Raw genomic sequence first — 57238 nt, 5'->3', positions numbered from 1 at the left:
TCACGGTCTCCCGGAGGGACAGCCCCTTCTCCCCGGCCAGCGCCCGCCACTTCTCGGCGAGCGCGAGCGTGCGGCCGTCCCCGGCGCGGGGGGCGGTCTCGGGGAGCGGCCCGTCGGGGTCGTACCCGGACAGGTCCGTCCCCCACATCCGCTCCAGCGCGTACAGCGCGTACCGCGGGGTGATCCGCTGCCGTCGGATCCCGGCGGCGCGTTCCCGCGCCTCGGCCGCGGTGTCCCCGAGGACGACGGTGATCCCGCACATGACCTTCAGGTCCCCCGGGGTACGGCCGTGTGCCGCGAGGCGCCGTCGGACGTCGGCGTCGTCGGCCCCCGGATGCGCGACCGCCAGATGCAGCCGCCGCCGTCCGGTCATGACGTACCCCCGGGCACGGCCGGCCCCCCGGGCACGGTGTACCGGTTGGCGGGCCGGGCCAGGCCCAGGTGCTCGCGCAGGGTGCTGCCCGGGTAGAAGGTGCGGAACAGACCGCGGTGCTGGAGCAGCACCACCGTGCCGTTGACCAGCCGCTCCAGATCGCGGCGCGGTTCGACGGGGACGAGGTGGAAGCCGTCGGTGACCCCGTCGGCGTGCCAGGCGGCCACCAGCTCCGCGAGGTCGACCGGGCCGCCCCGGTACAGCGGGCCCCGCCCGGTGGGCCGCGGACCGCCGCCCCCGTGCCCCGGCTCGGCCGCGCGCTCGCCGTCGCCGAGATCCACCAGCAGGCTCACCAGGACCCGCAGCGCGTCCGGGTTCCGCCCGGACGCCCGCGCCCGCTCCCGCAGTTCGTCGCGTACGCCGGCGGCCTGGGCGGGGGCGGCGGCGCGCACCAGGGCCACGTCCGCGTACCGGGCGGCGACCGTACGGGCGGGGCCGTCGGTGGCGTCGACCACGCGGACGGGGTGGCCCTGCGGCGGCCGGGGCACGGTCGACGGGCCCCGCACCGAGAAGGCGGTGCCGGTGAAGTCGACGCGGTGCAGCCGGTCCCGGTCGAGGAAGCGGCCGGTGGCCACGTCCCGGATCTCGGCACCGTCCTCCCAGCTGTCCCACGACCTGGCCGCCACGTCAGCGACTTCACCGGCCTCCTGCCAGAGCGTCTCGGCCGGTGCGGCGGGCCGGCGGCCGGACAGCCGGGCCTCGCCCCCGGTGGTGGACACGTCGATCCGCCAGCCGGCCCGTCCCCGGCTGACCCAGTCCAGGGTGGCCACGGCGGCCTGCGTCCGGAAGGGCTCGGTGTGTGTGGTGGTGACCGTCGGCACGAGCCCGATCCTCCGGGTCGCGGGCGCCACCCGGCACAGCACGCCGAGCGCGTCGGGCCCCGGCCGCGCGAAGGAGTCGTCCAGCGTCACGAAGTCCAGCCCCCCGCGCTCGGCGAGCCGGGCCGACTCGACGTAGGCCCCGGCGTCCAGGGAACCGGGCTGGTCGAGCGCGGCGGCAAGATGCAGCAGACTGCTCATGCCCGCCCCCTCCGCATCGCGTGTCCCCGCCGCAACGGCGTGCGCCCAGGACGGAACGGACCGGCGGTGCCGAACCCACCGCACCCCCTGCCCATCTCAGAGCACCTTCGCCAGGAACGCCTGCTCCTCGAACAGCAGCAGCTTCGGCTCCCGCGCGATGGCCACCCTCCCCCGGCGCCTGAACGGCCTGGGGGCACCCCCAGCTGCTGCCCGCCGGACAGCTGCCGCGGCGCCTCTACGACGTTGTCCGGGACGGTAGGGTGCGGAAAGAGGGTGCGGTTCTGGAAGACGAACCCGATCCGGGTGCGCCGGCGGAGCACCCTCCACACCGGTCTCACCCCGGCCCCGGAGCACGTCGAGCGAGCCGAAGCTCTTGTGCACCGGCCTGATGCCGGCCATGACACTCATCGCGCGAGTTCCTTTACGAGTGAGCCGCTGAGGAAGGCCAGCACCGCCCGGGCGGTCGCGTCGTTCTGCCGGAACGCGGGCCCGCCGGTGCGGGGGCGGGTGAAGGCGCCGGGGGCGCGGGTGTCGGTGTACGGGCCGAGCGCGAAGCGCCGGGGGTGCGGGCGTCCGGCGCGGTCGAGGACGCGGCCGTCGCCGGGGTCGACCCGGAGCAGCCCGTCGGCAGTCTCGGCGGCGCCGTCGGCGTGCAGTTCGCGCAGCAGACTGTCGCGGGCGCGGCGGACGGTGGGCGCGGGCAGCCGGGCCTCCACCAGCGCCCGGGCCTCGACGGAGAAGCCCGGCACGGTGGGGCTGGTGGCCCGGAACACCCCGTCCCCGGCGGTGACGGCCATGCCGGCCCCGACGAACCGGAGCAGTCCGGCCCGGGACAGCGCGAGCATCTGCCGCAGCCGGGGCCCGGGCGGCCCGGACGCCAGGTAGCTGAAGAACCCGTGCCACCAGGACCCGATGTCCCCGAGCCGCACCAGCTGCCCGTAGACGGAGAGCAGCCCGAGGAACACCGCCAGGTCGGGGCTGCGGGCGGGATCGTGGCGGCGCCGCAGGTCCTCCTCGATGTAGCCCCTGAGCCCGTCCTGGAAGGCGTCGTGCGAGGCGTACCGCACGCCGTCCAGGGGGTGGTCGAGCGCGGTGAGGTCGAGCCGGTCGGCCGGGTCCGGTACGGCGGCGGCGACGAGCGCCCGGGTCTCGGCGGGATCACCGGCCGCCGCGTACTTCTCCTCGAAGTCGGCCCAGGCCATCGCCGTACGTCCGGGGTGGGCGGTGAACAGCCGGTGGTAGTGGGCGAAGCCCAGCTCCTTCTCGACCAGGGGCCACACATCGCGCCGGAAGTCGAAGCCTCCGGGCCGGGCCAGCAGTTCCGCCACCTCGGCGGGGCCGAGGAAGCGGGGCAGCGGGGGCCGGTCGCCGGTCCAGTCGTAGCCGATCTTCGAGTGGTACGGCACTCCGCGCCGCGAGCCGACGTACAGCACCGGCTCCCGCCCCGAGGGACGGTACGTCTCGCCCTCGTACCGCCCGCCGCGCCCCTCGGTGAGCAGCACCATCAGGTCGACGAAGGCCAGCCCGAAGCCGCGGACGAGGACGGGTTCGCCGGGCGCCAGTGCGGACAGGTCGCTGTCGGCGGTGAAGTCGGGCGGCAGGTGCACCAGGCCGTGCTCGCGGGCGTACACGGCCAACTCGGATTGCTGGGCGTCGAGTTCGCTGTCCAGATGGCCCATGGCGAGGATCACCAGGTCGGCCGGGAGCGGGTGCGAACGGCCCTCCAGCCACACCCGCTGGCGGCCCTCGCGGGGGCCGTCGACCCGGAGCGCGCGGTGGGGGTGGTGGTGGACGGTGACGTTCGGGGGCAGGCCGGCGACGGCCCGTTCGTACACCCAGCGCAGATAGCGGCCCTGGAGCCGGCGGTCGGGGAAGGTACGGCCGTCCAGCCGGGCCCACTCGTGCAGGGTCGGGCCCTCGCGCACCGGGCCGGCCATGGCGACCGTGTCGTCGGTGAACATCGTGACGTCCTCGGCCTGCGAGTTCATCCACAGCAGCGGCGACTGCGCCTGCCGCCATATGCGCCCGCCGCCGGGTGGATGGGGGTCGACCAGATGGATGTCGAGGCCCGGACCGGCGTACAGCTCGGGCGCGTTGGCGGCGAGGCGTTCGAGGAGGCCGGTCCCCCGCGGCCCGGCTCCGACGATGACCAGCTGCTGCCTCACCGCGCGTTCTCCGTGCCGCGCGCGTAGTGCTTCTCGACGAACGTCTGGGCGATGCCGAGCAGGGAGGTGACGACGGCGTACCAGAGGGTGGCGACCATCAGCAGCGGGATCACCTGATAGGTGCGGTGGTAGATCAACTGGGCGGAGAACAGCAGGTCGTTGACGGCGATGACGCTGACGATCGAGGTGCCCTTGAGGGTGCCGATCAGCATGTTGCCGGCGGATGGCACGATGGCGCGCATCGCCTGCGGCAGCACGATCCGCCGCCAGCGCCGCCACCGGCTCAGGCCGAGCGCCTGGGCGGCCTCGATCTGCCCGCGGTCGACGGAGAGGATGCCGCCGCGGACGACCTCGGCGGCGTAGGCGGCCTCGTGCAGGGTGAGACCGATGATCGCGACGGCGACCGGGGTGAGCAGGTCGACGGTCTTCACGCCGAACACCCGCGGGTACAGCGCCCCGATGTTGAACCACAGCAGCAGCTGCACCAGGATCGGGATGGACCGGAACAGCCACACGTATCCCCAGCTGACCGCCCTCAGCACGGGGTTGACGGAGAGCCGGAACACGGCGAGCAGGGTGCCGAGGGCGAAGCCGAGGACCATCACGACCGCGGTCAGCCACAGCGTGAGCCACAGCCCGCTCAGGACGGAGTCCGAGGTGAAGTAGTCGCCGACGACGTCCCATTGGAACGCCTCGTTGCGGACGACGGAGTTGACGGCGAATCCGAGCAGTACGAGGACGACGACGGCTGCGGCCCACTGGCCGTACCGGCGCTGCGGGACGATCCGCGGGGCGTGCGCGGGCTCGGGCGTGTCCGGGACGGCGGGGATCTTGGCGAGGGTGTCGGATGACATGCGAAGGCTCCGTGACGCGCGTCGGCGAGGACGCGCTGAGTCGTCAGAACGGGTGGTGCCTTCACACGGGTCCGCGCCGCGCGGCGCGGATACGGCCGAGCCCCTCAGCAGGGCCGTGCACCGAGAGTACGGGGGCGTTTCCGTCCGCTGTCAAGGCTGTCCAGACTGTGAGCAGTACATCTCAAGTCGGTTGACGCGGAACCGGATGCCTGTTCCACTTGGCCCATGCATCCACAGCAGTGGCTGGTCACCCGCTCCCACATCGACTTCGGTCGCGTGTGGTCCTCGTCCTGTTGAGCTGACCCCCTGCTCCCGCCTGCCCTCCGGGCGGGCCTGCTCGCGTTCTCTTGCTGATGACCGGCCTGTTCGCCGCCTTCACACGCGCACCCCTCCCCTCGCGTTTCCGCACACCCTCTGCTTCAGGAGACCGCTACCCGATGCGTACGTCCGTTTACCGCCATTTCATGCCCTTTGTCGCCATCACCTCGGCCGCGCTGCTCCTCACCGCCTGCGGCTCCGGGTCCGGTGGCCCGGGCGGCACGGACGCCTCCGGGGTTGCGGCCAAGGCGGACGAGGTGCCCACCACGGACGTCGTCTCCGCCGTGCGCAAGGACGACGCCGCGGCGAAGCTGCTGCCCGCCGGCACCACGAGCCTCACCGTCGCGGTCAGCGTCGGCGGCACCCCGCCCGGCACCACCTACCTCGCCGACGGCACGACCCTGACCGGTCAGGACGTCGACTTCACCAAGGCGGTCGCCCGGGTGCTCGGCATCAAGCTGAAGGTCGAGCAGGCGAGCTTCGAGGCGATCCTGCCCGCCCTGGACAGCGGCAAGTACGACTTCGGCGCGAGCAACTTCGGCGTCACGGACGAGCGCCGCAAAACCATCGACTTCGTCACCTACGTCAACGACGGCCAGGGCTTCGCCACCCGCGAGGACAGCGATCTCCCGAAGATCACCGACCTGAGGCAGCTGTGCGGCCTGAACGTCGCGACCGGCGCCGGCACGACGTTCGAGGCCACGCTGGAGGCCGGCAAGCACGTGTGCGCCGACGCGGGCAAGAAGGCCTACCGGGTGCAGACGTACGCCGAGTCGAGCGCGATCTGGTCCTCGCTCCAGCAGGGCCGCAGCGACATCGTGATGTCCACGATCAACGGCCTGCGGTACGCCGTGGCGCACCAGCAGGGCCTGAAGTTCCTCAACGAGTACCACCGCCTGGACGTCGGTTTCGCCTTCAAGAAGGGCACGGACCTGACGCCGGCGTTCCAGGCGGCGGTGAACAGACTGCTGTCCGACGGCACCTACGACAGGATCCTCAAGAAGTGGGGCACGACGGGTTCCGCGATCGAGGAGTCCCGGGTCAACCCGCCGGAGCTGAAGGACTGACGTGTCCGCTCCCGGGCGCTCATGCCGGGGATCACAGGTACTGGTCCGTGCTGGCGCCGCCCCGGAGGCCACCCGTTACTACAGCGGTGCCGGAAATAGCTCGGGCCGGTCGCGCCCGGGCCTCAGCAGCCGTCGCACGGGCAGCAGCAGTCGCAGCAGTCGGCGCAAGAGCAGTCGCACCACTGGCAGCAGCCGCTGCGCTTCTTCCGGGACCAGGGTCCTTCGTACTCCTCGGCGCAGCACATCTTGCAGGTGCAGAACACCGCGAGAAACGCCCCGCAGCCCGCCCAGAAACCCCGCCTGCCCTTGGCGGGCTCGGGAGCGAAGCCACCACCGCGGAAGCCAACGCCACCACCGGAGCAACCGCCGCCGGCGTATGGATTTCCGTCCGCGTGAGGAGCATGCGTGCCGGCACCGTACGGATCGCCGCCGCCGTGAGACCCCTGCGGCGCGCCCGGCTGGTGTGCCGCGCACACCGGTGTTGTGCCGAAGGCGCGGTCCACCGAGCGGCGCAGTTCGTGGACGAGGAGGAGGTGGACGAGCCGGCCGTCGCAAAACTCCGCCTCCCGGAGGGCGAGCCGGATGCCGTGCAGGGCGTCGTCGGCGAGCCGGCGTGCCTCGGTGAGGGGCGTGCCGGTGGCGGTGAGCGGGTTCCAGGCGCCCGACACGGCGTCAGCTCGCCGGTCCTCCACGGCGTCCAGCAGGTGCGCGAGCCGCCCGAAGAGGCGCCCGGCCTCGGCCAGGGGCCCGGCGTTGTCCGGCCGCCCGGCGAGCAGCGCGGTGTGCGCGAAGGCCGCGGCGGTCGCGGTCTCGGTCGGCTCGGTGACCGTCAGGACCGGAGTGCCGGGTCCGGCCAGGGCCTCGACGCCGGGCTGCCGGTCGACGGCGTCGACCAGGACGCCGGTGTCGAACCCGACCGCCGCCCCGCCGCGCTCCCCGGCCCGGCCCCAGTTCGCGGCGATCCGGCGCGCGGCGGCGGCGACCGGCGCGCGGGCCAGCAGTCCGTCCCGGTCGGCGACATGGTCGCGCACCTTCGCGGAGGCGAGCACGAGGGAGACGGCGGCGGCGAGCCGCGCACCCTCACCCTGAGTGACGGACGCGGTCCGCATGCCCCGCAGCGCGCACGGCCCGGCCGTGCGGCGGGTGCCGCTCAGCGCGCCGGTCTGAGCGTCCGTCAGAACCGACAGGAGAAGCCCGTCGTAATTTGTCACGATCCGCGCGAACTGACCGTGCTCGCGGCGCAGGGTCAGGCACAGCCCGCACAAGTGCGCCATCCAGTCGGCCTTGAACCGCTCACCGAGCCGGTGGGCGCAAGGCCTGACGATTCCGAACACAACATCCCCCGTACTGTGATACGACGTTGGCGTTCACCCGTACGCACCGTGCATCACCCGTCCGTCGCAGACAATCATATTTCACTCTCAGTCAGCAGCCGTATGAGTCTCGGGCCTTGGGGCACAAGGACTCTCGACGGATCCGCTGTGCACCAGTACCGTCACAAACCCCCCGCGCGGCGTCTATCCACTTGGCGCGCCGTCCGCATCATGGATGACCATAGGGATGCGGAAAGCAAGAAAGACCGCTGTGAGAGGAGGCGTCCATGGGATCGGTACGCAAGGCGAGTGCGTGGCTCGGCCTCGTCGACGACAACGATGACGAGCGCTACTACGACGACGACTACTCCGAGGGCACCGAGTCCGGGGACGCCTGGGTCACCGACCCCCGGGTGAAGGTGGCCACGGACACGGCCGAGGAGAAGGGCCGCCGCATCGGCACGGTGACCCCCGACAGCTTCCGGGACGCCCGCGCCATCGGCGAGCTGTTCCGGGACGGCGTCCCGGTCATCATGAACCTCACCAACATGGAGCCCGGCGACGCCAAGCGCGTCGTGGACTTCGCGGCGGGGCTCATCTTCGGTCTGCGCGGCTCGATCGACCGCGTCTCGAACCGGGTGTTCCTGCTCACCCCGGCCGACACCGAGATCATCAGCGGCGAGGCGTCCGCCCACCGCTCGGACGGCTTCTTCAACCAGAGCTGAGGCAGGGCCGCCGCACCGGCCCCGCCTCCCCACCGGGGGCTCACCGGAAGGCGTCGAGCCCGGTGAGCGCCTTGCCCAGCACGAGCTGGTGCATCTCGACGGTGCCCTCGTAGGTGAGCACCGACTCCAGGTTGGTCGCGTGCCGCATCACCGGGTACTCCAGGGAGATCCCGTTGGCACCGAGGATCGTCCGCGCCGTACGGCAGATCTCGATGGCCTCGCGGACGTTGTTGAGCTTGCCGAAGCTGACCTGCTCGGGACGCAGGCGGCCGGCGTCCATCCGCCGCCCCAGATGGTGGGCGAGCAGAATCCCCTTGTGCAGTTCCACCGCCATGTCGGCGAGCTTGGCCTGGGTGAGCTGGAAGCCGCCGATGGGCCGCCCGAACTGCTCACGTGACGTGGCGTAGTCGAGGGCCGCCTCGAAGCTGCTGCGCGCGGCGCCCATCGCGCCCCAGACGATGCCGTAGCGGGCGTGCGACAGACAGCTGAGCGGTCCGCGCAGTCCGGTGACCTCCGGCAGCACGGCCGTGGCGGGCAGCCGTACGTCGTCCAGGACGAGTTCGCTGGTGACGGAGGCGCGCAGGGACCACTTGTGCTTGATCTCCGGTGCCGAGAAGCCGGGGGTGCCGGTGGGGACGACGAAGCCGCGGATGCCCTCCTCGGTCTGCGCCCAGACGACGGCGACCCCGGCGACGGAGCCGTTGGTGATCCACATCTTGCGGCCGTTGAGCACCCAGTCTCCCCCGCCGTCCCGCTTGGCGTGGGTGCGCATCGAGGCGGGGTCGGAACCGTGGTCGGGCTCGGTCAGCCCGAAGCAGCCGATCACCTCGCCGGCCGCCATGCGGGGCAGCCACTCCTGCTTCTGCTCCTCGCTGCCGAACCGGTGGATGGCGTACATCGCGAGGGAGCCCTGCACGGAGACCAGCGACCGGATGCCCGAGTCGGCCGCCTCCAGCTCGAGGCAGGCCAGGCCGTACTGGACGGCACTCGCGCCCGCGCAGCCGTAGCCGGTGAGGGACATGCCGAGGGCGCCGACCGAGCCGAGTTCGCGGGCGAGGTCCCGGATGCCGGGCAGTTCGCCCTTCTCGTACCAGTCGGCGACGTAGGGCAGCACACGGTCGGCCGCCCACGTGCGGACGGTGTCCCGGACGGCCAGGTCCTCCGGCTCCAGCAGGTCGTCGATCCCGAGCGGGTCGGCGGCATCGAACGGGGGCAGCTTCGCGGACGCGGACATGGAACACCCTCCGGAACACGGGACGTCGACAAAACTAGCAACGCTAGTTACGGCTCTCCGGCCGACGTTACGGTGCAGTGTCCCGCACGTCCAGAGAGGGTCAGGCGGTGACCCGCGGCTTCCCGGCCGCCGTCTTCGCCTCGCGTGGCGACGGCAGCGCGGGCTCGCCTGCCGCCGGTTCGCCACCCGCCGGCTCCTCGCCGCACTGCATGAGCCACGGCAGCCGCAGCGCCATCACCGCGCCCAGCAGCAACAGACCCGCGCTCACCAGCAGCGTCACATGCAGCCCGTGCACGAAGGAGTCCCGCGCCGCGCGGCGCAGCGCGGCCCCGGCCGTGCCGCCGAGCCGTCCGGCGATCTCATAGGCCTCGCCGAGCGAGTGGCCCGCCGCGTCCGAGGCGGGCCGCGGCACGCCCGGTACCGACCGCAGCCCCGGCGCGTAGGCCGCGTTCATCACGCTGCCCAGCAGCGCGATGCCGATACCGGCCCCGAGCTGGTACGACGTCTCGCCGATCGCCGCCGCGCCGCCGGCCTGGTCGGCCGGGGCCTCGCTGAGCATCGACTCGTAGGCCCCGAAGAGCGTGGTCTCCAGGCCGAAGCCCAGCAGCACGAAGCCGGCCAGCAGCAGCGTCGGATCGTCGGTGCCGCCCATGCCCGTCAGCGTCAGCACCGCCGCCGCCGTCAGGCAGAAACCGAAGCACACCATGCGGCGCGGTCCGAAGCGGCGCAGCATGCGCGCGCCCGCGAGGCCGGCCGCCATCGCGGCGAGGGTGAGGGGCAGCAGCCTCAGGCCGGTCTGCAGCGGGGACAGGCCGAGCACCAGTTGCAGATACTGGGCGGCGATCAGCTCCAGGCCGACCAGCGCGAGCATGGCCAGCACGATGCAGCCCACCGAGGTGCTGAACGCGGGCCGGCCGAACATGCGCAGGTCCACCAGCGGATGCGGGAGCCGCCGCTGGCGCCGTACGAAGAAGAAGAGGAGAGCGGCGCCGGTGAGCAGCGGCAGCACGGTCAAGGGGCTCACCACCGCCTCCCCGCCGCCGAGCCGCTTGACGCCGAAGACGACGCCGAAGAGCCCGGCCGCCGCCATCAGTGCGCCGGTCACGTCCCAGGGGCCCTTGCCGTCTCCCCGGGACTCGGGCAGCAGCAGCCGGCCCACCGGAAGACTCACCAGCATCAGCGGGATGTTGACCAGGAAGACCGCGCCCCACCAGAAGTGCTCCAGCAGGAAGCCGCCGAGCAGCGGTCCGACCGCCGCGCCGACCGCCGCGACCGCGCTCCAGATGCCGATGGCGAGGGCGCGCTCGCGCCGGTCGGGGAAGACCTGGCGCAGGATCGACAGGGTGGCCGGCATGATCATGGCGCCGCCGACGCCGAGCAGCGCGCGGGCGGCGATGAGCATCTCGGCGGTCGGTGCGAACGCGGCCACGGCGGAGGCGACCCCGAAGAGGGCGTAGCCGAGCAGCAGGACGCGTCTGCGGCCGACCCGGTCGCCGAGGGTGCCGAAGAGGATCAGCAGCGAGGCGCAGACCAGCGGATAGACGTCGACGATCCAGAGCAGTTCGATGGCGCCGGGCTTGAGGTCCTCGGTGACGGCGGGGACCGCCACGTGCAGCACGGTCGCGTCGAGCGCGACGAGCAGCAGACTGACGCAGAGCACGACGAGGACGACCCAGCGGTTGGCACCTGCCCCGGGCGCCCGACGGCGCGGCCCTACGGCAGCCGTGGTCGTCCCGGACATGTACGTACCTCCCAGATGATCCCTCGTGTGGGGCGGACCGACGGGGTGGGGACTCCCTGTCGTACGGCCGGAGAGGAGCGGTGTCTCCGGCCCGCGCGAACCCACGCGGGTGACTCGTCAGCGTACGCGAGTCCGCCGCGCGGTCACGTGGCGGACCTCTCACCCGCCGGAGGGAACCCATGTGGCGTACGCCACGTCGGCCCCTCTTGACCATGACCCGGCGGCCGGTCCGGTGGGGCACGCGGTCGATAATCGAGCCCGTGACCGATCTTGAAACGCGCGGGGCCCCGCCCCACGCCCCTCTTCTGCGCCGGGCGGCCCCGGCCCTCGTGGGCTATGCGGCGGTCCGCGCCCTGGGGCTGGTGGTGCTGGCGGTGTGGAGCGCCGCGCGCGGCAGGAGCGCGTTCACCTTGCTGACCGCGCGGTGGGACTCCCTGTGGTACACGCGGGTCGCCGAACTGGGGTACGGCTACGAGGTACGGCTGCCGAACGGGGACGTCCACTCCAACCTCGCGTTCTTCCCGTTGCTGCCGTGGCTGGAGCGACTGCTGCACGCGGTCACCCCGCTGTCGTACGCGGGCGCCGGGTTCGTGGTGAGCCTGGTGGCCTCGCTCGCCGCCGCGGCCGGGATCTTCGCGGTCGCGGACCGGGTGTACGGCCCCCGGGTAGGGGTGTGCGCGGTGCTGCTGTGGGCGGTGCTGCCGGTCGGGATCGTGCAGTCGATGGCGTACAGCGAGTCGCTCTTCACGGCGCTGGCGGCCTGGTCGCTGTACGCGGTGCTGACCGGGCGGTGGGTGAGCGCGGGCACGCTGGCGGCGCTGGCCGGGCTGACCCGGCCGGTGGGGGCGGCGGTGGTCGCCGCGGTGTGGGTCGCGGGCGTGGTCTCGTTCGCGCGCGACCGCGACACCGTGGTCTCGTTCGGGCGAGAGCGTGGCGTGAAGCACGCGCCGGGCGCGGACCACGACGAACACGCGCCCGCGCCCGCCCTCGGCGCATCTGTCCCCCCGTGCGCCCCTGTCTGGCGGCGCGCGCTCGGCATGCTGCTCGCTCCGCTCGGGGCCGCCGGCTACGTCCTCTGGGTCGGCCACCGCACCGGCAGGGGCCCGCTCGGCTATCTGGACGTGCAAGCCGGATGGCGCAACGGGTTCGACGGCGGCTACGCCTTCGCCCGCTTCGTGGCCGACAAGTTCACGTCATTTCCGTCCGCTCTCGCCGGCCTCGGCCTGATCGCCGGGGTGGCCCTGCTGATCTGGCTGTACGTCACCGGTGTCCGCGCGCGCCAGCCGGTCGAACTGCTGGTGTACACGGGCGTCGTGCTCGCCCTCGCCCTGTGCGCGTCGAGCTACTTCGGCTCCAAGCCGCGGCTGCTCATGCCCGCCTTCCCGCTGCTGCTGCCGCTCGCCCGCGCCCTGGCCCGGCCGCGCACGCACCGATCGGCCCTGCTCACGGCGGGGTTGGCGCTCTCGGCGGCGGTCTACGGGGCCTTCTGGCTGAACGGTTCCGGCCCGCCGTGATCGACCGGGACGCCCGATGACGCCCCGGACAATTCCGCGCCAGGACCGGGTTAACACATTCATAAGCGCCATATAAACAACACCCGGCATGATCAAAGGAATTGGCCCGATCGGACTCACAGGATTGCGGAATCGCAGGAATTCGGGCCGCCCTTGAGAGGTTTCCCACATCACATCGTCATCACAAAGACGCTGTTTCGACCGGGAACACCGCTCACTCGCTGTAACGTCGATTGGGTGCGTACCGAACGAAACCTCACCCGGCGTCTGGACCGGGTGTTCGCCAGACTGGACCGTGAGCCGGAACGACGGGCCCACATCGATGTGCCGAGGATGAGCCGGCACCGGGTCGTTCTGTTCTCCGCGACCCTGGCTTTCTACCTGGCGATCGTGTGGGCCGTGGTGACGACCTCCTGGCTGGTCCGGCTGGACTGGCAGGTCATGTTCTTCCGGCCGTACCAGCAGTGGCCCGAGATCCACGCGTTCCTCGACTACTACGTGGTGCTGGGCCAGCGCGGCCCCACCGCCGTGATGGTCGCGGCCTGGCTCGGCTGGCGCTCCTGGCGGCAGCACACCCTCCGCCCGCTGCTCACCCTGGCCGCCTCGCTGCTCCTGCTGAACATCACGGTCGGCGCCGCCAAGCTCGGCATGGGGCGGCTCGGTCCGCACTACGCGACCGTGATCGGCTCGAACGAGATGGGCATGGGCGGCGATATATTCCCCAGCGGCCACACCGCCAACGCGGTGGTGACCTGGGGAATCCTGGCGTATCTGGCCTCCACCCCGACAGCGCGCCGCTGGCTGTCCGCCCTCTCCGCGGTCACCTCGCTCGGCGTCGGCCTCACCACCGTCTACCTCGGTACGCACTGGCTGAGCGACGTGCTGCTGGGCTGGGCCGCCGGTCTGCTGATCCTGCTCGCCCTGCCGTGGTTCGAGCCGCTGATCGCCAAGGCCGAACTGGGGCTCTTCGACCTGCGCGACGGCTGGCGCGCCCGCCGCGGCCTGCCGGCGCCCGAACCGGCCGTGCCGGTCACACCGGTGCTGCTCAAGCCGCGCAACCTGCCGGCCGAGCAGCCGTCGCCGGCCCGCGAGCCGGTGGCCTCCACCCGGACCTCCCGGGGCCTGGCGCACCTCGCGCCCGGACCGCACACGGCCCGTTCGGAGCGCACCCCGGTCACCCCGGCGGGCAGCCGCCGACCGCCGCACGCCGACCGCCTCCCGCGCGGCACGTCCCAGCCGGCCCGCCCGCTGACCGGCGGCTGACCGCTCACACGACCACGGGGATCCGGTACGCACCACCGCCCCGCACCACGACGAAGGCCCCGCTCCCGGAAACAGGAGCGGGGCCTGTGCGCGTAGCCACCTCGGGAACCGGCGGTCAGCCCTTCCAGGCGCGGGCCACCCGGCCGTCCCGCACCTCGAAGTTGAGCCGTCCCGCCCGGTACTCCATGGTGATGATCGCGCCCGGCGGCAGCGACCGCACGGTCGACCAGCCGCGCTGCCGCGCGAGCCGTTCGGCGTGCGCCGCGTCGAGGCCGACGTACCCGTCCGGGCTGTCCTGGGGCTCCGCTGGCGGAGTGGGAATCGGTGCCATGCGGCCACGCTAGGCCGCGACCGGCGGTGACGGAAGCGGGCACAGACGGGTAAGAGCCGTATCCGGCTCCCGTCACACTTCTGTCACAGCCACTCCGATCCCGTTTCGGTCGCGGTCACATCATCCGCTGCCGCGGCGGGTGTCACACGAACGGGGGTTTCCGTTCGGCTTACCGGGGTAATCGAACAGAATTCACGCGTGTCGGAGAGCGACTCCGAATTACCCGGCGGAAAGTGCCGCAGTGGGGATCGGGGCGGGCCCGGGGCGCGATTCCCCGCGCAATCCGCAGTGGCGCCACGACAGCTGACGCCACATAGGAAATTCACGGATTCAGCACACAACCGCCGGACGCCCCCTGTCGGAGCGCACGCCCGGCCGAGCATCAGGACGGCAGCTCGCGGGTGCGCGTTCCGCGGGCTGCCGCGGGCCCGGGCGCGACGATGCGAAGGGGCGAGCGAGCGATGGGGACCGAGACCGTAGGGGCGCCGGCGCGACCGGTGCGGCGCGCCAGGGCCGGCCGGCTGGTGGTGGACTGGCTCACCACCACCGATCACAAGAAGATCGGCCACCTGTACCTGATCACGGGCTTCGGGTTCTTCCTGGCGGGCGGGGTCATGGCGCTGCTGATGCGCGCGGAACTCGCCCGGCCGGGGCTGCAGCTCATGGGCAACAACCAGTTCAACCAGCTGTTCACGCTGCACGGCACGATCATGCTGCTGCTGTTCGCGACCCCGAGCTTCGCCGGCTTCGCCAACGAGCTGATGCCGTTGCAGATCGGCTCCCCGGACGTGGCCTTCCCCCGGCTGAACATGCTGTCGTACTGGCTCTTCGCGTTCGGCGGGCTGATCGTGCTGAGCTCGCTGCTGGTGCCCACCGGGCCGGCCGCCTTCGGCTGGTTCGCCTACGCGCCGCTCAACGACGCCCGGCACTCCCCCGGCGTCGGCCCGGACCTGTGGATCATGGGCCTGGCGCTGGCCGGCTTCGGGACGATCCTCGGCGCGGTCAACTTCCTCGCCACCATCATCGGGATGCGCGCGCCGGGCATGACGATGTTCCGGCTGCCGATCTTCACCTGGAACACGCTGTTCACGTCGATCATGATCCTGATGGCGTTCCCGGTGCTGGCGGCGGCGCTGTTCGCCCTGGAGTCGGACCGGCGGTTCGGCTCACAGGTGTTCCAGGCGCCGAACGGCGGGGCGCTGCTGTGGCAGCACCTGTTCTGGTTCTTCGGGCACCCCGAGGTGTACATCATCGCGCTGCCGTTCTTCGGGATCATCACCGAGATCATCCCGGTGTTCAGCCGCAAGCCGATCTTCGGCTATCTGACGCTGGTCGGCGCGACGATGGCGATCACCGGGCTGTCCATGGTGGTGTGGGCGCACCACATGTTCGCCACGGGCGCGGTGCTGCTGCCGTTCTTCTCCTTCATGTCGTTCCTGATCGCGGTGCCGACGGGGGTGAAGTTCTTCAACTGGACCGGCACGATGATCAAGGGCTCGCTGTCCTTCGAGACACCGATGCTGTGGGCGATGGGGTTCCTGGCGACGTTCCTGCTCGGCGGGCTGACCGGGGTGATCCTGGCGTCCCCGCCGATGGACTTCCACGTCACGGACTCGTACTTCGTCGTCGCCCACTTCCACTACGTGGTCTTCGGCACGGTCGTCTTCGCGGTGTTCGGCGGCTTCTACTTCTGGTGGCCGAAGTTCACCGGCAAGATGCTGGACGAACGGCTCGGGAAGATCCAGTTCTGGACCTTGTTCGTGGGCTTCCACACCACGTTCCTGGTGCAGCACTGGCTGGGCGCCGAGGGGATGCCCCGCCGGTACGCCGACTATCTGGCGGCCGACGGCTTCACCACGCTCAACACGGTCTCGACCATCGGCTCCTTCCTGCTGGGCCTGTCGACGCTGCCGTTCCTCTACAACGTCTGGAAGACCGCCATGTACGGGAAGAAGGTGGAGACCGACGACCCCTGGGGTTACGGCCGTTCCCTGGAGTGGGCGACGTCCTGCCCGCCGCCCCGGCACAACTTCGTCACCCTGCCCCGGGTCCGTTCGGAGTCCCCGGCGTTCGACCTGCACCACCCGCAGTACGCGGCCCAGGCTCCGCAGCCCGAGCCGAAGCGCCATCAAGCCGGTCCCGAAGCCTCCTGACGGCGTCGGTCGGCCCGGCCGGCCCGATCACCTCGAACGGCAGGCAGGGCATCGACAGGTGAACGACCATCACGTCGAGGCCCGCCGCGCCGGTCCACGTCCCGGCGGACGGTGCGCGGTGACGCCGAGCCGTTCGGCCGGCTCCCGGCCGGACCACCCGCGGTGGGCCTGGAGGAGCGGGAGCGGGCGCGGCAGGCGTGCCGAGGTCTCCCCCATGGGCTCCAGTCCGCCAGGGGATGCGGGCAGCCGCTGTCCTCGTACGGGACAGCGGCTGCCCGCTTGGCGTGCCGGGCTCAGAGCGCGAGGCGCTGGCCGGGCACGATCAGGTTCGGGTCGTCGCCGATGACGGCCTTGTTGGCGGCGTAGATCCGCTGCCAGGTGGTGCCGTGCCGGGCCGCGATGGTGCTCAGGGTGTCTCCCTGGCGGACGGTGTAGTCGCCGTGCGAGGCACCGCGCTGGGTGGTGGCCGCGGGGCGTTCCGGCGCCTTCGCCGGGGTGGACCGGGTGGGGGCGGACCTCGTCGTCGCGCCGCTGTGGTGGGTCGCCGTACCGGAGGAGCCGGTGCGGGCCGCCGCCGGGGCGGCGCCAGAGGCTCCGGCCCGGGCCGAGCAGACCGGCCAGGCGCCCCAGCCCTGGGCCTGCTGGACCCTGGTGGCGACGGCGATCTGCGCGCTCCTGGAGGCCTGGTCGGCCGTCGGGGCGTAGGCGGTGCCGCCGTACGCGCGCCAGGTGCCGGCGGAGAACTGGAGCCCGCCGTAGTAGCCGTTGCCGGTGTTGATGTGCCAGTTGCCGCCGCTCTCGCACTGGGCGATGCGGTCCCACACCCCGTTGTCCGCCGCGGCGGCGTTGCCGGTCGCGGCCAGCAGTCCCAGCGGGGCCAGCAGGGCGGCTCCGGCGAGCGCGGCCGTCGTACGGCCCTTGCGGGCGCCGTCGGGACGGGCGGTGTCGCGGGTGGTATCGGCACACTCGGACATGTAGTTCCCTCTCCACGAACCCGGGCTCCCCCAAGGCGGAGCGCGGCTCACCGCGTAGGACCGCGGTTCCTCGCGCCCGCCCCGCCCGCCGTGACCGGTGTCGGCGATTCAGCGCTGCCTGGTGCCGGCCGGCGGACGTACCCCGAGCGGTGCTCGTTGCACACGGCGGAGGAATGTAAGGAGGGCGGGCAGCGGGAATCAACCAAATCACCGTCGTTCCAGGCCAGTTGCGCGTTACTGCGGGTATCGGCGATTTTCAGCCACCCACTACATACGCTGATTTCCCGATTTGTCGACCACCGGCCGACGCGATCTGTGACCCACTTCACTCGTTCAAGTTCCTTGACGGCGAACGGAGTTGACAGTGAGTGCCCGATTCCGCGCCCTGGGTGACCCTGCGCGGTGGAAGGTGCGAACCGGTCGCCCCCGGGGCGTGACCACCACCACAGGACGCCCGTTGTCTTCTTCATGAGCCCGGAACCCCGGGGCTCATCGGCCGGGAGCCACCCGGCCGACCCAGCACCGCATCCCGAGGGAGCCACCCGTGCCGCGCATGCTCGACGTCAGCGACGCCGTACGCGCCGAGATCGGCGACGAAGAAGCCGACCGGCTGCTCGCCGGAGAGAACGCCCCGGGCAGTTACGACTGCACGTCGTGCCGCACCCCGGGCGACTCCGAGCAGGAGCGCACCAGCACCGTTCTGTTCGTCGGCGACGAGACCGCCGTCCTCGCCTTCGCCCACGCCAGCTGTCTGCCCTCGCAGGTCGTGCAGGTGACGGAGGAGCAGCTCCAGGGCGCCGTCCGCTCCATCGGCGCCGTCGGTGGCGACCCGGCCGGCGGTGAGCCGCGCCAGTCCGTGCCCGAGCAGGCGGTGCTCGGCGTGACCAGCGGGCTCGTCCTGGTCGACGGGGAGCTGCACCCCGCGCTCGTCATCGAGCCGACCTCGCCGATCGTCCGTCCGGGCACCACCGGGACGGGCGACGACTTCCTGCCGCTGCTCATCGAGCAGGGCTTCATGCCGGTGACCCAGCTGGCGTCCGTCCCTCCGGTACTGCACGGCTGGTCCGTCCTGCTGGCCGTGGGCCGGCTGCACGCGGTGCTGCAGCCGTCGGCGGCCGGCGGGCAGCCGGTGGCCTGGTGGCAGGCGCACCAGCCGCTCCAGGTCACCGACAGCTGGCGGGCCGCCGCGAACAAGCACCAGCAGGTGCTGATGTTCGCCGCGCCGGTCGGGTCCATCGGGCGTCAGCCCCGGGAGGACCTGCTGCGGGACGCGCTGGACAAGGCCGCCGCGGCCGGCAAGCTGGTCGCCGCGGCGCTCCCCCTCGCGGGCACCTGAGCCCCGGGGCCGTCCGGCCGCATCTCTTTGAGGTTCCGGTCGTTTGGACATACGTGCACGCATACGACACTCCTCCCCGCCGGTCCTTCTCCTCCGTGCCGTCCGCCCGGGCGGCGCACGAGCCGTCCGGCGGGCCCTCGGCCACGCCGATCTACGACTCGCTCTACGCGGAGTGGGTCAGGACCTTCCGCACACTGCCGGGGGACCGCAGCGGTGAGGAGGGGCTGAGGTTCAGCGCCTTCGGGGAATTCCCGGACGGCACGGGCGCGTACGGCGGGCACCGGGCGGGGTCGTTCAGCAGCTCCTACAGCGCCTACAGCGCGGGGGCCTACAGCGCCCGGCAGCAGTCGCAGTGGCAACGGGTCGGCACGCTGGGCCGGCAGCACGAGACGGGGATGCAGCATGTGCCGGCCGTGGCCGCCCTGCCGCCGGGGCCGCGCCGGAGCGCGTGACGGGCACACGGACGAGGAGGGCGGCCCTGGAACACCAGGGCCGCCCTCCTCGTCGTACCGCCGTTACTTCTTCTTCGCGCCGCGCTTCTCGCGCACCCGCACCGAGATGTGGATCGGGGTGCCCTCGAAGCCGAACTCCTCGCGCAGGCGGCGCTCGATGAAGCGCCGGTAGCCCGCCTCGATGAAGCCGGAGGCGAAGAGCACGAACCGCGGGGGCTTGGTGCCGGCCTGGGTGCCGAACAGGATGCGCGGCTGCTTGCCGCCCCGGACGGGGTGCGGGTGGGCCGAGACCAGCTCGCCGAGGAAGGCGTTCAGCCGGCCCGTGGGGACGCGTGTCTCCCAGCCGGCCAGCGCCGTCTCGATCGCCGGGACCAGCTTCTCCATGTGCCGGCCGGTGCGCGCCGAGACGTTGACCCGGGGCGCCCAGGCGACCTGGCCCAGCTCGGTCTCGATCTCCCGCTCCAGGTAGTAGCGGCGCTCCTCGTCCAGCGTGTCCCACTTGTTGAAGGCGATGACCATCGCGCGGCCCGCCTCGACGGCCATGCTGATGATCCGCTGGTCCTGCACCGAGATGGACTCGGAGGCGTCGATCAGCACGACGGCGACCTCGGCCTTCTCCACGGCGGCGGCCGTGCGCAGCGAGGCGTAGTAGTCGGCGCCCTGCTGGAGGTGGACGCGCTTGCGGATACCGGCGGTGTCCACGAACTTCCAGGTCTTGCCGCCGAGTTCGATGATCTCGTCCACCGGGTCACGGGTGGTGCCCGCCAGCTCGTTGACGACGACGCGCTCCTCGCCGGCCACCTTGTTCAGCAGCGAGGACTTGCCGACGTTCGGGCGGCCGATCAGGGCCACGCGGCGGGGGCCGCCGATCGCGGTGCCGAAGGACTGCTCGGGGGCGTTCGGCAGGACCTCCAGGACGGCGTCGAGCATGTCGCCCGTGCCGCGGCCGTGCAGGGCCGAGACCGGGTGGGGCTCGCCGAGGCCGAGGTTCCACAGGTAGGCCGCGTCGGCCTCGCCGCTCGGGCCGTCGACCTTGTTGGCGCACAGCACGACCGGCTTGCCGGCCTTGCGCAGCAGCCGGACGACCGCCTCGTCGGTGTCGGTCGCGCCGACCTTGGCGTCGACCACGAAGACGACCGCGTCGGCCGCCTCGATCGCGTACTCGGCCTGGGCGGCCACGGAGGCGTCGATGCCGAGGACGTCCTGCTCCCAGCCGCCGGTGTCCACGACCTTGAAGCGGCGGCCGGCCCACTCGGCCTCGTAGGTGACCCGGTCGCGGGTGACGCCCGGCCGGTCCTCCACGACCGCCTCACGGCGGCCGATCATCCGGTTCACCAAGGTCGACTTGCCGACATTGGGGCGGCCGACGACGGCGAGCACGGGCAGCGGACCGTGGCCCGCCGCCTCGATGGCGCCCTCGACGTCCTCGATGTCGAAGCCCTCTTCCGCGGCGAGCTCCATGAACTCCGCGTACTCGGCGTCGCCGAGAGCCCCGTGCTCGTACTCGTGCTCGGCCGAGCCGTCGGGCTGGATGTCGTCGTTCATGAAGTCCGTACCTCGTCGTTCATTCGTGGTGATCGGTGGAAAGCCCCCGCGGGGGCTGATCCACTACTCAAGTGTCGCCCGGCGCCCGGTCAGGCGCCTGGCGTTTTCCAGGTGGCTGGTGAGCTGCTTCTGGATGCGCTCGGTCGCCTCGTCCAGCGCCTTGCGCGTACGCCGCCCGCTGCCGTCGCCCGCCGGGAACGGGTCGCCGAAGACGACGTCGACGCGGGAGCGCAGCGGGGGCAGCGCCTTTATCAACCGGCCGGGCCGCTCCGCGCTTCCCAGGACGGCCACGGGGACGATCGGCGCCCCGCTGCGGACCGCGAAGTAGGCCAGCCCGGCGCGCAGCGAGGCGAAGTCGCCCTCGCCCCGGGTGCCCTCCGGGAAGATGCCCAGCACTCCCCCGGCCGCCAGCACGTCGAGGGCCTGGCCGATCGCGGTGCGGTCGGCGGCGGCGCGGTCCACCTTCAGCTGGCCGATGCCGGTCAGGAACGGGTCCAGCGGACCGACGAAGGCTTCCTTCTTGATCAGGAAGTGCGTCGGCCGGGGTGCCACGCCCATGACCATCGGGCCGTCGATGTTGTGGGAGTGGTTCACCGCGAGGATCACCGGGCCGCTGGCCGGCACCTTCCAGGCGCCGAGCACGCGCGGCCTCCACAGCCCGTACATCAGGCCGACGCCGATACGGCGCCCGACCTCGGCGCCCCGCTCCGACGCGACCGGCGGACGGCTCACTTCCCGGCCCGCTTCTCCTCGACCAGGGTGACGACGCACTCGATGACCTGGGCGAGGGTCAGCTCGGTGGTGTCCACCTCGACCGCGTCGTCGGCCTTGGCGAGCGGCGAGGTCTTGCGGCTGGAGTCGGCCGCGTCCCGCTTGATCAGGGCCTCGCGGGTGGCGTGGACGTCGGCGCCCTTCAGCTCGCCGCTGCGGCGGGCCGCGCGGGCCTCCGGGGAGGCGGTGAGGAAGATCTTCAGGTCGGCGTCCGGCAGGACGGTCGTACCGATGTCCCGGCCCTCGACCACGATGCCGTTCTGCGCGCCGGCGGCCAGGGAGCGCTGCAGCTCGGTGATCCGGGCGCGCACCTCGGGCACCGCGCTGACCGCGCTGACCTTGGAGGTGACCTCCTGGGTGCGGATCGGGCCGGCCACGTCGACGCCGTCGACCGTGATGGTCGGGGCGGCCGGGTCGGTGCCGGAGACGATCTCCGGCTTGCCGGCGACGGCGGCGATGGCGCTCGGGTCCTCCAGGTCGATGCCGTTGGTCACCATCCACCAGGTGATCGCCCGGTACTGGGCACCGGTGTCCAGGTAGCTGAGGCCGAGCTGCGCGGCCACGGCCTTCGACGTGCTCGACTTGCCCGTGCCGGAGGGACCGTCGATCGCGACGATCACGGGCTTGGCGGTCGGGGCGGCGCCGTTTTCCACGGGAGGGCACCTTCCTGGTGAAGGGTGGTGAGCGGGGTCCGGGGCGCGAGGGCGCCCCGCACAAGGTTACTGGCTCGCGGGAGGCGCCCTCACCGGGTGTTACTGGCGCAGCGCCCAGCCCCGCTCGCGCAGTGCTTCCTCCAGCACGGGCACCGCCTTCGGTTCGACACTCAGCTGGACCAGACCGGCCTGCTGCCCGGTCGCGTGCTCGATCCGGACGTCCTCGATGTTGACCCCGGCCCGGCCCGCGTCGGCGAAGATGCGGGCCAGCTGGCCGGGCTGGTCGTCGATGAGGACGACGACGGTCTCGTACGTGCGCGGGGCGCTGCCGTGCTTGCCGGGTACCCGCACCTGGCCCGCGTTCCCGCGGCGCAGCACGTCCTCGATCCCGGCGGTGCCCTCGCTCCGCTTGGCCTCGTCGGAGGACTGCAGGGCGCGCAGCGCCCGGACCGTCTCGTCCAGGTCGGCGGCGACGTCGGAGAGCAGGTCGGCGACCGGTCCCGGGTTCGCGGACAGGATGTCGATCCACATGCGCGGGTCGGAGGCGGCGATCCGGGTCACGTCCCGGATGCCCTGCCCGCACAGCCGTACGGCGGCCTCCTCGGCGTGCTCCAGGCGCGCGGCGACCATGCTGGACACCAGGTGGGGCATGTGGGAGACGAGGGCGACGGCGCGGTCGTGGGCGTCGGCGTCCATGACGACCGGGACGGCCCGGCAGTGCGAGACCAGCTCCAGGGCGAGGTTGAGCACCTCGGTGTCGGTGTCCCGGGTCGGGGTGAGCACCCAGGGGCGGCCCTCGAAGAGGTCGCCGGTGGCGGCCAGCGGGCCGGACTTCTCCCGGCCGGACATCGGGTGCGTGCCGATGTACGCGCTGAGGTCCAGGCCGAGCGCCTCCAGCTCGCGGCGGGGGCCGCCCTTGACGCTGGCGACGTCCACGTAGCCGCGGGCCACGCCCCGGCGCATGACGTCGGCGAGGATCCCGGCCACATGGGCGGGCGGGGCGGCCACGATCGCCAGGTCGACCGGGCCCTCGGGGGCCTGGTCGGTGCCGGCGCCCAGCGCGGCGGCCGTGCGGGCCTGCTCGGGGTCGTGGTCGGCGAGGTGGACGGTGACGCCGCGCTGGGCGAGGGCCAGGGCGGCGGATGTGCCGATCAGGCCGGTTCCGATGACGAGTGCGGTTCTCACTGGGCGATGTCCTTGCGCAGGGCCGCGGCGGCGCCGAGGTAGACGTGGGCGATGTCGGCGCGGGGCTTGTCCGACTCGATGTGCGCGAGGATCCGCACGACGCGGGGCATGGCGCCCTCGATGTCCAGTTCCTGGGCGCAGATGAGGGGCACGTCCACGATGCCGAGCTTGCGGGCGGCGGCGGCCGGGAAGTCGCTGTGCAGGTCGGGGGTGGCCGTGAACCAGATGCTGATCAGGTCGTCGGCGGTCAGCCCGTTCCGTTCCAGGACGGCGGTGAGCAGGGCCGCGACCTGCTCCTCCATGTGACCGGCCTCGTCCCGCTCCAGTTGGACGGCCCCCCGGACCGCTCGTACCGCCACGGCGCTGCTCCTCGCTGACGTGCGTGTTCCGTTCTTGGTCCGTCCAGCGTAGTCAGCCCGCGCGGGACCGGCGCGGGCCGCTCGCTCGCTGAGACGATGCGAGAGTTCCGGTATCTACCGATATGCACGTCTGTACGGAGGTCTGACATGCCCCAGCCAGCGACACGGCGGACAGTTCTCGCCACGGGCGCCGGTGCGTTCGCCCTGGGATGCGTGGGGTGCGGCGCCAAGGACGGCGGTGCGGCCACGTCGGCATCGTCGGCGTCGGCGTCGGCGTCGGCGGCCCCGGCCGGGAAGGAGGCGGCGGCCCCCGAGGGGAAGGCGCTGGCGAGGACGGGCGACATCCCGGAGGGCGGCGGCAAGGTGTTCAAGAAGGAGAAGGTGGTGGTCACCCAGCCCGAGAAGGGTGACTTCAAGGCCTTCTCGGCGATCTGCACGCACCAGGGCTGCCTGGTGGACGAGGTGGCGGACGGCACCATCGACTGTCCGTGCCACGCCAGCAGGTTCCGCGTCGCCGACGGCTCGGTGGCGCACGGCCCCGCGACCAGCCCGCTGCCCCAGCGGTCGATCACGGTGGACGGAAATTCGATCCGCCTGACCTGAGGGTGCCGCGTACGCTCCGGGGATGCAGCCGCAGGACCTCGTACGCGCGCACACGGTCTACGCCTGTGTCATGGGCTCCCGCGCCTTCGGCCTGGCGACCGACGCCAGCGACACCGACCGGCGCGGGGTGTTCCTCGCCCCGACCCCGCTGTTCTGGCGGTTCGAGAAGCCGCCGACGCATGTGGAGGGGCCGGGCGAGGAGCGGTTCTCCTGGGAGCTGGAACGGTTCTGCGAGCTGGCGCTGCGCGGCAACCCGACCATCCTGGAGTGCCTGCACTCCGCGCTGGTGGAGCACGTGGACGACACCGGCCGCGAGCTGCTGTCCCTGCGCGGCGCCTTCCTGTCCCGGCAGGCGTACGACACCTTCACCCGCTACGCCCTCGGCCAGCGCAGGAAGCTCGACGCCGACGTCCGCGCGAAGGGCGCCCCGCGCTGGAAGCACGCGATGCACCTGTTGCGCCTGCTGATGAGCGCCCGGGACCTGCTGCGCACCGGTGAGCTGCGGATCGACGTCGGTGAGCAGCGCGAGCGCCTGCTGGCGGTGAAGCACGGTGAGGTGCCGTGGGCGCAGGTGGAGGCGTGGATGGTCCGGCTGGCGGCCGAGGCCGAGCAGGCCCTGTGGGGCAGCCCGCTGCCGCCGGAGCCGGACCACGCGCGCGTGGCCGCGTTTCTGCACCGGGTGCGCCGGGACTCAGCCCTCCAGGCGGAGCCGGACCACCAGGTCGTGCAGGGCGTCGTGGGCACCGGTCGCGTCGGGCAGGGCTGAGCCGGCCTGCGCCTCGTCCAGCACGGTGTGCAGCCGCTCCACGTCGGCCTCCACGCGCGCGTGGTCGACGTCGGCCTTGCCGTGCTCCCGGTCCCGCTTGGCGGCGATCAGCTCGGGCAGATAGCCGGGAGCGCCGACCTCGTCCAGCAGCGTGGGCAGATGGGCCTGGACCTCGCCGCTGCGCATCAGGTGGATGCCGGTGAGCAGCACGCGGAAGGTGTAGAGCAGCGGCTTGAGTTCGCCGGTCTTCTCGAACAGCCGCCACTGGGTCACCGCGAACCCCCGGTAGTGGTGGGCGTGGTGGCTGGTGAGGACACCGGGGGCCAGGGCGGCCAGCTCCCGGTGGGCCTCGGAGGTGTGCACGACCAGGGGCGAGAGCAGCTGCTCCAGCACATAGCCGCTGCGGCGGAGCATCAGCCGTACGAACTTGCGCAGGTCGTGGGTGACGAGGTCCAGCTCGACGCCGTACCGGACCCAGGTCCGCGAGCGGGTCTCCTCCGGCTCGCGCAGGCCGACGAGGTCGGCGGCGGGGAGCAGGTGGACGCCCCGCAGGTCCAGGTCGGAGTCCTGCGAGGGGAAGCCGTACAGGTGGGCTCCCGAGACGGTGGCGAACAGCAGCGGGTCGGGCTGTTCCGCGACCACCGGGGCCAGGTCCATGTCGAGGTCGTCGATCATGGACCTAAGCGTCCCAGAGCGCTCCCAGGGCCAACAGGTCGCCTCGGTACTCGATCCGCTCCGCCCAGTCGGCGGGCCAGACCCCGGCGCCCAGCCAGGCGCCCGCGAAGGCGCCGGTGAGGCAGGCGATGGAGTCGGAGTCGCCGGCGGTGCAGGCGGCCCGGCGCAGGGCGGTGACGGGCTCGTCGGGGAAGAGCAGGAAGCACAGCAGCCCGGTGGCGAGGGCCTCCTCGGCGATCCAGCCCTCGCCGGTGGCCAGGCAGGGGTCGGTCTCCGGGGAGACGGTCCGTACGGCCTCCTGGAGCCGGCCGAGGATCGCCAGGCACTCGTCCCAGCCGCGCGCGATGAACTGCTCGGGGCCGGGGTCCTGCGAGCGGGTCCACAGGTCGCCGAGCCAGGTGTGGTGGTAGCGGGTGCGGTTCCGAAGGGCGTAGGAGCGCAGGTGACCGACCAGTCCGGCCGGGTCGGTGCCCCGGGCGAGCAGGTGGACGGCGTGGGCGGTGAGGTCGGAGGCGGCCAGCGCGGTGGGGTGGCCGTGGGTGAGCGCGGCCTGCAACTGGGCCGCGCCGGCGCGCTGTTCGTCGCTCAGAGCGGGGGCGAGTCCGATCGGGGCGACCCTCATGTTGGCGCCGCAGCCCTTGGAGCCGGTCTGACTGGCGTCCTGCCAGGCGCGGCCCTCCGCCTTGAGCAGCTCACAGGCCCGCAGACAGGTGTTGCCGGGGGCACGGTTGTTCTCCGGCGACTGGTACCAGTCCACGAACTCCGCACGCAGGGGCCGCTCCAGCCGCTTGGGGGCGAGGTGTCCGCGCTCCATGGCCGTGCGCAGGGCTCGCCCCAGAGCGAGAGTCATCTGGGTGTCGTCGGAGACGAAGGCCCGCTTCGGCAGCTCCATCTGCCGCCAGGGCCCGCACTTGGCGAGAATCGACGGGACGTCGTCGAACTCGGTCGGGAAGCCGAGGGCGTCCCCCAGGGCGAGGCCGAGAAGCGCTCCGGTCGCCGGATGCCTGGGCATATGCACATCCCCCTTTATCGTCACCATGACAATAAAGGGGGATGGCGATCACGGCAAGGCGCTTTTAGAGGTCGACTTCCTTCATCAGCATGCCGACCTCGGTGTTCGACAGGCGGCGCAGCCAGCCCGACTTCTGGTCGCCCAGGGTGATCGGGCCGAAGGCGGTGCGCACGAGCTTGTCGACCGGGAAGCCCGCCTCCGCCAGCATGCGGCGCACGATGTGCTTGCGGCCCTCGTGCAGGGTCACCTCGACCAGGTAGTTCTTGCCGGTCTGCTCGACCACCCGGAAGTGGTCCGCGCGCGCGTAGCCGTCCTCCAGCTGGATGCCGTCCTTCAGACGCTTGCCCAGGTCGCGCGGGATCGGGCCGACGATGTGCGCGAGGTAGGTCTTCTTCACGCCGTACTTGGGATGCGTGAGGCGGTGGGCCAGCTCACCGTGGTTGGTGAGCAGGATGACGCCCTCGGTCTCGGTGTCCAGCCGGCCGACGTGGAAGAGCCGGGTCTCGCGGTTGGTGACGTAGTCACCGAGGCACTGCCGGCCCTCCGGGTCCTCCATGGTGGAGACCACGCCGGCGGGCTTGTTCAGCGAGAAGAACTGGTACGACTGGGTCGCGACCGTCAGGCCGTCGACCTTGACCTCGTCCTTCTCGGGGTCGACCCGCTTGCCCTGCTCGGTGACGATCTCGCCGTTCACCTCGACCCGGGCCTGGTCGATCAGTTCCTCGCAGGCCCGCCGGGAGCCGTAGCCCGCGCGCGCGAGGACCTTCTGCAGCCGCTCGCCCTCCTGCTCGGCGCCCGGGAAGGTCTTGGGCAGCTTGATGTCCTTCTTGCCCGCGTACCGCTCGCGGTTGCGCTCCTCGACCCGCGTCTCGTACTCGCGCGAGCGCGCCGGAGCCGTACGGCCGCCCTGCTGGGGCCGCTTCGGGCCGCCCTTGGTCCCTCCCCGCGCGGCACCGCCACGCCCGGCCTTGGGGCCGTCCTTGGTGGCCCCCGGGCCCACGTCGTAGCGGCGCTCCTCGGGGCGGGGCTTGCGGGGCCGGCCCTGCCCCTGCTTCTGGTCCCTGTCGTTGCCGGCACCGCGGTAGTTACCGCGCCCGCCGCTCTTGCCGCTGCCGCTGCTTCGCATCAAGGTTTCCGTCTTAGTCGTCTGCGTCCTGACCGCCGGGCGCGTCGGGCGCGTCCGGGTCGAACGACGGGACTCCCTCCTGGGTCTCGGCCTCGATCGCCTCCGCCTCCGGGAGGAAGGGCGCGAGCTCCGGAAGCTCGTCCAGGCCACGCAGGCCCATCCGCTCCAGGAAGTAGTTCGTCGTCCTGTACAGGATCGCACCTGTTTCGGGTTCCGTGCCCGCCTCCTCGACCAGACCGCGCTGGAGGAGGGTGCGCATCACGCCGTCGCAGTTCACCCCGCGCACGGCGGAGACCCGGCTGCGGCTGACCGGCTGGCGGTAGGCGACGACCGCCAGGGTCTCCAGCGCGGCCTGGGTGAGCCGGGCGGTCTGGCCGTCCAGGACCAGCCGCTCGACGGCGGGCGCGTAGGCGGCGCGGGTGTAGAAGCGCCAGCCGCCCGCGACGAACCGCAGCTCGAAGCCGCGGCCCTGCACGGTGTACTCGTCGGCCAGCTCCCGCAGGGCGTCCGCGATCTGCCGCCTGGGCCGCTCCAGGATCTTCGCCAGGTGCTCCTCGGTCGCGGGCTCGTCCACGACCATGAGCATCGCCTCCAGGGCGGGCTTGAGGTCGAGGCCGGCGACGGCCCGCAGCCCGGCCGGGACCTCGGCGGTCTGCTCACTCACGGCTTCTTCTCCTCCTCGGTCGGCTCGGGCGGCCGGTCGAACTCGTCCGTGACCATGGGCACGGCGTCCGCGTCCCCGCCGGTCCAGCGCACGGTCAGCTCTCCGAGCGCGGCCTCCTGCTCCAGGGCGACGGCCTTCTCCCGGTACAGCTCCAGCAGGGCGAGGAACCGGGCCACGACGGTGAGCGTGTCGTCGGTGTCCTCGATCAGCGCCCGGAAGCTGGCCTCGCCCAGCTCGCGCAGCCGGGCGACCACGATCCCGGCCTGCTCCTGCACGCTGACCAGCGGGGCGTGGATGTGGTCGACGTAGACCCGCGGTTCGGGCTTGGGCTGCATGGCCTTGACCGCCAGCTCGGCGAAGCCCTCGGGGCCGATGCTGATGACGACCTCGGGCAGCAGCTCGGCGTGCTGCGGTTCGAGGCCGACGGTACGGGGCCGGCGGCGGGCCTCGTCGTCGAGCCGCTGGTCGAAGATGTCGGCGATCTGTTTGTAGGCGCGGTACTGGAGCAGCCGGGCGAACAGCAGGTCCCGGGCCTCCAGCAGGGCCAGGTCGGCCTCGTCCTCCACCTCGGCGGCGGGCAGCAGCCGGGCGGCCTTGAGGTCCAGCAGCGTGGCCGCGACGACCAGGAACTCCGTGGTCTGGTCCAGGTCCCAGTCCGGTCCCATGGCCCGGATGTGCGCCATGAACTCGTCGGTGACCTTGGACAGGGCGACCTCGGTGACGTCCAGCTTGTGCTTGGAGATCAGCTGGAGGAGCAGGTCGAAGGGGCCCTCGAAGTTCGCGAGGCGGACTGTGAAGACGCCGTCGGAAGCGGGCTCGGACTCGGCGGGCTCCGGCTCGGGCTCAGTGGGTTCCGGCTGGGGCTCGGCCAGCTCCGGCTCGGGCTCAGTGGGTTCCGGATCCGGCAGCTCCGGCTGCGGCAGCTCCGGCTCGGGAGCCTCGACGGGTACGGCGGCCGGCTCGTCCGGCGTGGCTCCCGGCCCTCGCCCCAGCGCACGCCGACGACCGGCGGATGCGCCGGGGGCAGGGGCTCCGTTCGAGGTCATAGCCCCCGCAGGCTATCGCTACCGCCCGCGCAGCCGTCGTACGAGGATGCTCGCGTCCCCACGGGACTCCAGGTCGGCCAGGACCACCGCCACCGCCTCACGGACGATCCGCCCGCGGTCCACCGCGAGCCCGTGTTCGCCGCGGAGCACCAGCCGCGCGTGCTCCAGGTCCATCAGCTCCTCGGCGGAGACGTAGACGGTGATCTTCTCGTCGTGCCGCTCGCGCCCGCTGGGCCGCCGGGCCGCCGACCGTCCGCGCTTGCGCGGCTGCTCGGCGGCAGAACCTTCCTGCGCCGTCTGCCGGCGCGCCGGGCGGGTGCGGGACTCGCCGGCCTCGGCCGGCTCGGCCTCCGCCGCCACATGCTCCGCGCCCTCCCCGTCACCGCTCTGGACGGGCACTGCCTGCGGTGCGTCCGCGGCGGCGGCCTCGTCGCTCTCCCCCGCGGGAGCCGGCACCCGGGCCTCGCCGTTGGCCGCGCGGCGGGGCGTGGACGGCTGGAGCGCCATCCCCCCGGTCGTGCGGAACAGTTCGTCGGCCCCGGGCAGACTCACTCGGCGTGACACCGGGCGAGCACCTCCCTGGCGAGCTGGCGGTAGGCGGCGGCACCGACGGAGTTGGAGGCGTACGTGGTGATCGGCTCACCGGCGACCGTGGTCTCCGGGAAGCGGACCGTGCGGCCGATGACCGTGTGGTAGACGTGGTCGTCGAAGGCCTCGACCACGCGGGCCAGCACCTCGCGGCTGTGGACCGTGCGCGAGTCGTACATCGTGGCGAGGATGCCGTCGAGCTCCAGCTCGGGGTTGAGCCGTTCCTGGACCTTCTCGATGGTCTCGGTCAGCAGGGCCACACCGCGCAGGGCGAAGAACTCGCACTCCAGCGGCACGATCACCTTGTGGGCGGCCGTCAGCGCGTTGACGGTGAGCAGGCCGAGCGAGGGCTGGCAGTCGATCACGATGTAGTCGTAGTCGGGCAGCAGCGGCTTCAGCGCCCGCTGGAGCGTCGACTCGCGCGCGACCTCGGAGACCAGCTGGACCTCGGCGGCCGACAGGTCGATGTTGGACGGCAGCAGGTCCATGTTGGGGACCGCCGTCTTCAGCAGGACCTCGTCCGCGGACATGCCCCGCTCCATGAGCAGGTTGTAGACGGTGAGGTCCAGCTCCATCGGGTTGACGCCGAGACCGACCGACAGCGCGCCCTGCGGGTCGAAGTCCACGAGCAGCACGCGCCGGCCGTACTCCGCGAGCGCGGCACCCAGGTTGATGGTCGACGTCGTCTTGCCGACGCCGCCCTTCTGGTTGCACATCGCGATGATCGTCGCGGGGCCGTGGTCGGTCAGCGGGCCCGGGATCGGGAAGTACGGCAGCGGGCGTCCGGTCGGGCCGATGCGCTCACGGCGCTGGCGGGCCGCGTCGGGCGCGAGCGTGGCCGCGTACTCGGGATCGGGCTCGTACTCGGCGTCGGGGTCGTAGAAGTGCCCCTCGGGCAGTTCGTCGTAGTCGGCGAAGTGGTTGTGGGGCGCGCCACTTCCGTCGCCGGCCATGGCGTTCACGTGATGGCCATCCATGCTCTGGTGTGCTGTCCCGGCCGTCTGCGGACCGGAACTCTGGTGGGCTGCGAAGGTGCGCACAGCTACGGAGCCGACAGCCTCGAATCCCGCGGGCCCCTGGCCCCGTGCAGGCATTCCTGGTTGACCACCCCCGGGAGAAAATGTCGACTCATTCACAAGTCGTCTTACCTCCTTGGTGACCAGGAAACTTCTAGACAAGGTCAGCGTGGCACCATGCCGACGGTTGGCGACTCTATGGCGTGTCGGCGGTCCGCAGCAACACAATCCGCCGGACCCGGCAGGATGTGTCGGCAATGAAACATCTCGCTGTCAAGGGCGTACGGCCGTCGCACAGCAGGTTTCACCGGTGTGCGAATCGGTCGAAGGGTTACGTTCGAGGCGAGTTGACCGAGAGCCGCAAAGTGACCATACACACACCCGGCCGGACCTTGTCGGGCAAGGTCCGGCCGGGTGCGCGCTGTTGACGAGCCGTGTTGACGAATCGCCTTTTGGGTCAGCCGAGAAGGCTCTCCAGCTCGACGTGGTCCAGGCCGTGGGCCTCGGCGACCTCCTTGTAAACGACCTTGCCGTCATGGGTGTTGAGGCCCTTGGCGAGCGCGGCGTCGCGGCGCAGCGCCTCCACCCAGCCGTTGTTGGCCAGCGAGACGATGTACGGCAGCGTCGCGTTGGTGAGGGCGTTGGTGGAGGTGTTGGGCACCGCGCCCGGCATGTTGGCGACGCAGTAGAAGACCGAGTTGTGGACCCGGAAGGTCGGCTCGGCGTGCGTGGTGGGACGGGAGTCCTCGAAGCAGCCGCCCTGGTCGATCGCGATGTCGACAAGGACACTTCCCGGCTTCATGCGGGACACCATCTCGTTGGTGACCAGCTTCGGGGCCTTCGCGCCCGGGATGAGGACCGCGCCGATGACGAGGTCGGCGTCGAGGACGGCCTTCTCCAGCTCGAAGGCGTTGGACATGATCGCCTTGACCTTCGTACCGAAGATCCGGTCCGCCTCGCGTAGCTTGTTGATGTCGCGGTCGAGCAGGGTCACCTCGAAGCCCATGCCGATGGCGACCTGGGTGGCGTTCCAGCCGGAGACGCCGCCGCCGATGACCACGGCCTTGGCCGGGGTCACGCCCGGGACGCCGCCCGGCAGCACGCCGCGGCCGCCGGCCGCGCGCATCAGGTGGTAGGCACCGACCTGCGGGGCCAGCCGGCCCGCGACCTCGGACATCGGGGCGAGCAGCGGCAGCGACCGGTTCGGCAGCTCGACCGTCTCGTAGGCGATGGCCGTGGTGCCGGACTCGATCAGCGCGTCCGTGCACTCCTTGGAGGCGGCCAGGTGCAGGTAGGTGAAGAGGATCTGGTCCTTGCGCAGGCGGTGGTACTCCTCGGCGATGGGCTCCTTGACCTTCAGCAGCAGGTCGGCGGCGGCCCAGACCTCGTCGGCCGCGTCGAGGATGGCGGCACCGGCCGAGACGTACTCCTCGTCCGTGATGGAGGAGCCGAGGCCGGCGCCCCGCTCGACGACGACCTGGTGGCCGTTGCGCACCAGCTCGTGCACACCGGCGGGGGTGATGGCCACCCGGAACTCGTTGTTCTTGACCTCGCGGGGGATGCCGACCTTCACGTCGATCACGGTCCTTGGCTCAGAGGGTATGGGGGTGCAGTACAGACGTACCCAGACATGCGGGGGCATACCGGGAGACACCGCAGGAGAACGAGCGGCAGAGCCAGTTTAATGAAGGCGTTCCGGCTGTCTAGCCTTTCATTGCCTCAATCTTCGCTCGGTGTACTACGGATTTCGCAGGCGTTAGCGTCTTGTTCCGGCCTTGCGTCCTCTTCCGGTGGCTCCTCACCCAGCATGCGCTCCGCCGCGGCGCGGTGCAGGCGGGCCGACGCGGGGTCGCCGAGCCGGTCCAGGGTGTCGGCGAGCCGCAGCTGGAGTGCGGCCTGCAAGCGCGCGTCCTCGGCGCGCCGCGCCCACTCCACGGCCTCCTGGCAGGTGCGCAGCGACTCCTCGGGCCGCCCCGCGTACTCCTGCACCCGGGCGATCTCGCTCAACGCCCGCGCGCTGGCGGCGACATCGCCGCTCCTGCGGTAGCCGGCGAGGGCGGCCCGCCAGTTCCGCAGTGCCTCGCCGTAACGGCCGGCGTAGGTGTGGGCGGTGCCGATACGGCCGTACAGCCGGGCCGCCTCCGGGTGCTCCCCCCGGGCCAGCCGCTCGGCCAGCGCCCGGCCGAACCAGTCGGCGGCCCGGTCGTGGTCCCCCAGCTCCTGGTAGGCACCGCCTACGGATTCCATCGCGCGGCCGGTCGCGTACGGGTCGTTCGCCTCGCGTCCGGCGTCCAGGGCGGCCCGGTAACGGGCCAGCGCCTCCCGGGTCCGGCCGGTCTGCGCGTCCAGATCGCCCAGGTTCAGCAGGGCCGCGGCCTTCTCCCGGGGCAGCCCGCGCCGCTCGGCGACGTCCAGGACGAGGCCGTGCAGGCCGTACAGGTCGGGTGCGGCGGCCTGCGTGCCGACGTGCGCGGCCAGGGCCCTGACCAGCTGGGACATCAGCCGGCGGGCGAGGGTGTCCAGCTCGCCGTCGGCCACCGCGAGGCGCGCGGACGCCAGCAGGGCGGGCCGCCGGATGCGCAGCCAGTCGGCGGCGGCCCGCGGGGTCGGGAAGCGCAGCGCGGGGGGCAGGCCGCTCAGCTTCTCCCGGGCCTGCGGGCTGTCGGTCTCGGTGATCGCCCGGCAGGACTGCAGCAGCCGTACCGTCCGCTCCAGCATCCGGGCCCGGGCCAGCTGCAGCTCGGCGGGCCGTTCCTGGGTCTCGGTCAGGGCGCGCAGCAGCGGGTGCAGACAGCCGGGGACCTCGTACTGGGGCAGCGGGGAGTCCAGGGCGCGCAGCAGGCCGAGCGCGACGAGGTCGTCCAGGGTGGCGCGGGCGGCGTCGACCGAGCAGCCGGCGAGCGCCGAGGCGGTGTGCGGGTCGGCCAGACCGGCCGGGGCGAGGCAGAGCAGTCGCAGTACGCGGGCGGCCGGGCCGGGCAGCTGGTCGTACACGAGCCGGAAGACGCGGGACAGCGGGGTGCCGTCCGCGCCGCCGTCGGCGTGCAGCCGCTTGGCGAGGTCGGAGACGGCGGCCTGGGGGCGGGCGGCGAGCCAGCCGCCGGCCAGCACCAGTGCGGCCGGGTGGCCCTGGCAGGCCTCGACCAGGCTCTCCGCGGAGCGCGGGTCGACGGTGACGCGGACGGAGCCCGCGTAGCCCGTGAGCAGTTCCACCGCGGACTTGGTGTCGAGGCCGCCGAGGGTGCAGGGGCGGACGTCCGCGATGCCGGTGAGCGGGCCCCCGGAGACGGCCACCACCAGGCAGTCCGGGGCGTCCGGGAGCAGCGCGTCGACCTGCTCGGCGCCGGCCGCGTCGTCCAGCAGGAGCAGCATCCGCCGGCCGGCGAGGGCGGCGCGCAGGGCCGCGGCCAGGTCGTCCTCGGCGGCTCCGGCGGGGGCCGGCAGCTCCAGCGCGGCGAGCAGGTCGCGGGCGGCCTGCTCGACGGGCACCGGAGTGCCGCCGGGCTCGCTGAGGCGGGCCCGCAGCACTCCGTCGGGGTAGCGGCCGGCGACCTGCCGGACGAGTTGCTCGGCGAGACGGGTCCGGCCGGAGCCGGGGCGGCCGGCGATGAGGAGCACCCGCGCGCGGGGGGCCTTGCGGCCGGAGAGAGTGTCCAGTCCGGCGCGCTCGATGTCGGCGCGCAGTTCCTTCAACTCCCGTGCCCGGCCCAGGAAACGGTCCTCCCTGGCCGGGTGCGCGGTCCGCTCCGCACCGTCTGGGTCCACCGCCTGATCCGTCACGGGCCACACTCCCGTCCCACCGCACGCGCAAGCCCGCCGGTGTCTTCCGATACGGGCGTTGAAGAGCCTAGTTCACGCTCTGCGACGTTCCGGGAAGAGCACGGCGGGGGGATCGCCCGATCGGATCAGGCGATCGTCACACCGGTGGGCCGGACGGGTGCGGCCGGTTCCCCGGCCGGGTCCGGTCAGTTCTCGAAGGGGCGCGCGGGCCAGGGCGCGTCAGCGGGACGCAGCGCGTCCAGGCCGTCCCCGCCACGGGCGGCGACCAGGGAGAGCACGCCCACCACGAGGCAGTTGTTGTGCAGGTCCCCGGCCAGGACCCGGCGCACCAGCTCCTCGACCGGCACACGCGCGTGCTGCATGTCGGTCTCCTCGTGCTCCGCCGCGAAGCGCTCCCCCTCGGCGTCGGACAGGCCCCGGGCCAGGAAGATCCGTACGGCCTCGTCGCAGCCGCCCGGTGTGGTGTACACGTCGGTCAGCACCCGCCAGTCCTCGGCCTTGACGTGCGCCTCCTCGTACAGCTCCCGCTGGGCGGCGTGCAGCGGGTTCTCACCGGGCACGTCCAGCAGCCCGGCCGGGATCTCCCACAGCTTGTGCCGCACCGGGTGCCGGTACTGGTTGATCAGCAGCACCCGGTCCTCCTCGTCCAGGGCGAGGACGGCCACGGAGCCGGGGTGGACCTGGTAGTCACGGCGGGCCACCGACCCGTCGGGCATGACCACGTCGTCCGTGCGGACGGAGGTCTTGTTGCCCACGAAGGGGGTGTCCGTGGCTCGGATCTCCCACTCCTCGGGGGTGTCCTTGATCGTCATGCCCTGTCCTTCCACACGCTTTCCGAAAAACCGGCCGACGAAGAAGGCCGGGGCGCTCACCTTTGAAGGTTTGCACCCCGGCCACCGTACAACTGGTGTGTTACTTCGAATTCTTCCGCTCGACCGCGGCCTTCACCAGGCCGACGAAGAGCGGGTTCGCGCGGGTCGGCCGCGAGCGCAGCTCGGGGTGCGCCTGCGTGGCGACCAGGTACGGGTGGACGTCGCGCGGGTACTCCACGTACTCCACGAGCTTGCCGTCGGGGGAGGTGCCGGAGAAGACGATGCCGGCCTTCTTCTCCAGTTCCGCGCGGTAGGCGTTGTTGACCTCGTAGCGGTGCCGGTGGCGCTCCTCGACGTACTCCTTGCCGTCGTAGACCTCGCGGACGATGGAGCCCTCGGCGAGCTTGGCCGGGTACATGCCGAGCCGCATCGTGCCGCCCATGTCGCCCTCACCGGCGACGATGTCGAGCTGCTCGGCCATGGTGGAGATGACCGGGTGGGCGGTGGCCGGGTCGAACTCGGTGGAGTTGGCGTCCGGGATGTCGGCCAGGTTGCGGGCGGCCTCGATCACGATGCACTGCAGGCCCAGGCACAGGCCGAGCAGCGGGATCCTGTTCTCCCGGGCGTAGCGGATCGCGCCGACCTTGCCGAGCACGCCCCGGTCGCCGAAGCCGCCGGGGATGCAGACGCCGTCCACGTCCGCGAGCTGGGCCTTGGCGCCGGCCGGGGTCTTGCAGTCGTCGGAGGTGACCCACTTGATCTTCACGCGGGCCTTGTTGGCGAAGCCGCCCGCGCGCAGCGCCTCGGTGACCGACAGGTAGGCGTCGGGCAGGTCGATGTACTTGCCGACCAGCGCCAGGGTGACCTCGTGGTCGGGGTTGTGGACGCGGTCGAGCAGGTCGTCCCAGGTCGTCCAGTCCACGTCGCGGAAGGGCAGGTCGAGCTTGCGGACCACGTACGCGTCCAGGCCCTCGGCGTGCACGACCTTGGGGATGTCGTAGATCGAGCGGGCGTCCGGGCAGGCGACGACGGCGGCCTCGTCGACGTCGCACATCAGGGAGATCTTCCGCTTGATCGCGGTGGGCACCTCCCGGTCGCAGCGCAGCACGATCGCGTCCGGCTGGATGCCGATGTTCCGGAGCGCGGCCACCGAGTGCTGGGTCGGCTTGGTCTTCAGCTCACCGGACGGGCCGATGTAGGGCAGCAGCGAGATGTGCACGACGAAGACGTTGTCCCGGCCGACCTCGTGGCGGACCTGGCGGACGGTCTCCAGGAACGGCAGCGACTCGATGTCGCCGACCGTGCCGCCGACCTCGGTGATGACCACGTCGACCTCGTCGGTGGCCATGCGCCGGATGCGGTGCTTGATCTCGTTGGTGATGTGCGGGATGACCTGCACCGTGTCGCCCAGGTACTCGCCGCGGCGCTCCTTGGCGATCACGGTGGAGTAGACCTGGCCGGTGGTGACGTTGGCGGTGCCGTCCAGGTCACGGTCGAGGAACCGCTCGTAGTGGCCGATGTCCAGGTCGGTCTCGGCGCCGTCGTTGGTGACGAACACCTCACCGTGCTGGAAGGGGTTCATCGTGCCCGGGTCGACGTTCAGGTACGGGTCCAGCTTCTGCATCACGACACGCAGGCCCCGCGCCTTGAGCAGCATGCCCAGGCTGGAGGCCGTCAGACCCTTGCCGAGCGAGGAGGCGACACCCCCGGTCACGAAGATGTGCTTGGTCGTCGTGGTGTTGGGCGGCATGGCCAAGAGGGGGCTCCCGTGGTCGCGGTCTGGAAGTGCGATCCGGCGACCCTCCCGGGTGTTTCCGGGGGTGCCGTCGCTGCGGTTCGGGGGGCCCCTTCCGGATTTCCCTGTCGGGGTGGCTCCCACCGGTCCACGGGCTACCAGCGTATCAGCGCCTGGACGAGATGGCTCCCGGCCACTGTGCGCGCTCGCCCGGCCACAGCGGGACGCCGCAGAGGTCACTCCTGTCACTCGCGTCATCCCGCGGGCACAGGGTTCTCACCCGGTGCTCACTCGTTCGGCTCACACAGGTTGCCCGGAGCGGCACGCAGATCATCTACGTGCGTCGTATCCTGCTCGGACATTCGCTGCCGAGCCCGGCCGGAACGACGGCACACCCCCGCCAACATCACCCGGAACAACGAGAGCGCGGCAGTTCGTTGAGCAAAGACTGTCGTGTTGCCTCAGGGCTCGGCGGGCTGCTTTGCTTCACCGCTCAACGACGCTTAACAACGACCCCTTGACCGCACTAGCGACAGCCCCCTGCGCGGGGGTGTGACGTGGCCGTTCGACTGGAGTTGCACGTGGCCGGGCGCATCGAAGACTACGCACTCATCGGAGACATGCAGACCGCGGCGCTGGTCTGCCGGGATGGCACGGTGGACTGGCTGTGCCTGCCCCGCTTCGACTCGCATGCCATCTTCGCCGGCCTGCTGGGCACCGAGGAGCACGGTTTCTGGCGGCTCGGACCGGCGCACGCCGCCGACGCCAAGCCGCCCACGGCCGCCCGGCGCAGCTACCGCGGCGACTCGCTGATCCTGGAATCGGAGTGGGACACCCCGCGCGGCACGGTCCGTGTGACCGATTTCATGCCCCCGCGTGACGGCGCCCCGCAGCTGATCCGGATCGTAGAGGGCGTCACCGGCCGCGTGCCGATGCGCTCGGCCCTGCGGATGCGGTTCTCCTACGGCCGGGTGGTGCCGTGGGTGCACAAGCACGAGGGACGCACGGTGGCCGTCGCCGGACCGGACTCGGTGTGGTTCGACACCGAGGCCGAGACCTACGGCAAGGCGCTCACCACGTACGCCGACTTCACCGTCGCCCCGGGTGACCGGATCGCGTTCACCATCTCCTGGCAGCCCTCGCACAAGCAGCCGCCGCCGCTGCCGGAGCCGGAGGCCTCGCTGGAGGCGACGGAGGACTTCTGGCGCGAGTGGGTCGAGCACTGCACCTACCACGGGCCGTACCGCGAGGCGGTGATCCGCTCGCTGATCACCCTGAAGGCGCTGACGTACGCCCCCACGGGCGGCATCGTCGCGGCCCCGACGACCTCCCTGCCGGAGGACATCGGGGGTGTGCGCAACTGGGACTACCGCTACACGTGGCTGCGGGACGCGGCGATCACCCTGTCCTCGCTGCTGCGCACGGGCTACCGCGAAGAGGCCCGCGCCTGGCGCGAGTGGCTGCTGCGCGCGGTCGCCGGCGACCCGGAGAACCTGCAGATCATGTACGGCATCGCCGGTGAGCGCGAGCTGGGCGAGGCCGAGCTGGACTGGCTGCCCGGCTACGAGAAGTCGGCCCCGGTGCGGGTCGGCAACGGCGCCGCGCACCAGCTCCAGCTGGACGTGTACGGCGAGGTCACCGAGGCCCTGCACCTGGGCCACATGACCGGGCTCGCCCGCAACGACTACGCCTCCCTGCTCCAGCTGAAGCTGATCCGCTACCTGGAGGACCACTGGCAGGAGCCGGACGAGGGCATCTGGGAGGTGCGCGGCCCGCGCCGGCACTTCGTGCACTCCAAGGTGATGGCCTGGGTCGCCGTCGACCGCACGATCAAGCTGATCGAGTCCGGCGACGCGGACGGCCCGCTGGAGCGCTGGAAGGAACTGCGCGACGACATCCACCGGGACGTGTGCGAGAAGGGCTACGACAAGGAGCGCAACACCTTCACCCAGTCCTACGGCTCGCAGGAGCTGGACGCCTCCCTGCTGCTCATCCCGCAGATGGGCTTCCTGCCGCCGGACGACAAGCGGGTGATCGGCACCATCGAGGCGATCCAGCGCGAGCTGTCCACCCCGGACGGGTTCATCCTGCGCTACCCGACGGAAGGCGACCGAGCGGGCGTCGACGGCCTGCCGGGCGACGAGGGCGCCTTCCTGGCCTGCTCGTTCTGGATGGCGGACGACCTGGCGATGATCGGCCGGGTGGACGAGGCGCGCAAGCTGTTCGAGAAGCTCCTCGCGCTGCGCAACGACCTCGGTCTGCTCGCCGAGGAATGGGACCCGCGCCTGAAGCGCCAGGTGGGCAACTTCCCGCAGGCGTTCAGCCACGTCCCGCTGATCGACACGGCCCTGCGGCTGACCGCGTCGGGCGCCTACGGCGGCTGAGCAGGCCGGCACAGTCCCGCCCGCCTAGGCTGGAAGCCGGACACAGGCCCCTTTGTGCGGAAGGGGGCGGCCATGGCTTCCCTCTCGAAGGCGGGCGCGGCCCTCGCCGCGCTGCGCGAGGATCTGGTCGGCGATGTGCTCGCCCCCGGTGACCTGGGCTACGAGGAGGCCCGTGCGGTCTTCAACGCGATGGTCGACCGGCGGCCCGCGGTGATCGCGCAGTGCGCGGACGCGACCGATGTGGTGCGGGCCGTGCGCTTCGGCAGGGACCTGGACCTGCACATCGCGGTGCGCGGCGGCGGCCACGGCGTGGCCGGTACGGCGCTGGGCGACGGCGCGCTCGTGGTGGACCTGCGCCGGATGCACCGGGTGACCGTCGACCCGGCGTCCGAGGCGGTCCGCGTCGAGGGCGGCGCCACGATGAGCCATCTGGACCGCGCCACCCAGCCGTACGGTCTCGCGACCACCGGCGGGCGGGCCTCCACCACCGGCGTCGGCGGCTTCGTCCTCGGCGGCGGCACCGGCTGGCTGGACCGCGCCTTCGGCCTCGCCGTCGACAACCTCATCGCTGTGGAGCTGGTGACCGCCGACGCCGAGCGGGTGCACGCGAGCGCCGACGAGAACCCCGAGCTGTTCTGGGCGCTGCACGGCGGGGGCGGCAACTTCGGCGTCGCCACCGCGCTCACCCTGCGGCTGCACGAGCTGCCGGAGTTCTCCATCGTCCTGCTGCTGTTCCTGCCGGACACCGGACCGGACGTGCTCCGCACCTTCCGCGAGATCATCCGCACCGGGCCGGACGAGGTGGGTGGCGCGGCGCTGTACCTCACCGGCCCGCCCGGGGAGTTCACACCGCCGGAGCTGGTGGGCACGCCGCTGTGCGCGGCCCTGCTGACCTACGCCGGCGGCGAGGACGAGCTGCGCAAGCTCGCCGAGCCGCTGCTCGCGCTGCCGCACGAGGTGGAACTGGCCGGTGACCTGCCGTACGCCGATGTGCAGTCCCTGCTCGACCAGCCGGCGGGGCTGCGCAACCACTGGTCGGCGGAGTATCTGACCGGGCTGCCGGACGAGGCGGTGGACGTCTTCTGCGCCCGCGCGGACGGCATGCCGGTGCCGACCCCCACCCGGCACCTGCTGTTCCCGCAGGGCGGGGCCGTCGCGGCCGGCCCGCACGAGTACCCGGTGCCGTACCGGGACGCGCCCTGGGCGGCGCACCCGCTCGCGATCTGGCCGGACCCGGCCGACGACGAGCGGGCGATCGGCTGGGTGCGGGACGTGCGGGCCGGCCTGCGGCGGTGGAGCACGGGTGCCGTGTACCTCAACTTCATCGGCGACGAGGGCCCGGAGCGGGTCCGCGCGGGCCTGGGTGCCGGGAACACCCTGCGCCTGGCGAAGGTGAAGCGGCGCTACGACCCCGACAACGTCTTCCGCTTCAACCACAACATCCGTCCGGTCTAGGCGGCAGCTGCCCCCCGGGAGCTGTTCCTGAGGGCGTTTGCGCAGGTAGCGTCGCCGCATGGACAGCCGTACGGACCATCGGCCCGACACCCAGGGCGCCGGGATCACCGTGCAGCGGGCGCTGGAGCTGCCCGGACTGCGCAGCGGGCTGCCGGAGGTGCTGGCGGGCGCCGACCGGCTCGGCCGCACCGTGCGCTGGGTGCACGCGGGCGAGGTCCCGAACATCGCCTCGCTGCTCAAGGGCGGCGAGCTGCTGCTGACCACCGGCTACGGCCTCGGCACCCGGCCGGCCGAGCAGCGGGCGTTCGTGCGCACCCTCGCCGAGCGCGGGATCGCCGCCCTCGTGGTGGAGCTGGGCCCGCGCTTCGCCCGGCTGCCCGCCGCCCTGGTGGACACGGCGCGGGCGGCCGGGCTGCCGCTGGTCCAGCTGCACCGCGAGGTGCCGTTCGTGACGGTGACCGAGGAGATCCACACCGAGATCGTCAACGGCCACTACGCGCTGCTCCAGCGCGCGGAGGAGGTGCACCGGCGCTGCACCGAGGCCCTGCTGGGCGGCGGCGGGGTGCCGCAGGTGCTGGACATCCTGGCCGGCTTCGGCGGCAACCCGGTGTTCCTGGAGACCGCCGACGGCCGGCTGCTGTACGCCGCCGGGGCCGGGCCGGAGGGCGCGGACCCGCTCCAGGTCTGGGAGGGGCTGCGCGGCCCGCACAAGGAGGCCCCGCCGCCCGCCGGGTCGGTGCTGGTGGACGTGCCCGGCGGCGGGCCCGGGGCCGCCGGTGCCGTGCGCGCCCGCCTGGTGCTGCTGCCGGTCCGCTCGCCGCTGGCCCCGGTGCACCGGATCGCCGCCGAGCGGGCCGCGGGCATCCTGGCCGTGGTGCTGATGCAGGCCCGGCAGGAGGAGGAGCTGGCGGCGCGCGGGCGCGGTGACTTCCTCACCGATCTCGCCGAGGGCCGGATCGCGGCGGAGGACGCCCCGGCGCAGGCCCGGGTGCTGGGCTTCAAGCCCGGCGACAGCCCGCTGCTGCCCGTGGTGATGCGGATCGGGGACAGCCTCTCCCCCGGCGGGGGCTGGGCGGTGCTGGCCCGCGCGGTCTCCGAGGAGCTGGCCGCGGTGGGGGTGCCGGTGCTGCTCGGGGTGCGGCCGGTGGAGGGCCGGGTGCTGGTGCTGCTGGGGCTGCGTTCGGACTCGGAGCGGGCGGCGGTCGCGGACCGGGTGGCGGCGGCGCTCCGGGCGGGGGTGGAGCGGGCCGGGATGCGCCGGCCTGGCTCGCCGTCGCCGGTCGTGGTCGTCGGGGTGGCGGGCGGCTGGGCGGCGGCCTCGGCGGGGCTCAGGCATGCGGCGGAGACCGCGACGGCGGCCCAGGGCCTGACCGACCGGCCCTGGTACGACGCCCGGCGCCTCGACATCGACCTCCTGCTGTGGCGGCTGCGCGACCACCCGGACCTCGCGGCCTTCGTGGACCGGGCGATCGGCCCGCTGCGCGACCACGACCACCGCTCCAAGCCGCCGCTGCTGCCGACCCTGGAGACCTATCTGGCGCACGCCGGCCGCAAGGCGGAGACGGCCCGCGAACTGCATCTCAACCGGCAGACGCTCTACAACCGGCTCGCCCGGATCGGGGAGTTGCTGGGCACCGACCTGGACGACCCGCAGACGGTACTGGCGTTGAGCCTGGCCCTGCGGGCGCGCCGGCACGTGCCCTGAGCCCGGTCAGGGCAGTGGCCTCGGCTGGGTCAACTCGTCGTACACGCTGAGGACTTGGGCGACCGTCTCGTCCTCGGTCGGCCAGGTGGCGGCCTGCCGCGTCCCGCGCTCGCGCAGCACCGCGCACCGTTCCGGGTCCGCGAGGAGCCGTACGACGGTGGCGGCGAGGGCTTCCGGATCGCCGTACGGGACGAGTTCGGCCGCGTCGCCGACGAGGTCCGGGATGCCACCGACCCGGGTGGCGACGAGCGGCACGCGCGCGTGCAGCGCCTCCTGGGCGAGGACGGACCGCGACTCACGACTGCTCGTCAGCAGGGCCAGATCGGCGGCGGCGAGCAGCTCCGGCACGTCCTCGCGGTGCCCGATGAGCCGCACCGGCAGCTCCTCGTCCTCGATCCGCCGTTGCAGCACCGGCCGCAGCGGTCCCTCCCCCGCGACGGCCACCAGCGGGACCGGGTCGAGGCCGCGCCACGCGCGGGCCGCGTCGAGCAGGACGTCGTAGCCGCGGTGCCGCTCCAGGGAACCGACCGCGATGAGCAACGGGCGTCCGGTGGCGCCGAGTTCGGCCCGGGTCTTGGACCGCAGCCGGTCGGGATCGTCGCGGTCGGAGACGTCGGCGTCGAGGAGGCCGCCGGGGCGGCGCCGGCCCGGCAGGCCGACGGCCGCGAGCCGGGCGTCGCGCGCGCCGGTCCGCCGGGCCCGGTCGACCAGGTCGGGGCTGGTGCCGAGGACCACGGCAGCGGTCCTCATCACGCGCCGTTCCAGCAGCCGCAGCAGCTGGGCCCGCGGGCCCTCCGCGTGGGCCCGGTTGTGCCAGGTGACCACCAGCGGGGTGGTGCGCCCGCTGAGCGCGAGCACGGTCCGGAAGGAGGCGTGCAGACCGTGCGCGTGCACCAGGTCGGCGTGCGCGCAGGCCGTCCTGAGCGCGGCCACGGAGACGGGGTCGCTGCTGCGCGGCACGTGCACGTGCTCGGCGCCGACTCCGATGAAGTCGTAGGCGTGATCGGCCTCGACGGGGGCGCATACGGTGACCCGCACGCCCCTCGCCACCAGACCCTCGGCCAGGGAGCGCACATGCGCGCTGCTGCCGGCGTTGCCTCCGCCGAGCACCTGCACGGTGCGCAGCGGCGGCTGGCCGTGCGGTGCGTTGCTGCTCAGGGGGCTCACGGGGCCGGGGCTCCTGGTTCACGGGGGCGGGCACGAGGTTCACGTGGGGTGGTCACGAGGAAACGTACAGAAGGTAGCGGGCCCAGGGGGGCGGAAGGACGCACCCCGCGCGCCTCCCGGGCGGACCGTCCGTACTCGCTGCCCGCCCCGCGTTCCCTGCCAAGCATGCCAGCACGTACGGCCGTTCAGGGACATCCGGCGAGGGCGCACCGTGCGGCGGGCCGGGGCAATGCGCCGGAGCACATCACCCACACGGGTGAGGGAACGCCTGCCACGGCGGAACGGTGTACGAGGGCATACCACGAGGTCAGCCGCTCACCGGGCCCGCGCCCAGGCGCTGACCCGATCCCCGTACCGGGCCGCGGCCACCAGAGCGACGGCGTGCGCGAGCAGCCCCGCGCGCCGGTTTCCCGCCACCACGGCCGCCCCCAGTGCGGTACCGAGGGCGTGCGCCCCCCGTGTCCCCGAGCATCACGCGCTCGCCGAGGTCGTCGGGCAGCACGGCCGCGGCGGCGCCCATCGCCCCGGCGGCCAGCCGGGGCCCCGGTCCCTCCCCACCAGCCCCGGCGCCCCGAGCGAGAGCACCGCGCCGGCGGCCCGCCCGGGCCGCACGTCGAGGAGGTCGACCAGGTGGGCCGTCCCGGCGATCACGACCCCGCCGAGCAGCTTGTCGAGCGGACGCTCCTTCATCAGCGCCCCCGCCACCAGCCCGGCCGCCGACATCCCGAACAACTTCACGGCCCCGCTGGTGACCTCACCGTCCCGCAGGGCCGCCAGATGCGCCCGGAACCCCCGCCGGTGATCCCCGGCCATGTCGTCGTACGCCCCACAGGCCCCGGCGGCCGGCACCGCGAACCCGGCCGCGGGACACGCCCGCCCAGCGGCGACCGCCGCCCCCAGCACCGCGGCGGGCCCCGGCGTACAGCCCCACGACCCGCCCGGCGTGATTCCTCCGTTCCCAGCGCGCCCGCCCGCCGGGGGCGGCCTTCCGCAGCCCGGCACATGCCGCACGCGCCGACAGCGCGGCCACCGCGAAGGCACTCTTCGGGCGCCGTCAGCCTGACGCCCGCGTGCACGGGGGCGGACACCTGGCCGGCGCCCGCCCCGGTGCACGCGGTGCTACAGGTCCGCCCTGGCCGTCGCCAGGAGTTCCTCCGCGTGGGCGCGGGCCGTTTCGGAGTCCTCCTGGCCCGCCAGCATGCGGGACAGCTCGCGGATGCGCTCCTCGCCCTCCAGGACCTTCACACCGGAGCGGGTGACGGAGCCGTCGTCGGTCTTCTCCACGAGCAGCTGGCGGTCGGCGAACGCGGCGACCTGGGGCAGGTGGGTGACCACGACGACCTGCGCGGTCTTGGCGAGCTTCGCCAGCCGCCGGCCGATCTCGACCGCCGCCTTGCCGCCGACACCCGCGTCGACCTCGTCGAAGAGGTACGTCGGCACCGGGTCGGTGCCCGCGAACACCACCTCCACGGCCAGCATCACGCGGGACAGCTCACCACCGGACGCGCCCTTCGCGATGGGCCGCGGCGGGGCGCCGGGGTGCGGGGCGAGCAGCAGCTCGACCTCGTCCACGCCCGACGGGCCGTAGGCGACCGTCCGCCCGCCGACCTCGACGCCGTCCGGGTCCTCGGTCTGTCGGATGTCGAAGGACACGCGCGCATGGGGCATCGCCAGCGAGGCCAGCTCGGCCGTCACGGCGGCGGCGAACCGCTCGGCGGCCTCCGTCCGCGCGTCCGTCAGCGCTTGCGCGAGCCCGCCCAGTTCGGTGCGCAGCGCGTCCCGTTCGGCCGTCAGCTCCTCGATCCGCTCGTCGTCGCCGTCCAGCTCCGTGAGCCGCGCGGCACTCCGCTCGGCCCAGGCCAGGACGGCAGCGACGTCGTCGCCGTACTTGCGGGTCAGGGCGTTCAGGCCGGCCCGGCGCTCCTCCACGGCGGCCAGCCGCAGCGGGTCGGCGTCGAGATCGTCGGCGTACCCCGCCAGCTCGCCCGCCACGTCACCCAGCAGGATGCCGATCTCCCCGATCCGGTCGGCGAGCGCGGCCAGTGCCGGATCGTGCGACCGCACGGCCTCCAGGGCCCGGTGCGCGCCCGCGACGAGCGTCGAGGCGTCGATGCCCTCGGGGTCCTCCGGATTGCCCGCGAGAGCGGCGTGCGCGGCCGTCGCGGCGGACGACAGCGCCTCGGCGTGCCCCAGCCGCTCGGCCTCCTCGGCCAGCTCCACGTCCTCGCCGGCCCGGGGCTCCACGGCGGCGATCTCGTCGAGCCCGTACCGCAGCATGTCGGCTTCCTGCGCCCGCTCACGCGCGCGTGTGGTGATCTCCTCCAGCTCGGCGGAGACGGCCCGCAGCCGCTTGTACGCCTCGCCGTACTTGGCGAGCGGCACGGCGACGGCGTCGCCCGCGTACCGGTCGAGCGCCTGCCGCTGCCGGGACAGCTTCAGCAGCCCCTGCTGGTCGGTCTGCCCGTGCACGGCCACCAGGTCGTCGGCCAGCTCGGCGAGCAGCCCGACGGGCACGCTGCGCCCGCCCAGGTGCGCCCGGGAGCGGCCCTCGGCGGAAACGGTACGGCTGATCAGCAGGGCCCCGTCGTCCAGCTCGGCCCCGGCCTCCTCGGCACGTACGACGGCCGCGGCGCCGGGGGGCACGGCGACCCGCCCCTCCACGACCGCCTTCTCGGCCCCGATCCGCACCAGCGCCGGGTCCGCCCGGCCGCCGAGCAGCAGCCCAAGGCTGGTGACCACCATGGTCTTGCCGGCACCCGTCTCACCGGTGACGGCGGTGAACCCCGGCGACAGCTCGACAACGGCATCGTCGATGACCCCGAGCGACCGTATCCGCATCTCCTCCAACACGGAACAGACCATACGAGGTCCGGGGCCGGGAGCGCACATGGCCCGCCCTTGTCACTCCGAGGGGTGGTGCGGCGCCCCCCGCCATCCCGTGGTCGGCAACGCGAACTTCGCCACCAACCGGTCCGTGAAGGACGAATGGTGCAGCCGGGCCAGCCGTACCGGCACGGCCCCCCGCCTGACCTCGACCCGCGCCCCCGGCGGCAGCTCCACGGTCCGCCGCCCGTCGCACCAGAGAACCCCCGGCGGGATGTGCGGCAGCACCTCCACCGCCAGCACGGAGTCCGGCGAGGTGACCAACGGCTTCGCGAACAGCGCGTGCGCGCTGATCGGCACCATGAGCAGTGCCTCCACCTCCGGCCACACCACCGGCCCCCCGGCGGAGAAGGCGTACGCCGTGGACCCGGTCGGCGTGGACAGCACGACACCGTCGCACCCGAATCCGGTCACCGGCCGCCCGTCGATCTCCAGGACGACTTCCAGCAGCTTCTCGGCGCCGGCCTTCTGCACGGCCGCCTCGTTCAGCGCCCAGTCGGTGTGCACGATGTCGCCGTTGCGGTGCACCACGACGTCGACGGTCATCCGCTCTTCGACCTCGTACGACCGCGCCACCACCCGGTCCACGACCCGGTCGAGGTCGTCCCGCTCGGCCTCCGCGAGGAACCCGACGCGCCCGAGGTTGACGCCGAGCATCGGGACCCCGGAGGCCCGCGCGAACTCGGCGCCGCGCAGCAGCGTGCCGTCGCCGCCCAGCACGATCAGCAGCTCGCACCCGTCCAGGCACTGCGGGGTCGCCTCCTTGACGAGGGCCACCTCGTCCGGGAGCGGCAGGTCGCGCGCCTCCTCCTCCAGCACCCGCACCCCGATGCCATGCCGCAGCAGACCCTTGACGACGAGTTCCGCACTGCGGATCGCCGCGGGCCGCCCGGTGTGGGCGAGCAGGAAAACAGTACGCGCCAGGTTCTGTGTCAACGCGGCCCCTCCGCCACTGCACGGTCGACGTCGGCCGGGTCCACCTGGGGTGCCCCCGCCCGCAGCCAGAGAAAGTACTCGACGTTCCCCGAGGGGCCGGGCAGCGGACTGGCGGTGACACCCTGCACCCCGAGCCCCAGCTCCCAGGCCTTCTCGGCCACTCCTCGCACGGCCTCCGCCCGCAGCTGCGGACTCCGTACGACACCCCCGCTGCCGAGCCGCTCCTTCCCCACCTCGAACTGCGGCTTGACCATCATCACCAGGTCGGCGTCCGGCGTCACGCACCGCTTCAGGGCGGGCAGTACCAGTCCGAGCGGGATGAAGGACAGATCGCCCACGACAAGATCCACAGGTTCCCCATCGATCGCCTCAAGCGTCAACTCGCGTACGTTCGTACGGTCCTTGACGGTGACGCGTTCATCGTTCCGCAGAGACCAGGCGAGCTGTCCGTAGCCGACGTCCACCGCGACGACGTGGGCGGCGCCCGCGCGCAGCAGGACGTCGGTGAAGCCGCCGGTGGACGCGCCGGCGTCCAGCGCGCGCCGGCCCTCGACGACGAGCCCCTCCGGCACGAAGGCCTCCAGCGCGCCGGCGAGCTTGTGCCCGCCCCGGGAGACGTAGTCGGGATCGCTGTCGTCGGACTGGACCACGATCGCCGCCGCGGTCTCCACCTGCGTGGCCGGCTTGGTCGCCACGGTCTTGCCGACGGTGACCCGGCCGGCGGCGATCAGCTGGCTGGCGTGCTCGCGCGAGCGGGCGAGCTTCCGGCGGACCAGCTCCGCGTCGAGACGGCGGCGTGCGACTCCTGCCACGTTCGGTTCAGCTCCTGTGTTGGTACGACGGTGAGGGGGCCGGAGGTCCCGGGCGGGCGTCGAGCGCGGTGAGCGCGTCGCGCAGCCCCCGGTGCACATCCTCGTACACCTCGACATGGCCGTCGGTGGCGAGGTGGTCGGCGTCGGCGAGCCGGTCGAGCTGGGCGTCGACCTCGGCGTTGCCGGTGGGGGTGCGCGGGACGTTCAGGGGGGCGGGCGCCGCGGGGTCGTACGCGGGCGCCGCCTCGGTGTCGATGTCGGCCTCGGACACGGACTCGCTCATGCCCAGACGCTACCCCGAACCGCTGGGGTACCGTCGTGGGCGATGGCCACGATCGAGGAGTGCCGCGCCGCACTGGGGAAGCTTTCGGACAACATGCAGGGGGCCGAGGGCGACGTCCGCGCGGCCGCCGCGCTCGACCGCTCGGTGAGCTGCCACATCACCGATCTCGACGTCACCTTCGCGGGCCGGATGACCGGCGGCCGGATCGAGGTCGACGAGACCCACCCCGGCCCGCCGCGCGAGAGGGCGCAGATCAGGCTCGCCATGGCCGGGGACGACCTGGTGGCCCTGGTGGGCGGCGGACTGAACTTCGCGACCGCCTGGGGCTCGGGCCGGGTGAAGCTGGAGGCGAGCCTGCTGGACCTGTTCCGGCTCCGGAAGCTGCTGTAGGCGTTCCGCGTCGTCAGGAAGCCGCCGTGACCTTCTCCGCGCGCGCCTTCCGGGCCGCCGGCACCACCAGCGGGGTGCCCGTCTCCGGGTCGTCGATGACCTGGCAGCGCAGTCCGAAGACCTCCTCGACCAGTTCGGCCGTGACGATGTCGTTCGGGGCGCCCTCGGCGATCACCGTGCCGCCGCGCAGAGCGATGAGGTGGGTGGCGTAGCGGGCGGCGTGGTTGAGGTCGTGCAGCACCGCCACCAGCGTCCGGCCCTGCTCCTCGTGCAGCTCGGCGCACAGGTCGAGGACGTCGATCTGGTGCTGGATGTCCAGGTAGGTGGTCGGCTCGTCCAGGAGCAGCAGCGGGGTCTGCTGGGCGAGCGCCATGGCGATCCACACCCGCTGCCGCTGCCCGCCGGACAGCTCGTCCACGTACCGCTCGGCCAGCTCCGCGACGCCGGTCTGCCGCATCGACTCCCGCACGACCCGCTCGTCCTGCGCGGACCACTGGCGCAGCAGGCCCTGGTGCGGGTAGCGGCCCCGGCCGACGAGGTCGGCGACGGTGATGCCGTCGGGCGCGACGGACGACTGCGGCAGCAGGCCGAGGGTCCGCGCGACCTTCTTGGCGGGCATCGACTGGATGGCCTGCCCGTCCAGCAGCACCCGGCCCTGGCTCGGCCTGAGCATCCGCGACAGCGCCCGCAGCAGCGTCGACTTGCCGCACGCGTTGGGGCCGACGATCACCGTGAAGGAGTTGTCGGGGATCTCCACCGACAGCTGCTCGGCGATGACCCGCTGGTCGTAGGCGAGGGTGACGTTCTGCGCGGACAGCCGGTTCACAGTGCTCCTAGGGGTGTTGGGGTGCGCGCCGCCTGCGTCCGGGCCCTGCGCGCGCTTCATATCCGGCCCGCCCGGCGCTCGCCGACCAGCAGCCACAGCAGGTAGGCGCCGCCGAGGACGCCGGTGACCACGCCGACGGGCAGCTGGTCGGCGCCGAAGGCGCGCTGGGAGGCCCAGTCGGCGGCGACCAGCAGGGCCGCCCCCATGCACAGGGAGGGCACCAGGTTCGGCCCCGGCGAGCGGGTGAGGCGCCGGGCGAGCTGCGGCGCGGTCAGCGCGACGAAGCTGACGGGCCCCGCGGCGGCCGTGGCGGCGGCGACGAGCAGGACGGCACAGACCATCAGCACGAGCCGGACGCGCTGCACGCGCACGCCGAGCGCGTTCGAGATGTCGTCGCCCATCTCCATCATCCGCAGGCCGCGCGCGTTCGCGAGGACCAGCGGGACGAGGACGGCGCACAGCCCGAGCAGCGGCCAGACCTGGTCCCAGTCCCGGCCGCCCAGGGAGCCGGTCATCCACACCACCGCGCGGGTCGCGTCGACCAGGTCGGCCTTGGTGAGCAGATAGCCGTTGACCGCCGTCATGATCGCGTTGACGCCGATGCCGACCAGCACCAGCCGGTATCCGTGCACGCCCCGCTTCCAGGCGAGCGCGTAGATGGCGAGACCGGTCGCCAGGCCGCCGGCCAGCGCGCCCAGGGTCACCTGGGAGGCGCTGCCGGACATCAGCACGATCACGACGAGCGCGCCGGCCGTCGAGCCCTGCGACAGGCCGAGCACGTCCGGGCTGCCCAGCGGGTTGCGGGAAACCGACTGGAACAGCGCCCCGCCGAGGCCGAGCGAGGCACCGACCAGCAGGCCGACGAGGACCCGGGGCAGCCGCAGCTCGTTGACGATGAAGTCCTGGTAGGCGGTGCCGTTGCCGGCGAGCGTCCGCAGCACGTCGGCCGCCGGGATGTTCGCGTCGCCGGTGCCGATCAACGCCACACCGGCGGCACAGGCGGCGGCGAGCAGCAGCACGACGACGACCAGCGCACGCGGGTCCAGGCGCAGCGAGAGCCCGCCGGGGGTGCGTACGGCACGGCTCGTGGAGTGTGTCCTCACAGCTGGGCCGTCCTCCGCCGTCGTACGAGAAAGATGAAGAGGGGGCCGCCGATGATCGCGGTGACGATGCCGACCTGAAGCTCGGCGGGGCGGGCCACGACCCGGCCGATGACATCGGCGCCGAGCAGCAGCACGGGCGCCAGGACGGTGGCGTACGGCAGGATCCAGCGCAGGTCGGGGCCGGTGAAGGAGCGCACGACGTGCGGGACCATCAGGCCGACGAAGACGATCGGGCCGCAGGCGGCGGTCGCGGCACCGCACAGCACCACAGCGGCCAGCATGGCCAGCGCCCGGGTGCGGTTGAGGTTCGCGCCGAGGGCGCGCGCCGTGTCGTCGCCCATCTCCACGGCGTTCAGCGGCCGGGCCAGGGCGAGCGCGAGGACCGTGCCGACCGCGAGGAACGGCAGGACCTGCACGATGGTCGCGTTCGTGGCCGAGACCAGCGAACCCACCGTCCAGAACCGCATCTTGCCCAGGGCCGCGCCGTCCGTGATCATCACGGCCTGGAGGTAGCCGTACAGGGCCGCGCTGATCGCCGTGCCGGCGAGCGCGAGCCGTACCGGGGTGGCGCCCCGGCTGCCGCCGAGGAACCACACCAGCGCGCCGACCGCCGCCGCGCCGAGGAACGCGAACCACACATAGCCGGCGAGGCTGGTGACGCCGAAGTAGGTCATGGCCGTGACGACGGCGGCGGAGGCGCCCGCGTTCATGCCGAGCAGCCCGGGCTCGGCCAGCGGGTTGCGGGTCAGCGCCTGGAGCACCGCACCGGACAGGCCGAGCGCGGCTCCGGCCAGCAGACCGAGGGCCGTGCGCGAGAGCCGCTCGTCGACGACCACGTCGCCGTACGTCCCCGTGTCGTGGAACAAGCCGTGCCAGACCTGGTCCAGCGACAGCGCTTTGGCCCCGATCGCGATGCTCGCCAGAGCGACGAGCACCAGGAGCGCGACCGAGAGCAGGAGCCCAAGGACCCTCGCCGCCCGGCGGGTCGGGGGCGCGGGGGCGGTCTCCGCGCGCTGTTCCGGAGGACTGTCGACCAACACGAGGTTAGGTTAGCCTACCCTCGCAATCGATCTCGATCCCCGGTCCTGCGAGGTCCGCGGAAACCCGCAGAGGCCCGCCCGCGTCCCGTTCCTGTGCGGCCCGCCGGCATCCACCTGGGGGACCGTCAGAGCCCCAGCCTGGCCAGCGGCTTCTCCCCGTCCAGCGCGCAGGAGCCCTCCCCCGCCGCCGTCCAGGCCGCCGCGCACAGCGCCCGCAGCCCGTCCAGCGGCTCGCCGTCGCCCGTCAGTTCCAACCGGTCCGTCCCGGCCGTCGCCGTCCACCCGCCGCAACGGAAACCGTCACCTTCCCGGGTGATCTCCGGCTGCCCGGTGAGCAGCCCGCGCAGATCGGCGTCCACATACGTCGGCCGGTGCTGCGGCGGCGCGGCGAGCAACTGCGCCCCGTCGGTGACCCCGGTCAGCACCAGCAGGGAGTCCACCCCGCCGTTGAACGCGCCCTCGATGTCCGTGTCCAGCCGGTCCCCGACCACCAGCGGCCGCTCGGCCCCGGTCCGGATGATCGTCTCCCGGTGCATCGGGGGCAGCGGCTTGCCCGCGACCTGCGGCTCGGCGCCCGTCGCGATCCGCACGACCTCCACGGCCGCCCCGTTGCCCGGCGCGATGCCCCGCCCGCTCGGAATCGTCAGATCCGTGTTGGACGCGAACCACGGCACACCCCGCCGCACGGCGTACGACGCCTCCGCGAACCGCCCCCAGGGCAGATCCGGCCCGCCGTAGCCCTGCACGACCGCAGCCGGATCGTCGTCCGCCGACTCCACCGGCGTCAGGCCCCGCTCGCGCAGCGCCACCCGCAGCCCCTCCCCGCCGATCACCAGCACCCGCGCCCCGGCCGGCACCTGCTCGCTGATCAGCCGCGCGACGGCCTGCGCGGAGGTGATGACATCGTCCGCGCCCGTCGGTATGCCCAGCTCCGTCAGATGCCCGGCCACCGCGTCCGGGGTCCGCAGCGCGTTGTTGGTGACGTACGCGAGACGCATCCCGCCCGACCGGGCCACCGCCAGCGAGTCGACCGCGTGCGCGATCGCGCTCCCGCCCGCGTACACCACCCCGTCCAGATCGAGCAGCGCCGTGTCGTACGCCTCGCTCAGGGGCTGCCCACTGCCCTCGGGCCTCGTCCTGACGCCCTGGCTCATGTCCACATCGCTCCTCGTTCACTCGCCTTTCCCCCGATCATCCCGCACGCCGCTGACACACGTACGATGCCGGGATGAACACAGCAGGTCACTGGGAGGCAACACCGCGTCGAGGCCTGGAACTGACCCCGTTCCGAGGTCTTCGTTACGACCCCGACCGGGTCGGCAGCCTCGCCTCCGTCACCTCCCCGCCCTACGACGTCGTCGTACGCCCCGACGGCCTGCACCACCTCCAGTCGGCCGACCCGTACAACATCGTCCGGCTGATCCTGCCCCAGGCCGGAACCCCGAGCGCCCGCACCGAGCAGGCGGCCGACACGCTGCGCCGCTGGCTGGACGAGGGCATCCTCACCGCCGACCCCGAGCCGGGCCTGTACGTGTACGAGCAGCGCAACGGCGACGGCATGCTCCAGCGCGGCATCATCGGCACCCTGCGGGTCACCGAGCCCGCCGAGGGCGTGGTGCTCCCGCACGAGGACGTCATGCCACCCGTGGTCGCCGACCGCGCGGCCCTGATGCGGGCCACGCGCGCCAACCTGGAGCCGCTGCTGCTGACCTACCGGGGCGACGGCACGGCTGCCGAGGTCGTCGAGCGTACGGCGGACCGCCCGCCCCTGTTGGCCACGACCACCGAGGACGGCTTCCGGCACCGCCTCTGGTCCGTCACCGACCCGGAAGAACTGACCCGCGTCCAGACCGACCTCGCCGGCCGCCAGGCCCTCATCGCCGACGGCCACCACCGCTGGGCCACGTACCGGCGGCTGCGCCTGGAACACCCCTCCCCCAGCCCCTGGGACTACGGCCTGGTCCTCCTGGTCGACACCGCCCGCTACCCGCTGCGCGTCCGCGCCATCCACCGGCTCCTGCACGGCCTGCCGGTCGCGGACGCACTGGCGGCGGTGCACGGCCTGTTCCGGGTACGGCACCTCGACAAGCCCCTTCCCGAGGCCCTGGAGACGCTGGCGGACGCGGCCTGCGCCGGCAACGCCTTCCTGCTCGCCGGCGACGGCGCCTTCCATCTGCTCGACCGCCCGGACCCCGATCTCCTGGCCCGGACCGTCCCCGTGGACCGCCCGGCCGCCTGGCGCGCCCTGGACGCCACGGTCCTGCACGCCACGCTGCTGGACCACGTCTGGCACATCCCCGAGGACTCCCCGGCCCACATCGCCTATATCCACGACACGGCGGCGACGGTCGAGAAAGCGGAACGCGACGGCGGTACGGCGGTCCTGATGCACCCGGTCCGCGAGGAGGTCGTACGCGAGCTGGCCCGACAGGGCGTGACCATGCCCCGGAAGTCGACGTCGTTCGGCCCGAAACCGGCCTCGGGGCTGGTCCTGCGGGCACTGGAGATCTGAGCCGACAGCCGCCGTCGACGCACGGGCCGCCGGCACACGGAAGAGGGCAGGCTCCTTCGGGAGCCTGCCCTCTTCCCGGTGACTGACCGGTGCCTGAGGTCAGTCCTTGTCGCCGTCCTCCGGGGAGGCGTCGGTGGACTCGTCGGCCGCGTCCTCGCTGTCCCCGCCGTCCTCGTCGTCTTCGGACAAGGCGTCGACGAACTCCACGCCGTCCAGCTCGGCGAGCCGGTCGGAGGCGTCCGTGCTGCCGTCCCGGTCGGCCTCGACGGCCTTCGCGAACCACTCCCGCGCCTCACGTTCCCGGCCGGCCGCCAGCAGGGCGTCGGCGTACGCGTAGCGCAGGCGAGCGGTCCACGGCTGCACCGAGTTGGAGGCGAGTTCGGGGCTCTGCAGGGTCACGATGGCCGCGTCCAGCTGGCCCATGTCACGCCGGGCGCCGGCGGCGACGAGCCGCATCTCGACCTGACCGGCCTTGTCCAGCTTGTGCACCTCCGGGGCGCCGGCCATGTCCAGCGCCTTCTCCGGCCGGCCGAGCCCGCGCTCGCAGTCGGCCATCACCGGCCACAGGTCCACGGTGCCGGTCATCCGCCGGGCGGCCCGGAACTCGGCGAGCGCCTCGCCGTACTTCTGGTTCGCGTACGCGGCGAATCCCGCGGCCTCGCGTACGGCGGCCACGCGGGACGCCAGGCGCAGGGCCACCTTGGAGTAGCCGTAGGCCCCCTCAGGGTCCTCGTCGATCAGCCGGGCGACCATCACCAGGTTCTTGGCGACGTCCTCCGCGAGCGTCTTGGGCAGGCTCTGCAGCTCCTGCCGGACGTCCTTGTCGATCTCGTCGCCGGTGACGTCCTCCGGGATCGGCAGCCGCTTGATCGGCTCCCGGTCCCGGTCCCGCTCATCACGGAACCGGCCCCCGCCACGGCGGTCGTCCCGGCCGTCACGGCCCCGGAAGCCACCGGGGCGACCACCGCGGTCACCGCGGTCGTCCCTGCGAGGTCCACGGCCCCCACGGTCGTCGCGGCCGTCCCGGCCACGGAAGCCACCGCGCTCACCACGGCTGTCGTCCCGCCGGAAGCCACCGCGCTCCCCACGGTCGCGGTCGTCGCGCCGGTCGTCACGGCGGTCGTCACGGCGGTCGTCACGGCGGTCATCGCGCCGGAAGCCGCCACGGTCGTCGTCACGGCGGAAGGAGGGGCGGTCGCCACGGTCGCCACGGTCGTCCCGGCGGAAGCCGCCACGGTCGTCGTCGCGACGGAAGGAGGGGCGGTCGCCACGGTCGTCCCGGCGGAAGCCGCCACGGTCGTCGTCGCGACGGAAGGAGGGGCGGTCGCCACGGTCACCACGGTCGTCCCGGCGGAAGCCGCCACGGTCACCACGGTCGTCCCGGCGGAAGCCGCCACGGTCGTCGTCACGGCGGAAAGAGGGGCGGTCGCCACGGTCGCCCCGGTCGTCCCGGCGGAAGCCGCGGTCTCCACGGTCGTCCCTGCGGTCGTCACGTCGGTCGTCCCGACGGAAGGGCAGGCGCGAACCCCGGTCACCCTCACGGCGGTAGCCGCCGCCACGGCTGTCATCCCTGCGGTCGTCGCGCCGGTCGTCCCGACGGTCGTCCCTACGGAAGCCACCGCGCTCGCCACGGTCACGGTCGTCGCGGCGGTCGTCCCGACGGTCGTCACGGCGGCCGTAGCCACCGCGGTTGTCGTCGCGCCGGCCGTAGCCGCCACGGTCGTCGTCACGGCGGAAGGAGGGGCGGTCGCCACGGTCACCACGGTCGTCCCGGCGGAAGCCACCGCGCTCCCCACGGTCGCGGTCGTCACGTCGGTCGTCCCGACGGAACCCGCCCCGCTCACCCCGGTCGCGGTCGTCCCGCTGAAAACCGGGACGCGCGCCTCGCTCGCCCTCGCGGCGGAACCCGCCACCACGGCGGTCGTCACGTCGGTCGTCGCGGCGGTCGTCCCGACGGTCGTCACGGCGGCCGTGGCCACCACGGTCGCTGCCGCGCGGGTCGCTGTCGCGCCGGAAACCGCCACGGTCACCCCGGTCACCACTGTCCCGTCGCCGCTGGTCGCGCTCCGGTCGGTCGTCGGGAGAGTTGGTGGACATGGTGACTCCTGTCTTCGGTACCACAAGCATTGTAAAAACAAAAGGACCCCTGGTCCCAGCTGAACGCTGGTGACCAGGGGTCCTCCAAAGATTGTTCGGCGGCGTCCTACTCTCCCACAGGGTCCCCCCTGCAGTACCATCGGCGCTGTGAGGCTTAGCTTCCGGGTTCGAAATGTAACCGGGCGTTTCCCTCACGCTATGACCACCGAAACCCTAATGGTTTCGAGCGAACAAGCACACTTTTCACTTGTGTTCACAGTTCAGCTCAAAGCCGGCAACCGTTCGTTGCCTCAGAACATACACAGTGGACGCGAGCATCAATGGACAAGCCCTCGGCCTATTAGTACCAGTCAACTCCACCCGTTACCAGGCTTCCATATCTGGCCTATCAACCCAGTCGTCTACTGGGAGCCTTAC

48 protein-coding genes, 2 rRNA genes and 4 pseudogenes (1 of these 54 cut by a window edge) are annotated in these 57238 nt (G+C 72.7%); 14 read left to right on the top strand and 40 right to left on the bottom strand.

All coding sequences use genetic code 11. The features are described 5' to 3' along the window. The 5 genes and pseudogenes from AB0L21_RS30655 to AB0L21_RS30635 all read right to left on the bottom strand — a co-directional run. Nucleotides 1–349 (bottom strand): annotated as a pseudogene (locus tag AB0L21_RS30655) (LLM class flavin-dependent oxidoreductase) (it extends 256 nt beyond the left edge of the window). A 20-nt stretch (nt 350–369) separates the two neighbouring features. After that, nucleotides 370–1452 carry an LLM class flavin-dependent oxidoreductase gene (locus tag AB0L21_RS30650; protein WP_365705271.1) on the bottom strand — a complete coding sequence of 361 codons (1083 nt, stop codon included), beginning with the start codon at nt 1450–1452 and terminating at the stop codon, nt 370–372. Nucleotides 1453–1581: 129 nt separating this feature from the next. Then, a pseudogene (locus AB0L21_RS30645) lies at nt 1582–1860 on the bottom strand (ectoine/hydroxyectoine ABC transporter ATP-binding protein EhuA); the annotation flags it as partial. Next, entirely contained in the window at nt 1857–3617 is a 1761-nt protein-coding gene (locus tag AB0L21_RS30640; RefSeq protein WP_365787703.1) for an FAD/NAD(P)-binding protein, read from the bottom strand. The pseudogene AB0L21_RS30645 and the gene AB0L21_RS30640, both read right to left, overlap by 4 nt. Beyond that, entirely contained in the window at nt 3614–4471 is an 858-nt protein-coding gene (locus AB0L21_RS30635; RefSeq protein WP_365705275.1) for an amino acid ABC transporter permease, read from the bottom strand. Before AB0L21_RS30635 ends, AB0L21_RS30640 begins: the two co-directional genes overlap by 4 nt. A 464-nt stretch (nt 4472–4935) precedes the next feature. On the opposite strand from AB0L21_RS30635, the gene AB0L21_RS30630 reads away from it, so the two are divergent. After that, nucleotides 4936–5856, top strand: a complete 921-nt coding sequence (locus AB0L21_RS30630; RefSeq protein ID WP_365787701.1) for an ABC transporter substrate-binding protein — start codon at nt 4936–4938, stop codon at nt 5854–5856. Between the two features lie 122 nt (nt 5857–5978). Here AB0L21_RS30630 and AB0L21_RS30625 read toward each other — a convergent pair whose 3' ends face one another. Then, a complete protein-coding gene (locus AB0L21_RS30625; protein WP_365787699.1) occupies nt 5979–7190 on the bottom strand; it encodes a DUF5685 family protein in 1212 nt (403 codons plus the stop codon). A 266-nt stretch (nt 7191–7456) separates the two neighbouring features. On the opposite strand from AB0L21_RS30625, the gene AB0L21_RS30620 reads away from it, so the two are divergent. Next, entirely contained in the window at nt 7457–7894 is a 438-nt protein-coding gene (locus tag AB0L21_RS30620; RefSeq protein ID WP_059248508.1) for a cell division protein SepF, read from the top strand. A 40-nt stretch (nt 7895–7934) separates the two neighbouring features. Here AB0L21_RS30620 and AB0L21_RS30615 read toward each other — a convergent pair whose 3' ends face one another. After that, nucleotides 7935–9128, bottom strand: coding sequence for an acyl-CoA dehydrogenase family protein (locus AB0L21_RS30615; protein ID WP_365787697.1), 1194 nt, complete (start codon nt 9126–9128; stop codon nt 7935–7937). Between the two features lie 100 nt (nt 9129–9228). Continuing rightward, nucleotides 9229–10869, bottom strand: a complete 1641-nt coding sequence (locus AB0L21_RS30610; protein WP_365705283.1) for an MFS transporter — start codon at nt 10867–10869, stop codon at nt 9229–9231. A 260-nt stretch (nt 10870–11129) separates the two neighbouring features. Here AB0L21_RS30610 and AB0L21_RS30605 point away from each other — a divergent pair, with 260 nt between their 5' ends. After that, a complete protein-coding gene (locus AB0L21_RS30605) occupies nt 11130–12383 on the top strand; it encodes a glycosyltransferase family 39 protein (protein WP_365787695.1) in 1254 nt (417 codons plus the stop codon). 237 nt (nt 12384–12620) lie between these two features. Further along, nucleotides 12621–13646: a phosphatase PAP2 family protein gene (locus tag AB0L21_RS30600; protein ID WP_365705287.1), complete on the top strand. Its 1026-nt coding sequence runs from the start codon at nt 12621–12623 to the stop codon at nt 13644–13646. 115 nt (nt 13647–13761) lie between these two features. Here the strand turns inward: AB0L21_RS30600 and AB0L21_RS30595 are convergent, their stop codons facing one another. After that, complete coding sequence (locus AB0L21_RS30595) at nt 13762–13977, bottom strand: I78 family peptidase inhibitor (RefSeq protein WP_356346784.1); 216 nt, start codon at nt 13975–13977, stop codon at nt 13762–13764. 461 nt (nt 13978–14438) lie between these two features. Here AB0L21_RS30595 and ctaD point away from each other — a divergent pair, with 461 nt between their 5' ends. Then, nucleotides 14439–16130: a cytochrome c oxidase subunit I gene (ctaD, locus tag AB0L21_RS30590; RefSeq protein ID WP_365787693.1), complete on the top strand. Its 1692-nt coding sequence runs from the start codon at nt 14439–14441 to the stop codon at nt 16128–16130. A gap of 89 nt (nt 16131–16219) precedes the next feature. Here ctaD and AB0L21_RS30585 read toward each other — a convergent pair. Both AB0L21_RS30585 and AB0L21_RS30580 read right to left on the bottom strand, forming a co-directional pair. Then, nucleotides 16220–16346, bottom strand: a pseudogene (locus tag AB0L21_RS30585) (HTH domain-containing protein); the annotation flags it as partial. A gap of 77 nt (nt 16347–16423) precedes the next feature. After that, on the bottom strand, nt 16424–17104 hold the full coding sequence (locus AB0L21_RS30580; protein ID WP_365705292.1) for a transglycosylase family protein: 681 nt from the start codon (nt 17102–17104) through the stop codon (nt 16424–16426). A 544-nt stretch (nt 17105–17648) separates the two neighbouring features. Between AB0L21_RS30580 and AB0L21_RS30575 the strand changes: the two genes are divergently transcribed. Then, nucleotides 17649–18440: a hypothetical protein gene (locus AB0L21_RS30575; RefSeq protein ID WP_365705294.1), complete on the top strand. Its 792-nt coding sequence runs from the start codon at nt 17649–17651 to the stop codon at nt 18438–18440. 53 nt (nt 18441–18493) lie between these two features. Further along, nucleotides 18494–18892, top strand: coding sequence for a hypothetical protein (locus AB0L21_RS30570; RefSeq protein WP_365705296.1), 399 nt, complete (start codon nt 18494–18496; stop codon nt 18890–18892). A 63-nt stretch (nt 18893–18955) separates the two neighbouring features. Here the strand turns inward: AB0L21_RS30570 and der are convergent, their stop codons facing one another. The 5 genes from der to aroH form a co-directional block, all read right to left on the bottom strand. After that, nucleotides 18956–20437, bottom strand: coding sequence for a ribosome biogenesis GTPase Der (gene der, locus AB0L21_RS30565; RefSeq protein WP_356346773.1), 1482 nt, complete (start codon nt 20435–20437; stop codon nt 18956–18958). A 63-nt stretch (nt 20438–20500) separates the two neighbouring features. Next, nucleotides 20501–21169, bottom strand: coding sequence for a lysophospholipid acyltransferase family protein (locus AB0L21_RS30560; protein ID WP_365787691.1), 669 nt, complete (start codon nt 21167–21169; stop codon nt 20501–20503). Continuing rightward, nucleotides 21166–21861 carry a (d)CMP kinase gene (cmk, locus tag AB0L21_RS30555; protein ID WP_365705301.1) on the bottom strand — a complete coding sequence of 232 codons (696 nt, stop codon included), beginning with the start codon at nt 21859–21861 and terminating at the stop codon, nt 21166–21168. Before cmk ends, AB0L21_RS30560 begins: the two co-directional genes overlap by 4 nt. A gap of 99 nt (nt 21862–21960) precedes the next feature. Next, nucleotides 21961–23046, bottom strand: a complete 1086-nt coding sequence (locus AB0L21_RS30550; protein WP_365705303.1) for a prephenate dehydrogenase — start codon at nt 23044–23046, stop codon at nt 21961–21963. Next, complete coding sequence (gene aroH, locus AB0L21_RS30545; protein WP_365705305.1) at nt 23043–23405, bottom strand: chorismate mutase; 363 nt, start codon at nt 23403–23405, stop codon at nt 23043–23045. The genes AB0L21_RS30550 and aroH overlap by 4 nt, the downstream gene beginning before the upstream one ends. A gap of 147 nt (nt 23406–23552) precedes the next feature. On the opposite strand from aroH, the gene AB0L21_RS30540 reads away from it, so the two are divergent. Further along, complete coding sequence (locus AB0L21_RS30540) at nt 23553–24008, top strand: Rieske (2Fe-2S) protein (protein ID WP_365787689.1); 456 nt, start codon at nt 23553–23555, stop codon at nt 24006–24008. Between the two features lie 22 nt (nt 24009–24030). Beyond that, nucleotides 24031–24774 carry a nucleotidyltransferase domain-containing protein gene (locus AB0L21_RS30535; protein ID WP_365787687.1) on the top strand — a complete coding sequence of 248 codons (744 nt, stop codon included), beginning with the start codon at nt 24031–24033 and terminating at the stop codon, nt 24772–24774. On the opposite strand, the gene AB0L21_RS30530 is transcribed toward AB0L21_RS30535, so the two are convergent. From AB0L21_RS30530 to AB0L21_RS30480, 11 genes are all read right to left on the bottom strand, one after another. Beyond that, the gene (locus tag AB0L21_RS30530; protein ID WP_365787685.1) at nt 24700–25449 is read right to left on the bottom strand and encodes a nucleotidyltransferase domain-containing protein; all 750 of its coding nucleotides are present in this window, start codon (nt 25447–25449) and stop codon (nt 24700–24702) included. The two genes, AB0L21_RS30535 and AB0L21_RS30530, sit on opposite strands and share 75 nt — an antisense overlap. Before the next feature lie 4 nt (nt 25450–25453). Continuing rightward, nucleotides 25454–26461 carry an ADP-ribosylglycohydrolase family protein gene (locus AB0L21_RS30525; RefSeq protein WP_365787683.1) on the bottom strand — a complete coding sequence of 336 codons (1008 nt, stop codon included), beginning with the start codon at nt 26459–26461 and terminating at the stop codon, nt 25454–25456. 64 nt (nt 26462–26525) lie between these two features. Beyond that, a complete protein-coding gene (locus AB0L21_RS30520) occupies nt 26526–27587 on the bottom strand; it encodes a pseudouridine synthase (protein ID WP_365705315.1) in 1062 nt (353 codons plus the stop codon). Between the two features lie 13 nt (nt 27588–27600). Next, nucleotides 27601–28251 (bottom strand): SMC-Scp complex subunit ScpB, encoded by a 651-nt coding sequence (gene scpB / locus AB0L21_RS30515; RefSeq protein ID WP_365705317.1) that lies wholly within the window; start codon nt 28249–28251, stop codon nt 27601–27603. Then, complete coding sequence (locus AB0L21_RS30510) at nt 28248–29297, bottom strand: segregation/condensation protein A (RefSeq protein ID WP_365787681.1); 1050 nt, start codon at nt 29295–29297, stop codon at nt 28248–28250. Before AB0L21_RS30510 ends, scpB begins: the two co-directional genes overlap by 4 nt. 18 nt (nt 29298–29315) lie before the next feature. Continuing rightward, the gene (locus AB0L21_RS30505; protein ID WP_365787680.1) at nt 29316–29861 is read right to left on the bottom strand and encodes a hypothetical protein; all 546 of its coding nucleotides are present in this window, start codon (nt 29859–29861) and stop codon (nt 29316–29318) included. Beyond that, entirely contained in the window at nt 29846–30979 is a 1134-nt protein-coding gene (locus tag AB0L21_RS30500) for a ParA family protein (RefSeq protein ID WP_365705323.1), read from the bottom strand. The genes AB0L21_RS30505 and AB0L21_RS30500 overlap by 16 nt, the downstream gene beginning before the upstream one ends. A 379-nt stretch (nt 30980–31358) precedes the next feature. Continuing rightward, a complete protein-coding gene (gene ald, locus AB0L21_RS30495) occupies nt 31359–32474 on the bottom strand; it encodes an alanine dehydrogenase (protein ID WP_365787731.1) in 1116 nt (371 codons plus the stop codon). 146 nt (nt 32475–32620) lie between these two features. Further along, nucleotides 32621–34681, bottom strand: a complete 2061-nt coding sequence (locus AB0L21_RS30490) for a tetratricopeptide repeat protein (protein WP_365787678.1) — start codon at nt 34679–34681, stop codon at nt 32621–32623. Between the two features lie 185 nt (nt 34682–34866). After that, entirely contained in the window at nt 34867–35493 is a 627-nt protein-coding gene (locus AB0L21_RS30485) for an NUDIX hydrolase (RefSeq protein ID WP_058079998.1), read from the bottom strand. A 100-nt stretch (nt 35494–35593) separates the two neighbouring features. Continuing rightward, nucleotides 35594–37243 carry a CTP synthase gene (locus AB0L21_RS30480; RefSeq protein WP_365705329.1) on the bottom strand — a complete coding sequence of 550 codons (1650 nt, stop codon included), beginning with the start codon at nt 37241–37243 and terminating at the stop codon, nt 35594–35596. Nucleotides 37244–37809: 566 nt separating this feature from the next. Here AB0L21_RS30480 and AB0L21_RS30475 point away from each other — a divergent pair. The 3 genes from AB0L21_RS30475 to AB0L21_RS30465 all read left to right on the top strand — a co-directional run bounded on the left by AB0L21_RS30475 (nt 37810) and on the right by AB0L21_RS30465 (nt 42772). Continuing rightward, nucleotides 37810–39612 carry a glycoside hydrolase family 15 protein gene (locus AB0L21_RS30475; RefSeq protein ID WP_365705359.1) on the top strand — a complete coding sequence of 601 codons (1803 nt, stop codon included), beginning with the start codon at nt 37810–37812 and terminating at the stop codon, nt 39610–39612. Between the two features lie 72 nt (nt 39613–39684). Next, nucleotides 39685–41067 carry an FAD-binding oxidoreductase gene (locus tag AB0L21_RS30470; RefSeq protein WP_365705331.1) on the top strand — a complete coding sequence of 461 codons (1383 nt, stop codon included), beginning with the start codon at nt 39685–39687 and terminating at the stop codon, nt 41065–41067. Nucleotides 41068–41125: 58 nt separating this feature from the next. After that, nucleotides 41126–42772, top strand: coding sequence for a PucR family transcriptional regulator (locus AB0L21_RS30465; RefSeq protein WP_365787676.1), 1647 nt, complete (start codon nt 41126–41128; stop codon nt 42770–42772). Nucleotides 42773–42778: 6 nt separating this feature from the next. Here AB0L21_RS30465 and AB0L21_RS30460 read toward each other — a convergent pair whose 3' ends face one another. The 6 genes and pseudogenes from AB0L21_RS30460 to AB0L21_RS30435 all read right to left on the bottom strand — a co-directional run bounded on the left by AB0L21_RS30460 (nt 42779) and on the right by AB0L21_RS30435 (nt 48853). Beyond that, entirely contained in the window at nt 42779–43939 is a 1161-nt protein-coding gene (locus AB0L21_RS30460) for a glycosyltransferase family 4 protein (protein ID WP_365705335.1), read from the bottom strand. Nucleotides 43940–44254: 315 nt separating this feature from the next. Beyond that, nucleotides 44255–44960: pseudogene (locus tag AB0L21_RS30455) on the bottom strand (hypothetical protein). A gap of 98 nt (nt 44961–45058) precedes the next feature. Then, nucleotides 45059–46801 carry a DNA repair protein RecN gene (recN, locus tag AB0L21_RS30450; protein WP_365787675.1) on the bottom strand — a complete coding sequence of 581 codons (1743 nt, stop codon included), beginning with the start codon at nt 46799–46801 and terminating at the stop codon, nt 45059–45061. A gap of 39 nt (nt 46802–46840) precedes the next feature. Continuing rightward, nucleotides 46841–47758: an NAD kinase gene (locus AB0L21_RS30445; protein WP_014671839.1), complete on the bottom strand. Its 918-nt coding sequence runs from the start codon at nt 47756–47758 to the stop codon at nt 46841–46843. Continuing rightward, nucleotides 47755–48570 (bottom strand): TlyA family RNA methyltransferase, encoded by an 816-nt coding sequence (locus tag AB0L21_RS30440; RefSeq protein WP_365705339.1) that lies wholly within the window; start codon nt 48568–48570, stop codon nt 47755–47757. The genes AB0L21_RS30445 and AB0L21_RS30440 overlap by 4 nt, the downstream gene beginning before the upstream one ends. A 7-nt stretch (nt 48571–48577) precedes the next feature. Continuing rightward, complete coding sequence (locus AB0L21_RS30435) at nt 48578–48853, bottom strand: hypothetical protein (RefSeq protein WP_365705341.1); 276 nt, start codon at nt 48851–48853, stop codon at nt 48578–48580. A 42-nt stretch (nt 48854–48895) separates the two neighbouring features. Between AB0L21_RS30435 and AB0L21_RS30430 the strand changes: the two genes are divergently transcribed. Continuing rightward, the gene (locus AB0L21_RS30430; protein WP_365705343.1) at nt 48896–49243 is read left to right on the top strand and encodes a sterol-binding protein; all 348 of its coding nucleotides are present in this window, start codon (nt 48896–48898) and stop codon (nt 49241–49243) included. Nucleotides 49244–49256: 13 nt separating this feature from the next. Here AB0L21_RS30430 and AB0L21_RS30425 read toward each other — a convergent pair whose 3' ends face one another. From AB0L21_RS30425 to AB0L21_RS30410, 4 genes are all read right to left on the bottom strand, one after another. Then, on the bottom strand, nt 49257–50129 hold the full coding sequence (locus AB0L21_RS30425; RefSeq protein WP_365705345.1) for an ABC transporter ATP-binding protein: 873 nt from the start codon (nt 50127–50129) through the stop codon (nt 49257–49259). Continuing rightward, on the bottom strand, nt 50126–51172 hold the full coding sequence (locus AB0L21_RS30420) for an iron chelate uptake ABC transporter family permease subunit (protein WP_365787673.1): 1047 nt from the start codon (nt 51170–51172) through the stop codon (nt 50126–50128). The genes AB0L21_RS30425 and AB0L21_RS30420 overlap by 4 nt, the downstream gene beginning before the upstream one ends. After that, the gene (locus AB0L21_RS30415) at nt 51169–52212 is read right to left on the bottom strand and encodes an iron chelate uptake ABC transporter family permease subunit (protein WP_365787671.1); all 1044 of its coding nucleotides are present in this window, start codon (nt 52210–52212) and stop codon (nt 51169–51171) included. The genes AB0L21_RS30420 and AB0L21_RS30415 overlap by 4 nt, the downstream gene beginning before the upstream one ends. 125 nt (nt 52213–52337) lie before the next feature. Continuing rightward, nucleotides 52338–53366 carry an HAD hydrolase-like protein gene (locus AB0L21_RS30410; RefSeq protein ID WP_365705351.1) on the bottom strand — a complete coding sequence of 343 codons (1029 nt, stop codon included), beginning with the start codon at nt 53364–53366 and terminating at the stop codon, nt 52338–52340. A gap of 74 nt (nt 53367–53440) precedes the next feature. Between AB0L21_RS30410 and AB0L21_RS30405 the strand changes: the two genes are divergently transcribed. Next, nucleotides 53441–54724: a DUF1015 domain-containing protein gene (locus AB0L21_RS30405; protein WP_365787669.1), complete on the top strand. Its 1284-nt coding sequence runs from the start codon at nt 53441–53443 to the stop codon at nt 54722–54724. Between the two features lie 99 nt (nt 54725–54823). Here the strand turns inward: AB0L21_RS30405 and AB0L21_RS30400 are convergent, their stop codons facing one another. The 3 genes from AB0L21_RS30400 to AB0L21_RS30390 form a co-directional block, all read right to left on the bottom strand. Next, nucleotides 54824–55585 carry a hypothetical protein gene (locus AB0L21_RS30400; protein WP_365705361.1) on the bottom strand — a complete coding sequence of 254 codons (762 nt, stop codon included), beginning with the start codon at nt 55583–55585 and terminating at the stop codon, nt 54824–54826. Between the two features lie 1329 nt (nt 55586–56914). Further along, nucleotides 56915–57031: ribosomal RNA gene (gene rrf / locus AB0L21_RS30395) — 5S ribosomal RNA — on the bottom strand. A gap of 110 nt (nt 57032–57141) precedes the next feature. Beyond that, a 23S ribosomal RNA gene (locus tag AB0L21_RS30390) occupies nt 57142–57238 on the bottom strand; the annotation flags it as partial.

The sequence above is a fragment of the Streptomyces sp. NPDC052721 genome (assembly GCF_040678315.1).
Lineage (GTDB): Bacteria > Actinomycetota > Actinomycetes > Streptomycetales > Streptomycetaceae > Streptomyces.
The sequence above is the reverse complement of the archived record's forward strand: the minus strand, read 5'-3'. Positions and strand labels throughout refer to the sequence as shown.

Coding starts and splice junctions, on each gene's coding strand:
- AB0L21_RS30650 (WP_365705271.1), bottom strand. CDS start 1,452: ATGAGCAGTCTGCTGCATCTTGCCGCCGCGCTCGACCAGCCCGGTTCC.
- AB0L21_RS30635 (WP_365705275.1), bottom strand. CDS start 4,471: ATGTCATCCGACACCCTCGCCAAGATCCCCGCCGTCCCGGACACGCCC.
- AB0L21_RS30630 (WP_365787701.1), top strand. CDS start 4,936: ATGCCCTTTGTCGCCATCACCTCGGCCGCGCTGCTCCTCACCGCCTGC.
- AB0L21_RS30620 (WP_059248508.1), top strand. CDS start 7,457: ATGGGATCGGTACGCAAGGCGAGTGCGTGGCTCGGCCTCGTCGACGAC.
- AB0L21_RS30615 (WP_365787697.1), bottom strand. CDS start 9,128: ATGTCCGCGTCCGCGAAGCTGCCCCCGTTCGATGCCGCCGACCCGCTC.
- AB0L21_RS30610 (WP_365705283.1), bottom strand. CDS start 10,869: ATGTCCGGGACGACCACGGCTGCCGTAGGGCCGCGCCGTCGGGCGCCC.
- AB0L21_RS30595 (WP_356346784.1), bottom strand. CDS start 13,977: ATGGCACCGATTCCCACTCCGCCAGCGGAGCCCCAGGACAGCCCGGAC.
- ctaD (WP_365787693.1), top strand. CDS start 14,439: ATGGGGACCGAGACCGTAGGGGCGCCGGCGCGACCGGTGCGGCGCGCC.
- AB0L21_RS30580 (WP_365705292.1), bottom strand. CDS start 17,104: ATGTCCGAGTGTGCCGATACCACCCGCGACACCGCCCGTCCCGACGGC.
- der (WP_356346773.1), bottom strand. CDS start 20,437: ATGAACGACGACATCCAGCCCGACGGCTCGGCCGAGCACGAGTACGAG.
- AB0L21_RS30540 (WP_365787689.1), top strand. CDS start 23,553: ATGCCCCAGCCAGCGACACGGCGGACAGTTCTCGCCACGGGCGCCGGT.
- AB0L21_RS30535 (WP_365787687.1), top strand. CDS start 24,031: ATGCAGCCGCAGGACCTCGTACGCGCGCACACGGTCTACGCCTGTGTC.
- AB0L21_RS30530 (WP_365787685.1), bottom strand. CDS start 25,449: ATGATCGACGACCTCGACATGGACCTGGCCCCGGTGGTCGCGGAACAG.
- AB0L21_RS30525 (WP_365787683.1), bottom strand. CDS start 26,461: ATGCCCAGGCATCCGGCGACCGGAGCGCTTCTCGGCCTCGCCCTGGGG.
- AB0L21_RS30520 (WP_365705315.1), bottom strand. CDS start 27,587: ATGCGAAGCAGCGGCAGCGGCAAGAGCGGCGGGCGCGGTAACTACCGC.
- AB0L21_RS30510 (WP_365787681.1), bottom strand. CDS start 29,297: ATGACCTCGAACGGAGCCCCTGCCCCCGGCGCATCCGCCGGTCGTCGG.
- AB0L21_RS30500 (WP_365705323.1), bottom strand. CDS start 30,979: ATGCCTGCACGGGGCCAGGGGCCCGCGGGATTCGAGGCTGTCGGCTCC.
- AB0L21_RS30485 (WP_058079998.1), bottom strand. CDS start 35,493: ATGACGATCAAGGACACCCCCGAGGAGTGGGAGATCCGAGCCACGGAC.
- AB0L21_RS30480 (WP_365705329.1), bottom strand. CDS start 37,243: ATGCCGCCCAACACCACGACGACCAAGCACATCTTCGTGACCGGGGGT.
- AB0L21_RS30470 (WP_365705331.1), top strand. CDS start 39,685: ATGGCTTCCCTCTCGAAGGCGGGCGCGGCCCTCGCCGCGCTGCGCGAG.
- AB0L21_RS30465 (WP_365787676.1), top strand. CDS start 41,126: ATGGACAGCCGTACGGACCATCGGCCCGACACCCAGGGCGCCGGGATC.
- recN (WP_365787675.1), bottom strand. CDS start 46,801: ATGGTCTGTTCCGTGTTGGAGGAGATGCGGATACGGTCGCTCGGGGTC.
- AB0L21_RS30435 (WP_365705341.1), bottom strand. CDS start 48,853: ATGAGCGAGTCCGTGTCCGAGGCCGACATCGACACCGAGGCGGCGCCC.
- AB0L21_RS30430 (WP_365705343.1), top strand. CDS start 48,896: ATGGCCACGATCGAGGAGTGCCGCGCCGCACTGGGGAAGCTTTCGGAC.
- AB0L21_RS30425 (WP_365705345.1), bottom strand. CDS start 50,129: ATGAAGCGCGCGCAGGGCCCGGACGCAGGCGGCGCGCACCCCAACACC.
- AB0L21_RS30410 (WP_365705351.1), bottom strand. CDS start 53,366: ATGAGCCAGGGCGTCAGGACGAGGCCCGAGGGCAGTGGGCAGCCCCTG.
- AB0L21_RS30405 (WP_365787669.1), top strand. CDS start 53,441: ATGAACACAGCAGGTCACTGGGAGGCAACACCGCGTCGAGGCCTGGAA.